The sequence below is a fragment of the Streptomyces sp. NPDC001373 genome, assembly GCF_042895815.1.
Lineage (GTDB): Bacteria > Actinomycetota > Actinomycetes > Streptomycetales > Streptomycetaceae > Streptomyces.
On record NZ_JBIAWQ010000001.1, the window covers coordinates 57,672 to 112,983 of the forward strand.

Consider the following 55,312-nt stretch of genomic DNA (forward strand, 5'->3'; position numbering starts at 1 on the left):
CCGGACGGGGTGTTCCAGGGCGCGCAGCGAGAACGGCCGCCCGCGTCCGGTGGTGTCGAAGAAGCCGGCGAAGGCGGGCCGGTCGAGCAGGGCGATCCGGTCGGCGAGGGCCGGGCCGGGGTCGCCGTGGGCCCCGTACTGGCGCTCGCGCGCGTCGAGCTCGCGGAGCATCGCCTGCTGGCCGGCGCCCTCCAGGGCCTGGCGCAGGGAGGTGACGGCGGTGGGCACCCCGTCGAGCAGCTCGCGCAGCTCGGGCACGGCGGGGAAGCGGCCGTGCGCGGCGCGGAACGGGCCGAGCAGCTGGGCGAGGGCGGTCGTGGCGCGGCGTACGTCGGTGCCGGGGACGTCGGCGACCAGGGCCTCGGCGAGGAGGGCGGCGGCCTCGTCGCAGTCGCCGGTGCCGCCGTAGAGGTCGAGGTCGTGGACGGAGTCGGGGTCGCCGACGCGGACCACGATGTCGTAGGCCTCGTCGGGCCCGAGCCGGGACCCGGCCGCCCCGACGGCGATGACGGCGGCCTGCCCGGCCAGCGCCTGGAGCGCGAGCGACTCGACGACGGGCCGCACGAGGCGGGCGGTCTTGCCGCTGCCGGAGGGGCCGACGGCCAGCAGGGAGGTCCCGAGGACGTCGGGGCCGAGGGCGAGGCCGGTGCCGCGGCGGGCGTAGGGGTTGCGCTCCCCGTCCTCGACGGTGCCGAGCAGCACCTGGCGGGCGAGGAGGTCGTGCCGGGCGGCCCGGACCGGGAGGTCGCGGTCGCCGGAGGGGTGGACGCAGGCGGCGGCGCCCTTGTCGCGGACGGCGTCGGCGAAGGCCGAGAGCCGGGTGGGGTCGGCCCGCACGGTCTCCCAGGCCCGCCGGATCCGCGCGTAGTCCACGTCGTTCATCCCCCCGCCCCGCACCTCCCCCCCGAGCCTCTCGGCCACCTCGGCAAGCCCGGCATCCCGCAACTCGGGCCAGAGGGCGGGGTCGGCGGGCGAGCCGGGCTCGACCGGGCTCGGTACACCGGCCGGGACATCCCGCCCGCCCGCCGCGGCCTTGGCCGCGGGCCGGCGCAGCGCGGGCCACAGGAAGGCCAGCACGATCAGTACGGTGACGACCGTGTCGGCCTGGGCCATCGTGGAGTTGTTGCCGTCCGGGTCCCCCGGGACCAGGGGCAGGAACGGGTAGACGACGAGCCGTACGGGCAGCGCGTACTGGGCGACCAGCCAGATCGTGATCAGGCATGCGACGGCGGTCACCCCGGCCTGAACCAGTCGGCCGCGCACGACGACCAGGCTCCGCCACACCGCCGCCCAGGCACCCAGGCGTCCGAATCCGTAGAGCAGGGCGGCGTCGAAGAGGAGCTCGTAGAGCGGCTGTGCCACCTCGCCGCCGGTCGTCTTGACGGGGGCCCCGGTGAACGGCGCCCACCACGCGTCCGGCGTGAAGAGCTTGAGCGGCACGGTCCAGTACGGCAGGTACTCGTTGCGCATCAGCGACCAGACGAGCACGCAGGCAAGGGCCGAGATGACGGCGCCGCTGATCAGGGAGCGACCGGAACCCGCCTCCGGCTCCTCATCGGCCCGCGGCACGTAGCCGAAGGCCCAGATCCCCGGGCCGGCCTGGTTGCGCGGGGTCCGCAGCCAGTCGGCGAAATCCTGGCCCGCGCCGTACCCGGAACCGGCGCCGACCGCCGGCGCGTGCCGGGGTTTCGGGGGGGCCGTGGCGGGTGGCGCCGGGCGGGGGACGTGCCCCGTACGGGTCGCCTGTCCGTCGTAGGTGCCCTCGCTGTCCATGAACCCCTGCCCCCTGCCGTTCCTGTAACGCCGCGGCGCTCAATCTAGTGCCCGGCCCCCCACTTGGGCCCGTACCCCGGCATGATCCACGGACCACGCGCCGCGCCCTTCCTATGGCCGTCACGGACAAGGACACGCGGGCACCACTCCCTAACGGAGCATGCCTTACCCCCTCCCCCGGGCCTAGCCTGCGGACAAAGACACAAGTGCGTCCGAAAACACCCCCCAGGGAGCCCTCTATGACCGCTGTCCCGCAGGAGCGCCGCATCGTCACCGCGATCCCCGGCCCCAAGTCGCAGGAGCTTCAGGCCCGCCGCCTTTCGACGGTGGCCGGCGGCGTGGGCTCCGTGCTCCCCGTCTTCACGGCGCGCGCGGGCGGCGGCATCATCGAGGACGTCGACGGCAACCGCCTGATCGACTTCGGCTCCGGCATCGCCGTGACCTCCGTCGGCGCCTCCGCCGAGGCCGTCGTGCGCCGCGCCTCCGCGCAGCTCGCCGACTTCACCCACACCTGCTTCATGGTCACCCCCTACGAGGGCTACGTCGAGGTCTGCGAGGCCCTCGCCGAGCTGACCCCCGGCACCCACGCCAAGAAGTCGGCCCTGTTCAACTCCGGCGCCGAGGCCGTCGAGAACGCCGTCAAGATCGCCCGCGCGTACACCAAGCGCCAGGCCGTCGTCGTCTTCGACCACGGCTACCACGGCCGCACGAACCTGACGATGGCGCTGACGGCGAAGAACATGCCGTACAAGCACGGCTTCGGCCCGTTCGCCCCCGAGGTCTACCGCGTCCCGGTCGCCTACGGCTACCGCTGGCCCACCGGTGCCGAGAACTGCGGCCCCGAGGCCGCCGCCCAGGCGATCGACCAGATCACCAAGCAGATCGGCGCCGAGAACGTCGCCGCGATCATCATCGAGCCGGTCCTCGGCGAGGGCGGTTTCATCGAGCCGGCCAAGGGCTTCCTCCCGGCGATCGTGAAGTTCGCCAACGAGAACGGCATCGTCTTCGTCGCCGACGAGATCCAGTCCGGCTTCTGCCGCACCGGCCAGTGGTTCGCGTGTGAGGACGAGGGCATCGTCCCGGACCTGATCACCACCGCGAAGGGCATCGCGGGCGGTCTGCCGCTCGCCGCCGTGACGGGCCGCGCCGAGATCATGGACGCCGCGCACGCGGGCGGCCTGGGCGGCACCTACGGCGGCAACCCGGTGGCCTGCGCCGGCGCGCTCGGCTCCATCGAGACCATGAAGGAGCTCGACCTCAACGCCAAGGCGAAGAACATCGAGTCCATCATGAAGTCCCGCCTCTCCGCGATGCAGGAGAAGTACGACATCATCGGCGACATCCGCGGCCGCGGCGCCATGATCGCGATCGAGCTCGTGAAGGACCCGGCGTCCAAGACCCCGTTCCCGGAGGCGGCCGGCGCCCTCGCCAAGGCCTGCCACGCCGAGGGCCTGCTCGTCCTCACCTGCGGCACCTACGGCAACGTGCTCCGCTTCCTGCCGCCGCTGGTCATCAGCGACGAACTGCTGAACGAGGGCCTGGACCTCATCGAGGCGGCGTTCGCGGCCATCGGCACGGACGCCTGAGCGACCGGCCGAACAGAGGAGCCCGCCGGTACCGCCGGTAACGGTCGGGCCCTGTGAAGAAGCTGTGGGGGGCCGATGACAAGAGGCCGTTCCTGCTGTCGGTCCCCCCTCGGCTGCCGTACGGTTTCTGCAGATGAGTGAGACAGACCGCTCCCGGGAAACCGGGGGCGACACCGGTACCGGGCTTCCCCAGCGCCGTACTGGGCATGCGTTCGCGCACACTCCTCTCCGATCGGACGGCCGTCCGCCCCAAACCCCCCGGGGCGCACGGCAAGCCGGTCCGGCCGGCCGTCCCGGAACCATCCCCCCTGTTCCGGGACGGCCGGCCTCATTCCTCCCCCTCCTTGCGACGGCCGCGTGCGCCGTCCTCTTCGCCCTGATCACCTGGCAGGTCCTGGTCCGCGGACCGCTGCTGACGCCGGATCGGGCGCTGAGCCGCGCCCTGGTGCGCACCGTCCCCGACGCGGTCACCGAGCGCCTCGCGGACCTCGGGAACGTCCCGGTGGCCGTTCCCGTCCTCGCCCTGGCCATCGCGTACGCCGTCCGGAGCGGCCACCGGCTCGCCGCCCTCGCCGCCGGCCTGGCGATGGCCCTGGTGCCCGCGCTGATCGTGCCCCTCAAGGAGTGGACCGCCCGCCCGGGCCCGCTGGAGCCCTGGGCCGCCGGCTACTACCCCTCGGGCCACACGGCCACGGCCTTCACCGCCTACACGGCCGCGGCCCTCCTCCTCACCCCGCACACCCGCCGCCGCTGGCCCCTGCCCGCCGCGGCCGCCCTGACGGCCCTGACCGCGACGGGGCTGGTCCTGCGCGGCTTCCACTGGCCCCTGGACGTCCTGGCCAGCCTGCTGATGTGCACCCCGCTGCTGCTGGGCGTGCGCCGGGCGGCCGGGCGGAGCACGCGTCGGCGTTCCGGCTGAACTCCCGGCCGCCGCATCGGTCCTGGCGGGCCCCGGCGGCTTCACGCACGGCCGCGCGTGCGCTCCCGCGCCAGGGTTCTGCCCGCTGCCTCGTGCAGGGCGAGTTCCAGCAGTGCCGGGTCGGTGAGGGTGCCCCGGCCGTCGGGCAGGTGCAGCCAGTGCGGGCCGCCCGTCGTCCGGCCGGGGTACGGGACCGCGATCCAGCTCCCGCGCCCCGCGCCCCGGACGCCCGTGCCGATCCAGCAGGAGGCGGTTCCCGCGGGCACGAAGAAGCCCAGGCGGCCGGTGGTGCGGGCGGCGAGCACCGGGCCGGGCGGGGCCGGCAGCCGGCGCAGGACACCGAGGGCGGCCCGGCCCAGCTCCCCCGGGGTGACCAGGAGGTCCCAGAGCCGGCCGGCCGGCAGGAGGGCGACCCCGAGGGGGTCGCCCTCCCACTCCCACCGGCAGGCGTCGGGGTCCGGCGCCGCCGCCACCAGCCACTCCACTGCCGTCATGGTCCCCGGGAACGCCATCGCCCGGCCTCCGTTCGTCTCGCGGTGAGGGTTTCTCACCGGGAGAGAGCGGGGCCGGGCGGCGTTATGACGCGGGTCGGGCCGTTCCGTGGAGGTGAAGCGGGTCACGGCCCCGGCGCGGGAGCGCACGGGGCCGTGACCGTCAGCTGTCGAAGCCGAGGCCGAGGCGGTCCAGCGTCTTCAGCCACAGGTTGCGGTGGCCGCCCCGGGCGTCGGCCCGGGCCAGCGACCACTTGGTGAGGGCGATCCCGGTCCAGGCCAGGGGCTCGGGCGGGAAGGGCATCGGCTTGGACTTCACCATCTCCAGCCGGGTGCGCTCGGTGGAGAGCCCGTCCAGCAGGTCCAGCATCACGTCCGCGCCGAAGCGGGTGGCGCCCACCCCGAGCCCGGTGTAGCCGGCGGCGTAGGCGACCCGGCCGGAGTGCGCGGTGCCGAAGAAGGCCGAGAAGCGGGAGCAGGTGTCGATGGCCCCGCCCCAGGCGTGGCTGAAGCGCAGGCCCTCCAGCTGCGGGAAGGCGGTGAAGAAGTGCTCCGCCAGCTTGAGGTAGGTCTCCGGGCGGTGGTCGTACTCCGAGTCGAGCTTCCCCCGGTAGGGGTAGATCGCGTCGTAGCCGCCCCACAGGATCCGGTTGTCGCGGGTGATGCGGAAGTAGTGGAACTGGTTCGCGCTGTCGCCCAGCCCCGGCCGGTTCTTCCAGCCGACGGAGGCCAGCTGCTCCTCGGTCAGCGGCTCGGTCATCAGCGCGTAGTCGTACACCGGGACGGTGAACGGGCGCACGCGCTTGACCAGCGACGGGAAGATGTTGGTGCCCAGGGCGACCCGGCGGGCCAGGATCGTCCCGTAGGGGGTCTCCACCGTCATCCCGCGCCCGGCCCGCGCCATCCTGAGGCCGCGCGTGTTCTCGTAGATCCGCACGCCCTGCTCCAGGCAGGCCCGCTTCAGGCCCCAGGCCAGTTTGGCGGGGTTGAGCATGGCGACGCCGTCGCGGTCCCACAGGCCCGCGAGGAAGGTCGGCGAGTTGACCTCCGCGCGCAGGGCCTCGCCCTCCAGCCATTCGGAGCCGTCGGCGAGGCCCAGCTTGCGGGCCTCCTCGTGGAGTTCGCGCAGCTCCTCGACCTGGTGCGGCTCGGTGGCCACGTCGATCTCGCCGGTGCGCTCGAAGTCGCAGTCGATGCCGTAGCGGGCGACCGCCTCCTCGATGGCGTCGAGGTTGCGGGCGCCGAGCTCCTCCAGCTTGGCCAGCTCGCCGGGCCAGCGGGCCAGTCCGTTGGCGAAGCCGTGGGTGAGGGAGGCGGCGCAGAAGCCGCCGTTGCGGCCGGAGGCGGCCCAGCCCGCCTCCTTGCTCTCGATCAGTACGACGTCCCGGCCGGGGTCGCGCTCCTTGGCGAGGAGCGCGGTCCACAGCCCGCTGTAGCCGCCTCCGACGACCAGCAGGTCGCAGCGCTCGTCGGAGGTGAGGGCCGGCTGCGGGTCGGGGCGGCCGGGGTCGTCCAGCCAGTACGAGACCGGCTTCGCTTCGGAAAGGGATTTCGCAACACTACGCATGGCGACTGGGGCCATGGCTTCCAACTCCCTACAGGGTTACTTCGGTTGTGCCTTCTTGCGGCGGCTGCCGACCCACTGGCCGGCGAGGACCACCAGCACCGCGATGACGAACATCGCCGTGCCGATGACGTTGATCTGGACGGGCGTACCGCGCTGGGCCGATCCCCACACGAACATGGGGAAGGTGACGGTGTTGCCCGAGTTGAAGTTGGTGATGATGAAGTCGTCGAACGAGAGCGCGAAGGACAGCAGCGCGCCCGCCGCGATACCGGGGGCCGCGATCGGCAGGGTGACACGCAGGAAGGTCTGCACGGGCCCGGCGTAGAGGTCGCGGGCGGCCTCCTCCAGCCTCGGGTCCATCGACAGGACGCGCGCCTTGACGGCGGCGACGACGAAGCTGAGGCAGAACATCACGTGGGCGATCAGGATGGTCCAGAAGCCCAGCTGGATGCCCATGTTGAGGAACAGGGCGAGCAGCGAGGCGGCCATCACGATCTCGGGCATGGCCATCGGCAGGAAGATCAGCGAGTTGACCGCCCCGCGCGCCCGGAAGCGGTAGCGCACCAGCGCGAAGGCGATGGCGGTGCCGAGGACGGTGGCGCCGATGGTGGCCCACAGGGCGATCTGGAGGGACAGTGCGAGGGAACCGCACATGTCGGCGACCCCGCAGGGGTCCTTCCAGGCGTCGAGGGAGAACTCCTGCCAGGCGTAGTTGAAGCGGCCCGTGGGGTTGTTGAAGGAGAACACCGTCACGACGACGTTCGGCAGGATCAGGTACGCGAGCGTGCCGAGGCCCGCGATGACGACGAGATTGCGGCGGAGCCAACGCATCAGACCAGGTCCTCCGTTCCCGCTCGGCGGATGTAGACGGTGACCATGATCAGCACGATGGCCATGAGGATGAACGACAGCGCGGCCGCCGTCGGGTAATCGAGGATCCGCAGGTACTGCGACTGGATGACGTTGCCGATCATCCGGGTGTCCGTGGAGCCGAGGAGCTCGGCGTTGACGTAGTCGCCGCTCGCGGGGATGAAGGTCAGCAGGGTCCCGGAGACCACGCCCGGCATCGAGAGCGGGAAGGTCACCTTGCGGAACACCGTGGCCGGGGTGGCGTACAGGTCGCCCGCGGCCTCGTGGAGGCGGGTGTCGATGCGCTCCAGCGAGGTGTAGAGCGGCAGGATCATGAAGGGCAGGAAGTTGTACGTCAGGCCGCAGACCACCGCGAGCGGGGTGGCCAGCACCCGGCTCCCCTCGGTCATGCCGAGCCAGGAGGTGACGTCCAGGAAGCCGATCTTGTCGAGGACGCCGACGACGGGGCCGCCGTCGGCCAGGATCGTCTTCCAGGCCAGGGTGCGGATCAGGAAGCTGGTGAAGAACGGGGCGATGACGAGGACGAGCAGGAGGTTGCGCCAGCGGCCCGCCCGGAAGGCGATCAGGTAGGCCAGCGGGTAGCCCAGCAGCAGGCAGAGGACCGTGGCGGTGCCGGCGTAGAGCAGGGAGCGCAGGAACTGCGGGAGGTAGTCGGTGAAGGCGTCCCAGTAGGTCTGGAAGTGCCAGGTGACCTTGAAGCCCTCTTCGAGGGAGCCGGTCTGCACCGAGGTGGAGGCCTGGTAGATCATCGGCAGCACGAAGAAGACGAGCAGCCAGACGATGCCGGGCAGCAGCAGCCAGTACGGGATCAGGCGCTTGCGCAGCGAGGCGCGGTGGACCGGGGGCCCGGTCGGGGCGGCGGCCTGCGGGGGCGCGGCGGTGGCGGTCACGCGCTCTCCTCGACGGTCTCGATGCCCGCCTCGATGTCCTGATCCGCGTCCAGGCCGAAGGTGTGCTCCGGGTTCCAGTGCAGGACGACCTCGGCGCCGGGGACCAGGCGGGCGTCGCGCTCGATGTTCTGGACGTAGACCTCCAGCTCGGGGCAGACCCGGCTGTCGATGACGAACTGGGTGGAGACGCCGATGAAGGAGGAGTCGGCGATCCTGCCCGTGATCGTGTTGCGGCCGGCCGCGACGGTGTGCTCGTCCTCGGCCGGGACCAGGGAGATCTTCTCGGGACGCACGCCGACCAGCAGCTTTCCGCCGGTGCGGGGGGTGGTCGAACATCGGGCGGCGGGCAGCCGGAGCGTGGCGCCGGAGGCCGAGACGGTCACGTCGGAGCCGGTGGACTCGACGGAGGCCTCGATCAGGTTGGAGGTGCCGAGGAAGTTCGCGACGAAGGTGGTGCGCGGGTTCTCGTAGAGCTCGGCGGGGGCGCCCAGCTGCTCCACGCGGCCGCCGTTCATCACCGCGACCGTGTCGGCCATCGTCATGGCCTCCTCCTGGTCGTGGGTGACGTGCACGAACGTGATGCCGACCTCGGTCTGGATCCGCTTGAGCTCCAGCTGCATCTGGCGGCGGAGCTTGAGGTCGAGGGCGCCGAGGGGCTCGTCGAGCAGGAGGACCTGGGGGTGGTTGATCAGGGCGCGGGCGACGGCCACGCGCTGCTGCTGCCCGCCGGAGAGCTGGTGGGGCTTCTTGCGGGCGTGCTCGCCGAGCTGGACGAGGTCGATCATCTCGTCGACCTGCTTCTTGACCGACTTGATGCCGCGGCGGCGCAGGCCGAAGGCTATGTTCTCGAAGATGTCCATGTGCGGGAACAGCGCGTAGCTCTGGAAGACGGTGTTCACCGGGCGCTTGTACGGCGGCAGGTGGGTCACCTCGCGCTCGCCCAGGCTGATGGTGCCGGTGGAGGGCTCCTCGAGGCCGGCGATCATGCGCAGGGTGGTGGTCTTCCCGCAGCCCGAGGCGCCGAGCAGGGCGAAGAAGGAGCCCTGGGGGATGGTGAGGTCCAGCGGGTGCACGGCGGTGAAGGAGCCGTAGTGCTTGCTGATCCCGGCGAGGCGGACGTCGCCGCTCGCGGTGGTGTCGGTCATGGGCCTGGGCCTTCGGTGGTGTGTCGTGGGAGGGGGGCGGGGCGCGATGGAGGGCCGGTGAGGGAGCCGGTCAGGCGCCGATGAGCTTGGCGAACTTCTCCTCGTACGCCGTCTCTTCCTCGCTGCTGAGGGAGCGGAAGGCGTGGGCCTTGGCGGCCATCTCCTTGTCCGGGACGATCAGCGGGTTGTCCGCGAGCTCCGGCTTGATCTTCGCCAGTTCGTCCTTGACCCCGTCGACCGGGCAGACGTAGCTGATGAACGCCGCCAGCTGCGCGGCCACCGCGGGCTCGTAGTAGTAGTCGATGAGCTTCTCGGCGTTGGCCTTGTGCCGGGCCTTGGCGGGGACCAGCAGGTTGTCGCTGGACGTGATGTAGCCGGCGGCCGGGATCGCGTACTTGATGTCGGGGTTGCCGGCCTGGAGCTGGATGACGTCGCCGGCCCAGGCGAGGCAGGCCGCCAGGTCGCCCTTGTCGAGGTCGGCGGTGTAGTCGTTGCCGGTGAAGCGGCGTATCTGCTGGGTGTCGACGCCCTTCTGGAGCCGGCCGATGGCGGCGTCGTAGTCCGCGGTGGTGAACTTCGCCGGGTCCTTGCCCTGGTCGAGGAGGGTCATGCCGACGGTGTCGCGCATCTCGGTGAGGAAGCCGACGCGGCCCTTGAGGGTGGGGTCGTCGAGCAGCTGGGTGACGGAGTCGACCTTCCTGCCGCCGGTGGCCTTGGCGTTGTAGGCGATGACGGTGTCGATGCCGGTCCAGGGGTAGCTGTGCGCGCGGCCCGGGTCCCAGTCGGGGTTGCGGAACTGCGGGATCAGGTTGGCGTAGGCGTTGGGCAGGTGGGAGGCGTCGAGCTGCTGCGCCCAGCCGAGGCGGATGATGCGGGCGGCGAGCCAGTCGGTGACGACGATCAGGTCGCGGCCGGTGTCCTGGCCAGCCGCGAGCTGCGGGCGGATCTTGCCGAAGAACTCGACGTTGTCGTTGATGTCCTCGGTGTACTTGACCTCGATGCCGGTGCGCTTGGTGAACGCCTCCAGCGTCGGCCGGGACTTCTCGTCGTCGCCGGTGTCCATGTACTCGGTCCAGTTGGAGAAGTTGATCTCCTTCTCCTGGTCCGAGTGGTCGTCGGAGGGGGCCGCCTGGCCGCCCTCGCGCTTGGCGGGCGGGATTCCGCAGCCGGTGAGGGCGGCAAGGCCGCCCAGGGTGAGCGCCCCGGCCCCGGAGGCGCGCAGCAGCGAGCGGCGGGTGAGGGCGCCGCGGCCACTGGTGAGACTGCGCCGCATCGCGGCGAGTTGCGCCGCCGAGAGGCGGTCGGGCTCGAACTGCTCCATGCGCGTTGCCCTTTCGGGAGGGAGGGCCGCTGGTCGGGCGGCGCTTTGACTATCGGTCCCCGAAGATCGTGCGGTGCCAGTCCTTGGCGGCCACCGCCGTGTTGTCATACATCACGTGCTTGACCTGCGTGTATTCCTCGAAAGAGTACGAGCTCATGTCCTTTCCGAAGCCACTCGCCTTGTAGCCCCCGTGCGGCATCTCGCTGATGATCGGGATGTGATCGTTGACCCAGACGCAGCCGGCCTTGAGCTCGCGGGTGGCCCGGCCCGCCCGGTAAAGATCCCGGGTCCAGGCGGAGGCGGCGAGGCCGTACGGGGTGTCGTTGGCCAGCGCCAGGCCCTCGTCGTCGGTGTCGAAGGGGAGGGCGACGAGGACCGGGCCGAAGATCTCGGACTGGACGACCTCGCTGTCCTGGGCGGCGCCGGTGATCAGGGTGGGCCGGTAGTAGGCGCCCTCGGCGAGGTCGCCCCCGGGGATCTCACCGCCGGTGACGACGGTGGCGTACGCGCGGGCGCGTTCGACGAAGGCGGCGACCCGGTCGCGCTGGGCGTGCGAGACCAGCGGGCCGAGGTCGGTGGCGGGGGCGAAGGGGTCGCCCAGGCGGACGGTCTCCATCAGCTCGGCGACGCGTGCGGTGAAGGCTTCGAACAGGGGGCGCTGGACGTAGGCGCGGGTGGCCGCGGTGCAGTCCTGGCCGGTGTTGATGAGGGAGGCGGCGACGGCTCCGTGGGCGGCGGCCTCCACGTCGGCGTCGTCGAACACCACGAAGGGGGCCTTGCCGCCGAGCTCCAGGTGGAGCCGCTTGACGGTGGCCGTGGCGATCTCCGCGACCCGCTTGCCGACGGCGGTGGAGCCGGTGAAGGAGGTCATGACCACGTCGGGGTGGCCGACCAGGTGCTCGCCCGCGTCGCGTCCGGCACCGGTGACGATGTTGATCACCCCGTCGGGGATGCCCGCCTCCTTGGCCGCCTGGGCGAACATCAGGGAGGTCAGCGGGGTGAGCTCGGCGGGCTTGAGGACGATCGTGTTGCCCGCGGCCACGGCCGGGAGGATCTTCCAGGCGGCCATCTGGAGGGGGTAGTTCCAGGGGGCGATGGAGCCGACCACCCCGATGGCCTCGCGGCGCACGTACGAGGTGTGGTCGCCGGAGTACTCGCCGGCCGCCTGCCCCTGGAGGTGGCGGGCCGCGCCGGCGAAGAAGGCGGTGTTGTCGATGGTCCCGGGGACGTCGAACCCGGTGGACAGCTTCAGCGGCTTGCCGCACTGCAGGGACTCGGCGTACGCGAAGTCCTCCGCCTGCTCCGCCAGGACGGAGGCCAGCCGGTGCAGGGCGTCCGAGCGCTCTCCCGGGGTGGCGGCCGACCAGGCCGGGAAGGCCCGCTTGGCGGCGGCGACGGCCTCGTCCACGTCGGCCGGGCCGGCCAGCTCGTAGGTGAGCACCTCCTGGCCGGCGGCGGGGTCGACGACGGTGTGCGACCGCCCCGAGGTGCCGGCCCGGAGCCGCCCGTCGATGTACTGCGCGCCGTCTGCGAAGCGGTCCTTGACCTGGAAGCGGTTACCCATCACGCTCTCACGCTCTCGTAGCTACAGCTCGAATTGAGTGCCGATCCTGACAGAGGCCTCTGCCTCCGCCAAGTGATTCCGTTGTTGCCTTTTGATTACGCGACGGAATCGGTCGACCATATGTCGAGGAGCGCCGCAAATCCCGTACGAAGTGTCCGTGGTGGCTGGCAGACTCGCGTGCATGGAGAAGATCGACACCCTGATCGGGCAGGTCAGCCGTGGTGAGCGGGTGAAGTTCCTGCCCTTCTGGGGACACCGGCCGCGCACGGACGGAAGCCTGGGGCCGAGCTGCCTCAGCCAGTGGTGGCCCTCCCCCTTCACTGTGGGTGAGGTCCGGTACGCGACGGCGGAGCACTGGATGATGGCCGGTAAGGCACGCCTCTTCGCGGACCCCGAGGCGGAGCGCGCCGCGCTGGAGGCACGCAGTCCGGCGGAGGCGAAGAAGGCCGGCCGGCTGGTGCGCGGCTTCGACGAGGCGGTGTGGGAGCGGGAGCGGTTCGCGCTGGTCGTGGAGGGCAGCGTGCACAAGTTCGACTCCGATCCGGCGCTGCGCGCCTACCTGCTGGGCACGGCGTCGCGGGTGCTGGTGGAGGCCAGCCCGGTGGACCGGATCTGGGGCGTCGGGCTGCCCCCGGACGACGACCGCGTCCTGGACCCGGCCCGCTGGCGTGGCCTGAACCTGCTGGGCTTCGCCCTGATGGAGGCGCGTGCCCGGCTGGGCGGGAAGGCGGCCTGAGGCCCCGTTAAATACGTGGCGGCCCTCCCGGGCTGGCCCTAACGTGAACGTCGTCCAGGTGCGAAGGCGAGACCTACTTCGACTACTCATCGGGCGGTCGCGGGTTCGAGTCCCGCCACCGGTACTCATGCCGGTGTAGCTCAGTTGGCAGAGCACCATGTGGTTTCGCCGGCCTTGTCCTCTGGACACCTGCTCGTCACGCACCTCCCGGTGCGCCCGGCGGCGGCTCCTTCTCGCAGAATTCACGCCGCCGCCCCATTCGATCTCGGGAGGCCCGCGTGGGGGATGCCCGGTGCGCAGGCGACGGTTACTTCCGGGACCCGGAGGTCGTGGGTTCGAATCCCGCCCGGCCCGACACCCGCGAGGGCGAGGGCCGGTGGAGCAGCTTGGTGGCTCGCCGGGCACAAGCACCGTCTCCGACTCCGATCTCGGGCATCCCCCACCCGGCACGCCTCCCCCGCTCTTCGTCCTGAATTCGGGGGGATTCACATGGCCCGCTTCAACCTCCGCGCGTCCAAGACCGTGGCCGCGCCCGCCTCGCCCGTCCGGTCCACCGGCCGCCGCGCCGCCAACCACCACGGCAGCCCCGGCTTCGTCCGCGACGCCCGCTCCGAGCTGTTCCTGCTGGCCGTGTCCAACTTCGTCACGCAGGACACCGCCTACGAGTCCGGCGGGGCACGCGACGACCGCTTCGCCGCACTGGTGCGTCGGCTCGCCGTCGAGGACCCGGAGTGGACCGCCGGCCTGCTGCGCTGGCTGCGCCGCGACGGCGGTATGCGGACCGCCTCCCTCGTCGGCGCCGCCGAGTACGTCAGGGCGCGCCTCGACGCCGGCGCGACGGACGGGCCCTCCAACCGGCAGGTCGTGGACTCCGTACTCCTGCGCGCCGACGAGCCCGGCGAACTGCTGGCCTACTGGACGGCGGCGTTCGGGCGGAACGTGCCCAAGCCCGTCAAGCGCGGCATCGCCGACGCCGTGCGCCGGCTCTACTCCGGCGCCTCGCTGCTGAAGTACGACACCGCGTCCAAGGGCTACCGCTTCGGCGACGTCCTGAACCTGGTCCACGCCTCGCCCGACCCTGCGAAGCCCTGGCAGGGCGAGCTGTTCCGGTACGCCCTCGACCGCCGCCACCACCCGGAGACCGCCGAGGTGCCGGCCGGCGACCGTACCCTGACCGCCCACCGAGAGCTCATGGAACTCCCGGTCGAGCGGCGCCGGGCCGTGGTCACCGCGAAGGACGGCGCCGAGCGGCTCGCCGAGGCGGGCATGACCTGGGAGGCGCTGGCCGGCTGGCTCCAGGGGCCGATGGACGCGGCCGCGTGGGAGGCGGTCATCCCGTCCATGGGCGCGATGGCCCTGCTGCGGAACCTGCGCAACTTCGACCAGGCGGGGGTGTCGGACGCGGTCGCCGAGCAGGTCGCGGCGAAGGTCGCCGACCCCGAGTCGGTCGCCCGTTCGCGGCAGTTCCCCTTCCGCTACCTGGCCGCCCATCAGCACGCGCCCTCGCTGCGCTGGTCGTACCCGCTGGAGAAGGCGCTCGGACACTCGCTGGCCAACGTGCCGCAGCTGTCCGGGCGGACGCTGATCCTGGTCGACCGCTCCGGTTCGATGTGGTCGCCGCTGTCGGCCCGCTCGCAGCTCAACCGGGCCGACGCGGCCGCCGTCTTCGGCACGGCGCTGGCCCTGCGGGCCGAGCGGGCCGACCTGGTCCAGTTCGGCACCGGCAGCAAGGAGGTCGCGTACCGGCGGGGTGAGTCGGTGCTCAGGGTGCTGGAGCGGTTCGAGAGCCTCGGCGGGACGAACACCGCGGAGGCCGTGCGCCGGCACTACCGGCGCCACGACCGGGTCCTGATCGTCACGGACGAGCAGGCCACGTACCGGTACGGCGACGACCCGACGGCGCTGGTGCCCGAGGAGGTCCCCGTCTACACCTGGAACCTGGCCGGGTACCGGGTGGGCCACGCGCCGTCCGGGGCAGGGAACCGGCACACCTTCGGCGGGCTCACGGACGCGGCGTTCCGGATGGTCTCCCTGCTGGAGGGCGGCCGGGACGCGGACTGGCCGTGGGCCCGGTAGTGCGGTGGACGGCGGAGGGCCGGCCGCGGGCGCCGGATGCCCCGGGCCGGCCCTCCGCCGTGTCCGCGATGCGGCGGGTCGACGGTCCCGCGGGCTCAGACCCGCTCGCGGACCTGCGTGTTCGAGTGCGAGCCGCCGTCCGGGGTCTCGTCGAAGGTGTCCGCCATGAACCCGGCGAAGATGAGCGCCACCAGCACGGCGCCCAGCACGATGCCGATCCCGCCCAGGATGATGCCGGCGAGGGCGACGCCGCCGTTGGTGGCCTCGCCCCGGTTCGCCTTGCCGCGGCCGAGGACGCCGAAGACCACCGCGGCGATGCCCAGCGCGATCGCGAAGAAGCTGGTGATGCAGACGGCGACCGCGAGGATGCCGAGGACCAGCGCGGCGATGCCGAAGCCGTTGCTGGGGCCCGGTCCGTACTGCTGGTACCCGGTGTGGCCCGGGTAGCCGGGCGCGGGCGGGTAGCCGGGGTACCCCGGCGGGCCTTGGTAGCCGTACGCGGGCTGCGGCGGCTGGGGTGCGGCCGGGCCGGGCTGTCCGTAGCCGCCCGGGGCCGGGTAGCCGTACGCGGCGCCGGCTGCGGGCGCCGCCGCAGGGGCGGGCGCGGGACCCGCGCCGGGTATCGGCGGGTGCGCGGACACCGGCGGCCTCCCGTCGGGTCCCGGCATCCCCACGAACGTCGGCTGGTCGTGCACGGACGGCGCGGCCGGGGCCCCGGGGGCCTGCCGCGGGCCGCCGCCCGTCGGGGCCGCCGGCCTTTCGGGCGGCGCCCACGGGTCCCTCGGCTCAGGGCTCTGGTCGGTCATACGGCACCCCCCTCTCTTACAGCCATGCTAAGCGCTGCCACCGACAGCGCCGGGCCTGCCTACGATGAGGCCGACCTGCCCGCACCAGCGTCCCACCGGAGACCCCCATGCCCGACCTGCACCCCTTCATCGCGGGGCTGCCCAAGGCCGAACTCCACGTCCACCACGTCGGCTCGGCGTCCCCCCGGATCGTGGCCGAACTCGCCTCCCGCCACCCGGACTCGCAGGTCCCCACCGACCCCGGGGCGCTGGCCGACTACTTCACCTTCACCGACTTCGCCCACTTCATCGAGGTCTACCTGTCGGTGGTCGACCTGGTCCGCACTCCCGACGACGTCCGCACGCTGACCTTCGAGGTCGCCCGCGACATGGCCCGGCAGAACATCCGCTACGCCGAACTGACCATCACCCCCTACTCGTCCACCCGCCGAGGCATCGACCAGCACGCCTTCATGGAGGCCATCGAGGAGGCCCGCAAGGCCGCCGAGTCCGAGCTCGGCGTCATCCTGCGCTGGTGCTTCGACATCCCGGGCGAGGCCGGCCTGGAGGCCGCCGCCGAGACCGCCCGCCTCGCCGTCGACCTGCGCCCCGAGGGGCTGGTCTCCTTCGGCCTGGGCGGCCCGGAGATCGGCGTGCCGCGCGCGCAGTTCAAGCCGTACTTCGACCGCGCCCGGGCGGCCGGCCTGCACAGCGTGCCGCACGCGGGCGAGACCACGGGCCCGGAGACCGTCTGGGACGCCATCCGCGAACTGGGCGCCGAGCGCATCGGCCACGGCACCAGCGCCACGCAGGACCCGGAGCTGCTGGCCTACCTCGCCGAGCACCGCATCGCCCTGGAGGTCTGCCCGACCTCCAACATCGCCACCCGCGCGGTGACCGACCTCGACCGGCACCCCGTCAGGGAGATGGTGCAGGCGGGCGTGCTCGTCACCATCAACAGCGACGACCCGCCGATGTTCGGCTCCGACCTCAACAACGAGTACGCGGTGGCCGCCCGGCTCCTCGACCTCGACGAGCGCGGACTCGCGCAGCTGGCGAAGAACGCCGTCGAGGCCTCCTTCCTGGACCCGGCCGGCAAGGCGCGGCTGACCGCGGAGATCGACGCGTACACCGCTGAATGGCTGGCCCGCTGACTCCCCTTGATCGCTCCGGCCCCCGAGAATGGGGGTATGAGCACCCTGACTGCCGTCGGCCACCGAGGCGATCCCTACCGAGTCCGTGAGAACACCCTCCCCTCCGTCGGCTCCGCGTTCGCGCGCGGGGCCGACGCGGTGGAGGTCGACGTGCGGCTGACCCGCGACGGAGTGCCGGTCCTGCTCCACGACGAGACGCTGGAGCGGCTGTGGGGCCACGACGTGCGCCTCGACGCCGTGACGGCACCGCAGTTGAAGGAGCTCTGCGGGGGCGGGGTCCCCACCCTGCGCGAGGCGCTGACGGAGGCCGGGGGCGGCCGGCTGATGATCGACCTGCCGGGCGCGGCCGCGGAGGCCGTGCGAACCGTGGTCGACCTGGTCCGCGAGTGCGGGGCCCGCGACCGCACGTACTACTGCGGGGGCCCGGACACCATGCTGGCGGTCCGCGCCGCCGACCCGGGCGCGGAGATCGCGCTGACCTGGACCACGCTGTCGCCGCCGCGCCGGGTGCTGGTCGACGCGGTGTCCCCGCGCTGGCTGAACTACCGCTTCGGGCTGGTCACCCGGGAACTCACCGACGCCCTGCACCGGGACGGGCTGCTGGTGTCGGCCTGGACTGCGGACACCAAGCGGTCGATGCGCGCCCTGCTGCGGGCCGGGGCCGACTCCGTCACCACGAACAGGCTGGACGCGCTGGCCGCCGTACGGGCCGAGACCGGACGGTGAGGGGCGGCCTCGGCGAGCGGCTGCGCGGGCTCGTCCTGCGGGCGGGTCCACGCGGGCAGGACGCGGGGCTGACGCTGCTGGTGCAGGTGGCGACGACGATCCCCTTCGTGGTGCCCCGGGACCCGGCGGACTCGCCGGCGACATGGGCGGCGTACCTGCTGACGACGCTCGGCAACGTGCCCCTGGTGTGGCGGCGCCGGGCGCCCGTCACGGCGCTGCTCGGGGTGGTCGCCGCCGGTTCGGTGTACCGGCTGGGGCTGGACGGTCCCGGGCAGCCGCTGCCGTACGCGGGGCTGGTCTGCGTCTACTCGATCGCCCTGCTGCGGCCGCCGCGGGTGCGGCTGGCCGTGGCGGCGGCTCTGGTGGTGGTGATCGCGGTGTCCGTCGGGCTCAACACCGGTACGGCCAGGGAGCTGCTGTTCTCGCTGTTCGTGTTCGCGGCGGCCTTCGTGCTCGGACGGCTCCAGGCCACGCGGCTGGCCTACACGGCGGCGGCCCTGGACCGGGCGGCGCAGCTGGAGCGGGCCAACCGGATCGAGGCGGAGCAGGCGGCGGCGCGCGAACGGGCGCGCATCGCACGGGAGATGCACGACATCCTCTCGCACGCCGTCAGCATCATGGTCGTCCAGGCGGAGGCCGGGCCGGTGGCGGTGCGCCGGGCGCCGGAGCGGGCGGAGGCGGCCTTCGAGGCGATCGCCGAGACGGGGCGGGACGCGATGGCGCAGCTGCGGACGATGCTGGGGGTACTGCGGGCGCAGGAGCCGGCTCCGCGTGCTCCGCAGCCGGGGATCGGCGGGCTGCCCGCGCTGGTGGACCGGGTGCGGGCGAGCGGGCTGGCGGTGTCGTACGCGCGGACGGGCGAGGTGCGCGAGCTGCCGGCCGCGCTGGAGGCGACGGTGCACCGGGTGGTGCAGGAGGCGCTGACCAACGTGGTGAAGCACGCGGGGGCCTCGGCGGTGGACGTCCGTCTGGAGTACGGGCCCCGCGAGCTCGCGGTACGGGTCACGGACGACGGCCGGGGGCCGTCCGGGGGCGCCGCGGGCGGACACGGGCTGATCGGGATCCGGGAGCGGGCCGCGGCGCACGGCGGGACGGCGTGGACCGGTCCGGGTGCGGACGGGCGAGGCTTCACCGTGCTTGTAACCTCGCCGCTGGAGGTGGGGAAGTGACGATCCGTGTGGTGGTGGCCGACGACCAGGAGCTGGTGCGCAGCGGGTTCGCGATGATCCTGGACGTCCAGGAGGACATCGAGGTCGTGGCGGAGGTCGGGGACGGGGCGGCGGCGGTGTCGGCGGTGGAGCGGCTCGCCCCGGACGTGGCACTGCTGGACGTGCGGATGCCGGTGCTGGACGGGATCGAGGCCTGCCGGGCGATCTCGGCGGGGAGTGCGTGCCGGACGGTGATGCTGACGACGTTCGACTCGGACGAGTACGTGTACGAGGCGTTGCACGCCGGGGCGAGCGGGTTCCTGCTGAAGGACGTGCGGCGGGACGACCTGGTGCACGCGGTGCGGGTGGTGGCGGCGGGCGAGTCGTTGCTGGCGCCTTCGGTGGCGCGGCGGCTGATCGAGGAGTACACGGCGGCGACGGCCCGGCCGGCGGCCCCGCCCGTCCTGGCGGCCGAGCGGCTGGAGGTGCTGACGGCCCGGGAGCGGGAGACCCTGCTGCACCTGGGGCGGGGGCTCTCGAACGCGGAGATCGCGGCGGCGCTGGTGGTGAGCGAGCACACGGTGAAGTCGCATGTGGGGAACGTGCTGGCGAAGCTGGGGCTGCGGGACCGGATCCAGGCGGTGATCTGCGCGTACGAGACGGGGCTGATCGCGGCGGGCTCGGCGGATCCCTCTCGGGTACCTCCCTCCGGGGAGTGAGGGGGCGGCGGGTCCACTCCCCCGCACGGGCGAGTTGTCGTACTGCTGAAGACCCCTCTCGATGGTGATCCGCGACGACCCCTCCGACCTGCAGCATTGAGGTCATCGGGGGGCAGTCGGCCGCTCGGGTCGCACACAGGGGGAATCGTCATGAAGGCACGTACGCGCACGCTCGTCGCAGCCGCCGTGGTCCTGGGCATCGCCGCCGGTCCGGTGGCCTCCGCCCAGGCCGCTCCGGCGCAGGCGCCGGTTTCGGCGCGGGTCACGGCGCCCGTCTTCTCCGCTCCGCCGGACGCGGCGGCGCTGCGGAAGGCGATCGAGGGGGTCGGGCCGCAGAACAAGGACGCGACGGCCGCGCTGGTCCGGGTGGGCGGTACGAGCGGCAGCTGGCGCGGCAGCGCCGGTGTCGCGGACGTCCGCAGCAAACGGGCGGCGGTGGAGGACGCCCGCTTCCGGGCCGGGTCGGTGACCAAGACCTTCACGGCGGCGGTGGTGCTCCAGCTGGCCGCCGAGGGCCGGGTGGACCTGGACCGTCCGGTGCAGGACTACCTGCCGGGGCTGCTGCCCGGCTTCGAGCCGGTGAAGGTGCGGCAGCTGCTGGACTACACGAGCGGGCTGCAGTCGGCCGACGGCCCGGGCGACGCCTTCGAGGACGAGTACGCCCACCGCTTCGACCTGGTCGACCCGCACGCACTGATCGCCAACGCGGTGGCCAAGGGGCCGGAGTTCAGGCCCGGGGAGAAGCAGCGGTACAGCAACATCCACTACACGGTGCTGGGCGTGCTGATCGAGAAGCTGACGGGGACGACGTACGAGAAGGCCGTCGGGGACCGGATCATCAAGCCGCTGGGCCTGCGCCACACCTCGTTCCCGTCCCGGACCCAGAACCGCATACCGGGGCCGTACAACCACGGCTACCAGGCGGTGCGGCAGCCCGACGGCAGCCGTTCGCTGGTCGACGTGTCGGACTGGAACTCCTCGTCCAACTGGGCGGCGGGGGACCTGATATCGACGACGGCGGACCTGGAGCGGTTCACGACGGCGCTGTTCGACGGCCGGGTGGTGCCCAGGGCGCAGCTGGAGGAGATGTTCACCGTCCCCGACGTGCCGGACGCCGAGAGCACGACCGGCGGGCGTGCGGTGCAGACGGCCGGCCTGAAGGAGTTCGTCCTCCCGGACGGCACGAAGCTCTACGGCAAGACGGGTTCCCGCTACGGCTACAGCACGGTCATCGGCGGCACCCGCGACCTGTCGCGCACCCTGGTCTACTCGGTGAACTCCACCGACGCCAAGGGCCGGGACATGAACGCGGTGGCCTACGGGATCATCGGCGCGGCCTTCGCCAAGTAGCCCGTCCCGTCCGCCTCCTGGAGGGCTTCCAGGCGCTTGATCAGGCGGCGCAGCACGAGCAGCGGGAGGATCCCGAAGACCCCGAACGACATGTCGATCAGCGTCCACCCGAAGGGGAGCCCCCGGATCGGCCCGCAGATGAGGGCCAGCGGGAGGATGCCGACGCAGGCGACCATTCCGGCCTCGACGATCCAGAGGTTGCGGACCGGGTCGCGGTGGACCCCGTAGAAGAACACCGCGATCACCAGGTGGGCGAAGGCGAGCCAGTCGTTGCCGTAGAGGAGGAAGGGGTATGCGGCGTCGGCGTGGTCGAGCCCGTCGCCGATCCGGCGCAGCCATGGGTGGGAGACCAGCGCATTAACCCAGTGGAGTTCGGTGACCAGCGGGAACGCGGTGAGCCCGCTGAGGACCAGACAGACGAGGAACAGCACAAGCCAGGCACGGATCCGCCGCCGGAGGGCGTTTCTCTCGCTCATGACAGGGAGCCTAGCCGCAGAACTGAACATGTTCAGCAGATTTTCTGAACACGTTCAGCCCTGTCGGCGAGATCGTGATCACAGTCCGACGATGGAGTTCCAGCGCGGGGCGAAGGTGCGGCGTTCCGCCGAGGAGATGTCGCGGGCCACGACCAGGCGCTTGCGCATCTCCTCGTCCGGGAAGATCAGCGGGTTCTCGGCCAGTTCGGCGGTCGCCTTGTCCGCCGAGGCGGCCAGGACCTCGCGGGCGGCCGGGACGGGGCAGACGTAGTTGACCGCCGCGGCCAGCTCCGCCGCCACCGCCGGGTCGTAGTAGTAGTCGACCAGCGCCTCCGCATTGGCCTTGTGGCGGGCGAGGTTGGGGATGAGCAGGCTCTCCGCCCACAGCTCGGCCCCCTCCTCGGGGACGACGAACTCGATGTCGGGGTTGTCGGCCTTCAGCTGGATGGCGTCGCCGGAGTAGGCCTGGCAGGCCAGGACGTCGCCCTTGCCGAGGTCGGAGGTGTAGTCGTTGCCGGTGAAGCGGCGGATGTGCTTCTTCTTCACCATGCTCTCGACCTGGTCGCACATCCGGTGGAAGTCGGATTCGGTCCAGCGGGTGGTGTCGGTGCCGTTGCCCTGCATCAGCAGGGCGAAGGACTCGTCGAGGCCGGAGAAGAGGGTGACCTTGCCCGCGAGGTCAGGGTGCCACAGGTCCTTCACGGACTTGATCTCCCGGCCCAGGGCCTTGCGGTTGTAGGCGATGCCGGTGATCCCGGACTGCCAGGGGACGGTGTGCAGCCGGCCCTGGTCGAAGGCCGGGGAGCGCAGCTGCGGGTCGAGGTGCCGGGCCACGTTGGCCTGCGCCGAGCGGTCCATCTTCTGGGCCCAGCCCAGGTGGACGAAGCGGGCGGCCATCCAGTCACTGACCACCACGAGGTCGTGGCCGGTCGCCTGGTGGTTCATCAGGGCCGGGCTGACCTTGCCGAAGAACTCGTCGTTGTCGTTGATCTCCTCGGTGTACCGGACCTCTATGCCGGTCTTCTTCGAGAAGGCATCCAGCGTCGGCCGGCTCTCCTCGTCCTGGTCGTCGGTGTCGATGTACATCGGCCAGTTGGAGAAGGCGAGGCGCCGCTCCCGTTCCGAGAGATCCTGGCCCTGCCTGCGGTCCTCCGGGACGTAGGCGGCGGGGACACCGCAGCCGGTGAGGGCGGCGAGCAGGCCTGCGGCACCGAGGCCGCGCAGCGCCGCGCGGCGGGAGAAGGGGAGTTCTGGCATGGGCTCAGCCTCGGTCAACGCGGAAGGGGCGGGCAATAGACAACCTGTCTACCACCCGCCCCTTCGTCGGCCTGCGGTGATCAGTGCGCGGTGGAACCGTGTGCGCTGGTCAGCGGGCCGCCGGGCCGGTTCAGCCGTCGAGCGAGGTCATCACGTGCTTGATGCGGGTGTAGTCCTCGAAGCCGTAGGCGGAGAGGTCCTTGCCGTAGCCGGACTTCTTGAAGCCGCCGTGGGGCATCTCGGCGACGAGCGGGATGTGGGTGTTGATCCACACACAGCCGAAGTCGAGGTACTTGGACATCCGCATCGCGCGGCCGTGGTCCTTGGTCCACACGGAGGAGGCGAGGGCGAACTCGACGCCGTTCGCGTACTCCAGCGCCTGGGCCTCGTCCGCGAAGGACTGGACGGTGATGACGGGGCCGAAGACCTCGTTCTGGATGATCTCGTCGTCCTGCTTCAGGCCCGAGACCACGGTCGGGGCGTAGAAGTAGCCCTTCTCGCCGACCTGGTGTCCGCCCGCCTCGACCTTGGCGTGGGCGGGGAGACGCTCGATGAAGCCCGCGACCTGCTTGAGCTGGTTCGGGTTGTTGAGCGGGCCGTAGAGCACGTCCTCGTCGTCCGGCTGGCCGGTCTTGGTCTCCGCGGCGGCCTTGGCGAGCGCGGCCACGAACTCGTCGTGGACCGAGTCCTGCACGAGTACGCGGGTGGCGGCCGTGCAGTCCTGGCCGGCGTTGAAGTAGCCGGCGACCGCGATGTCCTCGACGGCCTTGGCGATGTCGGCGTCCTCGAAGACCACGACGGGGGCCTTGCCGCCCAGCTCCAGGTGGACGCGCTTGACGTCCTTCGAGGCGCTCTCGGCGACCTGCATGCCGGCGCGTACCGAGCCGGTGATGGAGGCCATCGCCGGGGTGGAGTGCTCGACCATGGCCTTGCCGGTCTCGCGGTCGCCGCAGACGACGTTGAAGACGCCCTTGGGCAGGATCGAGTCGATGATCTCCGCCATCAGCACCGTGGAGGCCGGGGTCGTGTCGGAGGGCTTCAGGACGACGGTGTTGCCCGCGGCGATCGCCGGGGCGAACTTCCACACGGCCATCATCATCGGGTAGTTCCACGGCGCGACCTGGGCGCAGACGCCGACCGGCTCACGGCGGATGATCGAGGTCATCCCGTCCATGTACTCGCCGGCCGAGCGGCCCTCGAGCAGACGCGCGGCACCCGCGAAGAAGCGGATCTGGTCCACCATCGGGGGCAGCTCCTCGCTGGCCGTCAGGGCCAGCGGCTTGCCGGTGTTCTCCGACTCGGCGGCGACCAGCTCCTCAGCGCGCGCCTCGAAGGCGTCCGCGATCTTGAGGAGGGCCTTCTGACGCTCGGAGGGCGTGGTGTCGCGCCAGCCCGGGAAGGCGGCAGCCGCAGCGGCCATGGCGGCGTCCACATCTGCCTGGCCGGACAGCGGGGCGGTCGCGTAGACCTCGCCGGTGGCCGGATTGACCACCTCGGTGGTCCGCCCGTCGGCGGCGTCCTTGAACTCCCCGCCGATGTAGTTGCGCAGACGACGCAGTTCGGTGGTCACTACAGCCACTCTCCTGATCACATGTCCAACGGTTGAGACAAGCCCCAAGAGTATCCCCTCGGGCAACGCTTTCGACAGAGCCGGACCCGGCCAACTACGAAATCCGTTTATTGGGAGACCAGCCACAACGGATTTCATCGATTACGGGTTGCGGAACGGACGACTCCTCGTGCACAGTGGCGTCGTGGTCAGTCGAAGCGCAGATTCCAGGAACAGACAACCGTCCCCTTCGGTCGATGCTGTGTCCCTGGCGATCATCGAGCAACTGCAGGAAGACGGCCGGCGCCCCTACGCGTCGATCGGCAAGGCCGTCGGCCTCTCCGAGGCGGCTGTGCGCCAACGCGTGCAGAAGCTGCTCGACCAGGGCGTCATGCAGATCGTCGCCGTCACCGACCCGCTCACCGTGGGTCTGCGGCGCCAGGCCATGGTCGGCATCAACGTCGAGGGAGACCTCGATCCGGTGGCCGACGCCCTGACCGCCATGGCCGAGTGCGAATACGTCGTGATGACCGCCGGGTCGTTCGACCTGATGGTGGAGATCGTCTGCGAGGACGACGACCACCTGCTCGAAACGATCAACAAGAAGATCCGCACGCTCCCCGGCGTGCGATCAACCGAGAGCTTCGTTTACCTGAAGCTCAAGAAGCAGACCTACATGTGGGGAACTCGATAGCCCGTGAGCCAGGACCTCTCCAAAACCGCCTACGACCACCTGTGGATGCACTTCACCCGCATGTCGTCGTACGAGAACGCGCCCGTCCCCACCATCGTGCGGGGTGAGGGCACCTACATCTTCGACGACAAGGGCAAGCGCTACCTGGACGGTCTCGCCGGACTGTTCGTGGTCAACGCCGGTCACGGCCGCAAGGAACTGGCCGAGGTCGCCTACAAGCAGGCCCAGGAGCTCGCGTTCTTCCCCGTGTGGTCGTACGCGCACCCCAAGGCCGTGGAGCTCGCCGAGCGCCTCGCCGGCTACGCCCCCGGCGACCTGAACAAGGTCTTCTTCACCACGGGCGGCGGCGAGGCGGTCGAGACCGCCTGGAAGCTCGCCAAGCAGTACTACAAGCTGCAGGGCAAGCACACCAAGTACAAGGTCATCTCGCGTGCGGTCGCCTACCACGGCACCCCGCAGGGCGCCCTGTCCATCACCGGCCTGCCGGCCCTGAAGGCCCCCTTCGAGCCGCTGGTCCCGGGCGCGCACAAGGTGCCGAACACCAACATCTACCGCGCCCCGATCCACGGCGACGACCCCGAGGCCTTCGGCCGCTGGTGCGCCGACCAGATCGAGCAGCAGATCCTCTTCGAGGGCCCCGACACCGTCGCGGCCGTCTTCCTGGAGCCCGTGCAGAACGCCGGCGGCTGCTTCCCGCCCCCGCCCGGGTACTTCCAGCGGGTGCGCGAGATCTGCGACACCTACGACGTGCTGCTCGTCTCCGACGAGACGATCTGCGCCTTCGGCCGCCTCGGCACGATGTTCGCCTGTGACAAGTTCGGCTACGTGCCGGACATGATCACCTGCGCCAAGGGCATGACCTCGGGCTACTCCCCCATCGGCGCCTGCATCGTCTCGGACCGCATCGCGGAGCCGTTCTACAAGGGCGACAACACCTTCCTGCACGGCTACACCTTCGGTGGACACCCCGTGTCCTCCGCGGTGGCCCTGGCCAACCTCGACATCTTCGACAAGGAAGGCCTGAACCAGCACGTGCTGGACCAGGAGGGCAACTTCTTCAGCACCCTGCAGAAGCTGCACGACCTCCCGATCGTCGGCGACGTGCGCGGCAACGGCTTCTTCTACGGCATCGAACTCGTCAAGGACAAGGTCACCAAGGAGTCCTTCACGGACGAGGAGACCGAGCGCGTGCTCTACGGCTTCCTCTCCAAGGCGCTCTTCGACAACGGCCTGTACTGCCGGGCCGACGACCGCGGCGACCCGGTCATCCAGCTGGCGCCGCCGCTGATCGCGGACCAGGGCACCTTCGACGAGATCGAGGGCATCCTGCGCAACGTGCTCACGGAGGCCTGGACCAAGCTGTAAGCGGTCCGGCTGTGCGCCGGTCCGACGCTGCGCCGGTCCGACGCTGCACTGGTCCAACGCTGCACTGGTCCAACGCTGCACTAGTCCAACGCTGCACTAGTCCAACCACATGGCCCGGATCCCCTGTTCGAGTGAGAACACGGGGGTCCGGGCCGTGTGCTGTCGCCGTCCGGGGGGTTCGTCACCTTCCATCTCAGTGCGGGCCAGTGACCGAAGCGGCTCCGCTTCGTTCCCCCGGACGGAGGTGTACGCCATGGTGGCTCCACCGGACAGTGCCCCGCCAGACGACGACGTCCTCTGGGCGCGGTCCCTTCACTACTCCCACAGCGGTTCCCCCGGACTGATCGGGGTCGGCGCCGGAGTCCGGCGGGGCGAGATCGTCGCCGTGACCGGCCCGCGCGGCAGCGGCAAGACGACCCTGCTGCGCTGCCTGGCCGGACGGCTGGTGCCCGACCAGGGCGAGGTCTGGTTCGACGGCGGCCCCGTGCACACTCTCGGCGCCCTGGCCCGGGAACGGCTGTTCCGCGCCCGGTTCGCCTGGATCGGGCCGGAGCCGCAGCTGCTGCCCGAGCTCAAGGTCTGGGAGAACACGGCCCTGCCCCTGCTGATCACCGGCGCCCCGCACCGGGCCGCCCGGGCCGCCGCCCACGAATGGCTGGAGCGCCTCGACATCGGCGCCTTCGCCGGCAAGCGCCCCGGCGCCCTCAACCGCGCCGAGTCCCAGCGGGTCGCCCTCGCCCGCGCGCTGGTCGGGGAGCCCGACGTGCTCTTCGCCGACGAGCCGACGGCCGCGCTGCACCTCGCCGAGCGTGCGCAGCTGCTGCGCACGCTCACCACCGCCGCCCGCTCGCACGCGATCACGGTGGTGCTCGCCACCCACGACGAGGAGTCCGCGGCCGCGGCCGACCGGGGCCTGGCCCTGGTCGACGGCCGCCCGGCCGCCGCAGCCGCGGCCGCCGCCTCCCCCGGGACCACGGAGGGCCAGGCCGCGTGCTCTCTCTCCGCCTAGCCCGCGGCTCCCGGCCCGCGGTCCAGCTGCGCAGGCTGCTGGTCGCCGCGGCCTGCGCCGCCAGCGGCTTCCTGCTGCTGTACGTCCTTGCGGACGCCGAGGCCCGGGCCACCGGATCGCTGCCCCTGCTGCTGTGGGCGCTGGTGCCGCTGGCCGCCACCGTCCAGTTCGCCGTCGCCGTGGCCCGGACCGACCCGGCCGCCCGGCCCCGCGAGGGGCTCGACGCCGTCGGGCTGGGACCCGTGCGGCTGGCGCTGGCCGCCGCCGTCTCCACCGCCCTCGCCTGCTCCCTCGGCGGCGCCCTCGCCCTCGCCGTGTTCCTGCACCTGCGCGGCGACCTCACCGGGCTGCCCTTCGACGGGGCCGGGGCCCGGCTGCTCCACGCCGGCCGGCCGCTCCCGGTGGCCGCCGCGCTCACCCTGCTGGCCCTGCTCCCCCTGACGGCCTCCGCCGCGACCGCCCTCGCCCTGCGCCCCCGGCGCTCCGGGCCGACACCGCAGTCGGGCGTGCCCTGGGGGGTGGCGCTCGTGGCGTGCGGGCTCGCGCTCCTGGCGTACGCCCGCCCGGACGGCCCGGCGACGCCGGCCGCCGGCGCGCTGATCGCACTCGGCCTGGCCCTGGCCGGACCCGGCCTGGCCTACGCCTGCGGAACCCTGGTCCAGGCCGTCCGCCCGGGCGCGCTGCGGCTGCTCGCCGGACGGACCCTCCAGGAGGAGGCCTCCCGGCTGGGCCGGCCGCTCGGGGTGCTGTGCGCCGTGGGCGCGGCCGCCCTCACCGCCCTCGCCCCGAACGGCCCGGGCGGCGAGGCCACGCCACCGCTGGGGCCGCTGACCGTACCGGCCGCCGTGCTCGTCGCCCTGTGCGCGGCCGCCTCTCTGCTCACCGCCGCGGTCGAGGCCCGGCAGGCCCGCAGCGCGGCCCGGGCGGCGCTGCTCGACCTGGGCACCCCGGGCACGGTGCTCCGTACGGCCGCCGGCCTGCGGGCCGCCGCGCTGCTCGCCGGGTGCGTACCGCTCGTCTGGGGCGTGGCGCAGCTGACGTCGCTGGCCCTGGCCCGCTGAGCGGGTCCCGGGCGGCCCCGCCTCCCCGGCCCGGGCGGGCGCGGGCAAAGAACCGGTCAACGAACTCCCTTGCGCAGGCAACTCCGCGGCCCGTTCCGACGTCTGGCAGAGGTACCGCCTTACCTGCCAGACGTTGAACGGAGCCCTCTGTGCTCATAGGCCTGCTGACCGCTGTCGCGGCGTCCATCTGCTACGGGACGGGCTCCGTCCTGCAAGCCGTCGGCTCGCGCCGTGCCGCGCGGACGTCGCCGGCCGCCGCCGGGGTGACCGCGCACGGCGGACCGAACCTGACCTCCACCGCCAAGGCCGCGATGACCTGGGAGTTCATCGTCGGCACGATCCTGGACTTCGTCGGCTTCGGACTGGGCGCTCTGGCGGCCCGCCTGCTGCCGCTGTTCCTCTCCCAGACGGTGATCAGCGCCAACCTCGTGATCACCGCCGTGCTGAGCGTGAAGATGCTGGGGATCCGTCTCTCCCGCAAGGAGTGGAGCTCGATCGGGGTCGTCTGCGCGGCGCTGGTGCTGCTCGCGACCGCCGCAGGCCACGAGGGCGACCACCACGCCCCGACGGCCACCCACTGGTGGCTGCTGGCGGCGACCCTGCTGATCATCGTCGGCGGCACGGTGGCCGTACGGTTCCTCGGCGCGCGGGCCGCGATCCTGGCGGGCCTGCTGTCGGGCCTGGCCTTCGGCGCGCTGGGCGTGGGCGTGCGCATCCTGGACGGCGTCGACCCCTTCGACCTGGGCACGCTGCTCACCGACCCGGCGCTCTACGCGATCCTCGTGGCCGGTGTCGGCGGCATGTACCTGCACACCGTCGCCCTCCAGATCGGCTCGGTGAACGGCGCGACCGCCGCCCTGGTCGTCGGCGAGACGGTACTGCCGGGCGCGATCGGCGTCCTGTGGCTCGGCGACGCCTCCCGGCCGGGGCTCGCCTGGCTGGCCGTCGCCGGCTTCGTGCTGGCGGTGGCCGGCGCCGTCGCGGTGGCCTGGTACGGCAACCACGACGGGGCCGCGGCGCCGGACGAGGAGCCGGTCCCCGAGCCCGTCGGCTGAGCCCGCCGGACCTGCCGCGGCGCCGGTTCACCCCCACGGGTCCCCGAGGTGGCGGCGCCCCGGCGGCCGGTGCCTGCTGAAGGCATGGACTCCCCCACCGCGCGGATGCGCACGCCCCGCGCCGCCGGGACGGCCGGTGTCGTCTTCTCCCTGCTGCTCGGGGCCGCGACCGTGCTCATGCGGATCGCCATCCCCTCGGGGAACCCGGCCGGGGCCACGGTCGACCCGGACCTGCGCTGGGCGGTCCGCGTGGCGCTGGAGATCGTCCCGTTCGCGGGGATCTTCTTCCTGTGGTTCATGGGGGCCCTGCGCGCGCACGCGGGTGAGGGCGAGGACCGGTTCGTCGCCACCGTCTTCCTGGGCAGCGGGTACGTCTTCATCGCCACGCTGTTCGTGGCCGCCGCGGCCGCCGGGACCGTGCTCCAGGAGGCCGGGTCACCGGCCGGCTTCGGCCGGCCCTTCGCGTACACCGTCCTGAGCACCTACGCGATGCGCATGGCGGCCGTGTTCGCCTTCTCGACCTCGACCATCGCCCGCCGGCTCGGGGTCTTCCCCCGGCCGCTTGTCCTGCTCGGCTTCGCCGCGGGGCTGGTCCTGCTGCTCACCGGGTCGGGGGTCCCGTGGATCGAGCTGCTCTTCCCGTTCTGGGTCCTGGCCGTCAGCCTCCACATCCTCCGTGTCAGCCTGCGCCGACCGCACTGACCTGCCCGTTCGCCCCCACCCCGGCCCGGCAGGCGGCGGACACGTTCCTCGCGCATGCTGGAGGGGTGGCGGGGGGTTCGGGGGCAGTGGGGGTCATCAGGGCACGGAAAGGCTGATGCCTCATGAGGCTCGTCGTCGACCTGAACCGCTGTCAGGGGTACGCGCAGTGCGCGTTCCTCGCGCCCGACGTGTTCGCCATGCACGGCGACGAGGCGCTGCTCTACAACCCGCAGGCCCCCGACGACCAGCACGACAACGTCGTGCGCGCCGCCCACGCCTGCCCGGTCCGGGCCATCCTCCTGGACGCGGTCAACGGATCCCTCGACACTCCGGGGGCCGACGGTGAACAGTGACGGAGGCCTTGAGCACCTCAAGCGCGAGGGCCGCATCGTGGTGGTGGGCGCTTCCCTGGCCGGCCTGCGGGCCGCCGAGACCATGCGCGAGAGGGGCTTCACCGGTTCGCTGACGATGATCGGCGACGAGCCCCACGAGCCGTACGACCGCCCTCCCCTGTCCAAACAGGTCCTGCTGGGCATGGCCACCGCCGACGGGACGGCCCTGCCCCGGCGCCGGGACATCGACGCGAAGTGGCGCCTCGGCGTGCCCGCCGCCGGCCTGGACATGGCGGCCCGACGGGTCCGGCTGGCCGACGGGGACGAGGTGGAGTACGACCGGCTGCTGATCGCCACCGGCGTGCGGGCCCGGCCCTGGCCCAAGCCCGACGAGGCCGCCCTCGACGGGGTCTTCGTCCTGCGCACCCGGGGCGACGCGGCCGCCCTGGAGCGCGCCCTCGCGGCCGGGCCCGGCCGGGTGCTGGTGATCGGGGCCGGGTTCACGGGCTCCGAGATCGCCTCCGCGTGCCGGGAGCGCGGCCTCGCCGTGACCGTGGCCGAACGCGGCGACGCACCCCTGGTCGGCGCGCTCGGCGGGGTGGTCGGAGCGGTCGCGGCCGACATGCAGCGCGAGAACGGCGTCGACCTGCGTACCGGGATCATGGTCACGGGCCTGGAGGGCGACTCCTCCGGCCGGGTACGGTCCGCGCACCTCTCCGACGGCACCACGCTGGAGGCGGAGGTGGTGGTCGTCTCGCTCGGCGCCCAGCGCAACACCGAGTGGCTCGCCGGGTCCGGACTCGGCGCGGGTCCGCGCGGTATCGCCTGCGACGCGGGCTGCCGGGCCTTCGACATCCGGGGCATCGTCACCGACGACATCTACGTGGCCGGCGACGTCGCCCGCTCCCCGCACGCCCTCTTCGGCTACCAGTTCCTGTCCCTGGAGCACTGGGGCAACGCCGTGGCCCAGGCCGAGACCGCCGCGCACAACATGCTCAGCAGGAGCGCCGACCGGCGGCCGCACCTGTGGGTCCCGGCGTTCTGGTCCTCGCAGTTCGGCGTCAGCATCAAGTCGGTCGGGGTCCCGTCGATGGGGACCGAGATCGTGATCATCCAGGGCTCGCGCGCCGAGCGCCGCTTCGTCGGCGTGTACGGGTACCAGGGCCGCGTCATCGGGGCCGTCACCTTCGACCAGTGCCGCTGGCTCGACTTCTACGAGCAGCAGATCGAGCAGACCGCGCCGTTCCCGCCGCCCTACCCGACGGTGGACCGCAGGCCGGAGGGGGACCGTCCGCTCCCCGCGGACTTCCCCGACCCGTCGGTGCCCACGCACGGCCCGACCATCACCCTGAGCGGCTACTCGCCGGCCGACCGGCGGATGACCTTCACACCGGCGCACAACTGAGCACGAGGACCTCTCATGACCCAAGGCATCCTGCGGCAGATCCTCGACTACTCCAGCCGTGCCAATCCTTACCCGCTGTACGAGGAGCTCCGCAAGACCCCGGTGTTCCACGACGGGGAAGGCCCGTACGTCATCAGCACCTACCACGAGATCAAGGGCCTGCTGCACGACCCGCGCATCAGCTCCGACGCCCGCAACCTGACGGCGACGGCCGGCGACCCGCTGAACGAGGCCGACGAGGGCGAGGGACAGGCGCTGCCGCCGTCCTTCCTGAAGCTGGACCCTCCCGACCACGACCGGCTGCGCCGGATGACCAACCGCCCCTTCGGGCCCCCGCACTCCCCGCGCCGGGTCGAGCAGATGCGCGGTGAGCTGGGCGGCATCGTCACCGGGCTGATCGACACGATCGCCGAGAAGGGCGACCCGGGCCGGATCGACCTGGTCGAGGAGTTCTCGTACCCCTTCCCCGTGACGGTGATCTGCCGGCTGCTGGGTGTGCCGCCCGAGGACGAGGCCCGCTTCCACGTCTGGGCCGACACCCTCGCCGCGAGCCTGGACCCCGATCCGGACGCCGACCCCGCCGAACGGATGAAGAAGACGCAGGACTCCCGCATGGAGCTCGGCATGTACCTGGCCGGGCTGATCGAGGAGCGGCGCAGGAACCCGACCGGGGACATGCTCTCGGAGCTGGCAACCGGGCAGGGGCCGGACGGCACGATGAGCACCATGGAGGTCCTCAGCACGGCGGCCCTGCTGCTGATCGCCGGGCACGAGACCACCGTCAACCTGATCACGAACGGGATGCTCACGCTCCTGCGCCGGCCGGAGCACCTGGACCGGCTGCGCTCCGACCCGAACCTGGCCGTGCCGATGGTGGAGGAGCTGCTGCGCTACGAGCCCCCGGTGCAGCTGCTGCCGCAGCGCAGCACGCTGGCCGACATCGAGGTGGCGGGGGTGACCATCCCCAAGGGCTCCTCGCTCTGGCTGGTCATCGCCTCCGGGAACCGCGACCCGAAGCGGTTCGAGGACCCGGACCGCTTCGACCCCGACCGCGAGGACGTCCAGCACCTGGGCCTGGGCAGCGGGATCCACAGCTGCTTCGGCGCGCCGCTGGCCCGGCTGGAGGCCGCGCTGGCCCTGAGCGAGCTGGCCCGCAGGCTGGAGAACGCGCGGCTGCTGGAGGACCCGCCGCCCTACCGGCAGAACGCGGTCCTGCGCGGCCCGCGCCACCTGCCGATCGCCTGCGACGGCATCCGAGCCGCCTAGGCCCGCCCGTACGGAGACGTCCCTAGGGCAGGACGACCACCTCGGAGGGCGTGAAGGCCACCGCGAGACGGTCCCCCGCGGCCGGGGCGGCGGCGAGGGCGCACTCCGCCTCCAGTACGGGGCCCGACGCGGGCCGGAGCCGCAGGGCCACGTGCGTTCCCCGGAAGGTACGGGACTCCACCACGCAGTCCAGCCCGGCCGCGGCCGGCACCACCCCGGCCGGCCGGACCAGCAGCCGCTGCTCGCCCTCGGGCGAGCCGGCCGGTACGGGGACCTTCCCCCACGGGGTCGCGGCGGCGCCCCCGGAGACGGTGGCCGGGACCACGTTCTCGAAGCCGAGGAACCGTGCCACGAACTCCGAGGCCGGCCGCTGCCACACCTCCAGCGGGGTTCCCACCTGGGCGATCCGGCCGTCCCGCATCACCACCACCCGGTCGGCCAGCGCGAAGGCCTCGCCCTGGTCGTGGGTGACGGCCAGCACGGTGGTGCCCAGCCGGGAGAACAGCCCCTGGAGCTCGACCACCAGCCGCTCGCGCAGCCCCCGGTCGAGCTGGCCCAGCGGCTCGTCCAGCATCAGCAGCCTCGGCGAGGGGGCCAGCGCCCGGGCCAGGGCCACGCGCTGCTGCTCACCGCCCGACAGCGAGGCCACGGCCCGGCCCTGGGCCCCGGGGAGCCCGACCAGGTCCAGCAGCCGGGCGACCCGCTCCCCCTGCTCCGCCTTCGCGGAGCCCCGGACGCGCAGGCCGAAGGCGACGTTCGCGCCGACGTCCCGGTGCGGGAAGAGCTGGTGGTCCTGGAACATCAGGCCGACCCCCCGCCGGTGCACCGGCACCCCGGCCTGGTCGGCGCCGCCGAGCAGCACCCGGCCGGCGGAGGGCGGCTGGAGCCCGGCCACCACCCGCAGCAGGGTGGACTTGCCGCTGCCGCTCGGCCCCAGCACGCAGACGGTCTCGTGCTCTGCGACCTCCAGGTCCACCGCGTCCACGACCGCGCGGCCGCCGAAGCGCACCGTCACCCCTTCGAGCCGGAGCAGGGTCATCAGAACTCTCCCGAGGTCTTGTCGGGTCGCAGTCGCTCCAGCACCAGCAGGGACACCGCGCACACCAGCATCAGAATCGTGCTCAGGGCCATGGCCTGCCCGTAGTTCACCTCGCCGGCCCGCCCCAGCAGCCGGGCCACGGCCACCGGCAGCGTCGGACGGTCCGGCCTGGCGATGAACACCGTCGCGCCGAACTCGCCCAGCGAGACCGCGAAGGCGAAGCCCGCCGCGATCAGCACCGCCCGCCGCACCAGCGGCAGGTCCACCTCGCGCCACACCCGCAGCGGCGACGCCCCGAGCACGGCCGCCGCCTCCCGCAGCCTCCCGTCGACCGCGCGCAGCACCGGCAGCATGGTCCGTACGACGAACGGCACCCCGACCAACGCCTGCGCCAGCGGCACCAGGATCCAGGAGGTGCGCAGATCCAGCGGCGGCTCGTCCAGGGTGATCAGGAACCCGAAGCCCACCGTCACGGCGGACACCCCGAGGGGCAGCATCAGCAGTGCGTCGAAGCCCCGGACGAAGCGGCCCGCGCGCCGGGCCAGCGCCGCGGCCGCGAGTCCGCCGACGGCCAGGGCGATGGCGGTGGCGGCAAGCGCGTACTCGAGGGAGTTGCCGATGGCCTCCAGCGGCGGCACCAGAAACGTTCCGCCTCCGGAGCCGCTCTCCTGGAGCGCCCGGTAGAACCCGAAGCCGTACCCGCCGGGCGCGTCCAGGGACCGCTCCACCAGCACGGCGAGCGGGGCCACGATCAGCAGCGCCACCGTCAGCAGCACCCCGCCCAGCAGCCCGCGCTGCGCCCAGCCGCGCGGCGGGTGCGCGGTGCGCGAGGGGTCGACGAGCCGCAGCGCCGTCTCCCGCCGGCGCACGGTCCAGGCGTGCACGCCGAGGATGATCCCGACGGCGGCGAACTGGACCAGCGTCAGCACGGCGGCCGTCGGCAGGTCCAGGAGCTGCGCCGTCTGCCGGTAGACCTCGACCTCCAGCGTGGCGTACGAGGGCCCGCCCAGGATCTGCACGACGCCGAAGGAGCTGAAGGTGAACAGGAACACCATCAGCGCGGCGGCGGCCACCGACGGCGAGAGCGCGGGCAGGGTCACCCGCCGCCAGGCCGTGAACCGCCCGGCGCCCAGTACCCGGGCCGCCTCCTCCTGGCGCGGGTCCAGCTGGGCCCACAGGCCGCCGACCGTACGCACGACGACGGCGTAGTTGAAGAAGACGTGGGCGAGCAGGATCGCCCAGACGGTGGTGTCCAGCCGGACGCCCCACACCTCGTCGAGGAGCCCGTTGCGCCCGACCAGTGCCAGGAAGGCCGTGCCGACGACGACGGTCGGCAGCACGAAGGGGACCGTGACCAGGGCACGCAGCAGCTGTTTGCCGGGAAAGGAGAACCGCGCGAACACGTACGCGCCCGGGAGCGCGACGATCAGGGTGAGCACCGTCGAGGCGAGCGCCTGCCAGGTGGTGAACCAGAGCACGCCGGCGATGTCGGGCTGGGAGAGCACCTCGCCGATCCGGCCGAACTGCCAGCCCCCGTCCGTCCTGAACCCGCGGCCGACGATCGCTGCGACGGGGTAGGCGAAGAACAGCCCGAAGAAGGCGAGCGGCACGGCCATCAGGGCCAGTCTGACGGCCGTGGCCCGCCCGCCCTCCTTCGGGGAGCCGTCGCGGACTACTTCACGACGATCGAGGACCATGCCTTGACCCACTGGTCACGGTTCTTCGCGATGGTCTCGGGGGCCACGTTCTCCGGCTTCTCGACCACCACGCCGTGCTTGGTGAACGCCTCCGGCAGCTTCGCGTCCTTGACCACCGGGTTCACGAACATCTGGAGCGGCATGTCCTCCTGGAACTTCTTGCCGATCAGGAAGTCGATGAGTGCCTTGCCGCCCTCCTCGTTCTTCGCGCCCTTCAGCAGGCCCGCGAACTCGACCTGGCGGAAGCAGGTGCCGGTGGCCACGCCCGTCGGGGCCTCGGCCGGCTGGGGGTCGCCGTAGAGGACCTCGACCGGCGGGCTGGAGGCGTAGGAGACGACCAGCGGGCGGTCGCCCTTGGCCTTCTTGCCGCCGGCGGAGCCGGAGAACCGCTCGTTGTAGGCCTGCTCCCAGCCGTCGACGACCTCGACGCCGTTGGCCTTCAGCTTGCTCCAGTAGTCCTTCCAGCCGTCCTCGCCGTACTTGCCGACGGAGGCGAGCAGGAAGCCGAGGCCGGGCGAGGAGGTGGCGGCGTTCTCGGTGACCAGCAGGTTCTTGTACTCCGGCTTGACCAGGTCGTCCAGCGTCTGCGGCGGGGCGATCTTCTTGTCGGCGAAGTAGGCCTTGTCGTAGTTGACACAGATGTCGCCGGAGTCGACGGGGGTGACCCGGTGCTGCTTGTCGAGCACGTACTCGGGCTTGACCCCGTCCAGGCCCTTGGCCTCGTACGGGGTGAAGATCCCGTTGTCGAGGGCGCGCGAGAGAAGGGTGTTGTCCACGCCGAAGAAGACGTCGCCGCGCGGGGAGCCCTTGGTGAGGATCTCCTGGTTCAGGGCGGCGCCGGCGTCCCCGGACTTCAGCACCTTGACGGTGTAGCCGCTCTGCTGCTCGAACTCCTTCAGGACCGCTTCGGACACGTTGAAGGAGTCGTGGGAGACGAGCGTGATCGTCTTGGACTTCGGGGCCCCGCTCGCGGCCGCCCCCTCCTCGTTCTTGGCGCCGCCGCCGCACGCGGCGAGCGTGCCAACACCGAGGGCCGCGGCCAGCGCCGCACCCGCGATCTTCTTGGTGGTGCTCACGGTTGATTCCTCCTGGGTATGACCAGGAGAAGACGCGGCCCTGCCCGGGCGCTCGGATGGAGCGGGCACCCGGGCAGGGCGCAACAGCTTGAGGTGGTGACCGAACTTCCTACCCAGAATGACCTGGGCGAGGTTCAGAGGGTCTGCGGCCACGGTGCTTGATCCGAAAACGTGTTGCCGCACTCTCAGCGCTGTGGCGCTCCCCTGTCGGAATATGCAGATGTACGCGGGCCAGACTACCGCTCGCTCGCCGCGAGCTGCCCGCACGCTCCGTCGATCTCCTGGCCACGGGTGTCCCGTACGGTCACGGGCACGCCGTGGCGGGCGATGGCCTCGACGAAGGCCTTCTCGTCCTCGGGGCGCGAGGCGGTCCACTTCGAGCCGGGCGTCGGGTTCAGCGGGATCAGGTTGACGTGCACGCGCTTGCCCTTGAGCAGGCGGCCGAGGAGGTCGCCGCGCCAGGCCTGGTCGTTGATGTCGCGGATCAGGGCGTACTCGATGGAGACCCGGCGGCCGGACTTCTCGGCGTACTCCCAGGCCGCGTCGAGGACCTCGCGGACCTTCCAGCGGGTGTTCACGGGAACGAGGGTGTCGCGCAGCTCGTCGTCCGGGGCGTGCAGGGAGACGGCGAGGCGGCACTTGAAGCCCTCGTCGGCGAACCGCAGCATGGCCGGGACCAGGCCGACGGTGGAGACGGTGATGCCGCGCTGCGACAGGCCCAGGCCGTCGGGCTCAGGGTCGGTGAGGCGGCGGATGGCGCCGACGACGCGGTTGTAGTTGGCGAGCGGCTCGCCCATGCCCATGAAGACGATGTTGGACAGGCGGGCCGGGCCGCCGGGGACCTCGCCGTCGCGCAGGGCGCGCATGCCGTCGACGATCTGGTGCACGATCTCGGCGGTGGACAGGTTGCGGTCGAGGCCGGCCTGGCCGGTGGCGCAGAACGGGCAGTTCATCCCGCAGCCGGCCTGCGAGGAGATGCACATGGTGACCCGGTCGGGGTAGCGCATCAGGACGGACTCCACGAGGGTGCCGTCGTGCAGCTTCCAGAGGGTCTTGCGGGTGGTGTCGTCGTCGCAGCTGATGTGCCGGATGACGTTCATCAGCTCGGGCAGCAGCTCCTGCTGGAGCTTCTCGCGCGAGGCCGCCGGGATGTCGGTCCACTCCGCCGGGTCGTGGGCGTAGCGGGCGAAGTAGTGCTGGGAGAGCTGCTTGGCCCGGAACGGCTTCTCGCCGATGGCGGCCACCGCTTCGCGGCGCTCGGCGGGGGTGAGGTCGGCGAGGTGCCGGGGCGGCTTCTTGGCCCCTCGCGGGGCGACGAAGGTGAGCTCACCCGGAGCGGGACGGGGGGCCATGCGGTACTCCTCGGTACGACGGGGTGGGGGTCACCCCGCGCATGCAGGGCCGGTCCGCGGCGTCTGGGCCGCCGGACGGAAAGAGCGCGCCGCGTGGAACACGGCGCGCCCTCCAGGATAACCCGGCCCGGACCCGTCAGCCGGTGCCGACGAAGGCGGCCAGCAGCAGCCAGACGACCGGGGCCGTCGGCAGCAGGGAGTCGAGGCGGTCCATGATGCCCCCGTGGCCCGGGAGCAGCGTGCCCATGTCCTTGATGCCCAGGTCGCGCTTGATCATCGACTCGCCGAGGTCGCCCAGGGTCGCGCTGACGGCGACGGCCAGGCCCAGCAGCAGGCCCTGCCACCAGGAACCCCCGTCGATCAGGAACTCCATGCACAGCGCGCCGGCCGCCATCGCGAAGGCCACCGCTCCGAGGAGTCCCTCGCGGGTCTTCCCGGGGCTGATGCGCGGCGCGAGCTTGTGCTTGCCGAAGCGCCAGCCGACGGCGTACGCCCCGGTGTCGCTGACGACGGTCAGCAGCAGGAAGGTCACCACCCGCTGCGGGCCGTCCTCGGCCGTGAGGAGCATCGCGACGAAGGTCGCCAGGAAGGGCACGTAGAACGCCGCGAAGACGCCCGCGGTGACGTCCTTGAGGTAGTCCTCGGGCGGTTCCGTCATCCGCCAGACGAGCACCGCCAGCGCGGTCAGCGCCATGGCGACCCAGGCGCCCTCGGCCCCGCGGACGTAGCCGGCGATGACCATCGCCGCGCCGCCGACCGCGAGCGGGACCAGTGGCGCCTTGATGCCCTTCTTCTCCTGCAGCCGGGAGGTGAGCTCCCACAGGCCGACGACGACCGCGACGACGATCACGCCGACGAAGACCGCCTTGACGATGAACAGCGAAGCGAAGATCACCGCGCCGAGGCCGACGCCGACCCCTATGGCGGCACGCAGATCCCGCCCGGCGCGCTTCTTCTGCGGCGGGGGCGAGGCGTCCTGCGGTGCCTGGGAAGGCGGTGGCGGGGGGCTGGGCATGGGCTCCTGCAACGGCATCTCGGTACGGAGCGGGGGGCCGCCGGCGAAGGCGGCCCCCCGATCGCGTGCTTCCCGGTCGTCGAACGCACGGCCGGCGGCATCGGGCACGATGGGCATGGGCGCAGTCTGCGGGCCCACCAGCGCATCGTATGCGGGACCCGCCGGTACCGGCTCAGCGGCCCAGGGAGAGTCGTTCATCAGACCTCGAGGAGCTCGGCTTCCTTGTGCTTGAGCAGCTCGTCCACCTGCGCGACGTACTTCGCGGTGGTGTCGTCGAGCTCCTTCTCGGCGCGGCGCACCTCGTCCTCGCCGGCCTCCTTGTCCTTGACCAGCTTGTCGAGGGCGTCCTTGGCCTTGCGGCGCACGGCGCGGATGGAGACGCGGGAGTCCTCGGCCTTGTTCTTGGCGACCTTGATGTACTCCTTGCGGCGGTCCTGCGTCAGCTCGGGGAAGGTCACCCGGATGATATTGCCGTCGTTGCTGGGATTGACGCCCAGGTCGGAGTCGCGGATCGCCTGCTCGATGTTGCGCAGGGCGCTCTTGTCGAAGGGGGTCACGACGGCCATGCGCGGCTCGGGCACCGAGAAGGAGGCGAGCTGGTTGATGGGCGTGATGGCGCCGTAGTAGTCCGCCACGATCTTGTTGAACATCGCCGGGTGCGCACGGCCCGTGCGAATCGCGGCGAAGTCCTCCTTGGCGACGACGACGGCCTTCTCCATCTTCTCCTCGGCTTCGAGGAGGATTTCTTCGATCACCACGTGCTCCTGCATGTCTTGAATGGATGGTTCGGGCGGGCGGGGCGGTACGGGCCGCCCGGACCGGGCCCGTGAAGGGCCCGGTGCGACGGGCTCAGACCCGGGTGCCCTGGTCGCTCACGAGCGTGCCGATCTTCTCACCCTTGACGGCACGGGCGATATTGCCTTCGGCGAGCAGTTCGAAGACGAGGATCGGCAGCCGGTTGTCGCGGCACAGCGTGATGGCGGTGGCGTCGGCGACCTTGAGGTCCCGGGACAGCACCTCGTTGTACTCCAGCGCGTCGAACTTCACCGCGTCGGGGTTGGTCTTCGGGTCGGAGTCGTAGACCCCGTCGACGCCGTTCTTGCCCATGAGGAGGGCCTCGGCGTCGATCTCCAGGGCGCGCTGGGCGGCCGTGGTGTCGGTGGAGAAGTACGGCATGCCCATACCGGCGCCGAAGATGACGACGCGGCCCTTCTCCAGGTGCCGGACGGCGCGCAGCGGGATGTACGGCTCCGCGACCTGGCCCATGGTGATGGCGGTCTGGACGCGGCTGTCGATGCCCTCCTTCTCCAGGAAGTCCTGGAGGGCGAGGCAGTTCATGACGGTGCCGAGCATGCCCATGTAGTCGGACCGGGCCCGGTCCATGCCGCGCTGCTGAAGTTCCGCGCCGCGGAAGAAGTTGCCGCCGCCGATGACGACCGCGATCTCGGCGCCGTCTCGGACCACGGCCGCGATCTCGCGGGCGATGGCGTGCACGACGTCAGGGTCGACACCCAGCCCGCCGCCGCCGGAGAAGGCTTCGCCGGACAGCTTCAGCATGAAGCGGCGACCCTTCTTCTCGTGGTCGCTCTTGTCGTGGGATGCGGTGTGGGGGTCCACGCCCTGGTTCATGGAGATCTCCTCGTGCACATACGAAGAAGGCCATTGCCGTTGGGTCCTCTCGGTTCCCTCTGCGGCAATGGCCTCCTCGTCAGATCTGCGGTCGTCCGGCGCAAGCGCGGACGACTGCCTCAGACCCTATCGGGGTCCGGTGTCCGTCGCGTACGGACGGACTCAGATGCCGACCTTGATGCGGGCGAAGCGCTTCAGGGTGACACCGGCCTCGTCCAGAACCTTCTGGACGGACTTCTTGTTGTCCAGCGCGTACGGCTGGCCGAGCAGCGTGGCGTCCTTGAAGAAGCCGTTCACGCGACCCTCGACGATCTTGGCGATCGCGGCCTCGGGCTTACCCTCGGCGCGGGTGGTCTCCTCGGCGACGCGGCGCTCGGACTCGACGATCTCGGCCGGGACGTCCTCGGCGGTGAGGTACTTCGGCGCGAAGGCGGCGATGTGCTGGGCGATGCCCTTGGCCAGGTCGGCGTCGGCCTTGTCCAGCTCGACCAGGACACCGATCTGCGGGGGCAGGTCGGGCATGGTGCGGTGCATGTAGGAGGCCACGAAGGCACCCTCGTACGCCGCGAAGCGGTCCAGGACGATCTTCTCGCCGAGGTTGGCGTTGGCCTCGTCCACGAACGCCTGGACGGTCTTGCCGGCCTCGATCTCGGACGCGAGCAGCGCCTCGATGTCGGCGGGCTTGGTGGCGGCCACGTGGGCGGCGAGCTGGTCGGCGACGGCCAGGAACTTCGGGCTCTTGGCCACGAAGTCGGTCTCGCACTTGAGCTCGACGAGCACACCGGAGGTGGCGTCGCCGGAGATCAGGGAGGTGACGGCACCGTTCTCGGCAGAACGGCCCTCGCGCTTGGCGACACCCTTCAGGCCCTTGACGCGAAGGATCTCGTTGGCCTTGGTGACGTCGCCGTCGGCCTCGACGAGCGCGTTCTTGCAGTCCAGCATGCCGGCGCCGGTGAGCTCGCGGAGCTTCTTGACGTCAGCGGCGGTGTAGTTCGCCATGAGTCTGTGATTCTCTCTCGAAGTCGTAGATCTACGGGTGAACGGCGGAGGAGCGCGCTCGTGGCGCGGCTCCCCCGCCGTCATCGTCCGTGCTGCGAGTGCCCGGCGGATGAACGCCGGGCGCTCTCAGTGGGTCAGGCCTGCTCGGCGGCCGGAGCCTCGGCAGCCGGGGCCTCGGCAGCCGGAGCCTCGGCCGCGGGGGCCTCGGCGTCAGCCTTCTTCTCGCCCTCGAGCAGGTCGCGCTCCCACTCGGCGAGCGGCTCGGCGGCGGCCTTCTCGCCCGGCTTCGAGTCACCGGTCGCAGCGCCGGAGCGGGCGATGAGGCCCTCGGCGACGGCGTCGGCGATCACGCGGGTGAGCAGGGTGACGGAGCGGATGGCGTCGTCGTTGCCCGGGATCTTGTAGTCGACCTCGTCGGGGTCGCAGTTGGTGTCGAGGATCGCGACGACCGGGATGTGCAGCTTGCGCGCCTCACCGACGGCGATGTGCTCCTTCTTGGTGTCGACGATCCAGACGGCGCTGGGAACCTTCGACATCTCGCGGATACCACCGAGGGTCTTCTCCAGCTTGGCCTTCTCGCGGGAGAGGACCAGGAGCTCCTTCTTGGTGAGACCCGAGGCGGCGACGTCCTCGAAGTCGATCGCCTCAAGCTCCTTCAGACGCTGAAGGCGCTTGTAGACGGTGGAGAAGTTGGTGAGCATGCCACCCAGCCAGCGCTGGTTGACGTACGGCATGCCGACGCGGGTCGCCTGCTCGGCGATGGCCTCCTGCGCCTGCTTCTTCGTACCGACGAACATGATGGAACCGCCGTGCGCGACGGTCTCCTTCACGAACTCGTAGGCGCGGTCGATGTACGACAGCGACTGGAGCAGGTCGATGATGTAGATGCCGTTGCGCTCGGTGAAGATGAAGCGCTTCATCTTCGGGTTCCAGCGACGGGTCTGGTGACCGAAGTGGACGCCGCTCTCCAGCAGCTCCCGCATCGTTACGACGGCCATGGCCATCTCCTTGGTTTCTCGGTTTTTGGTTCCTGACGCCCCGCCGCGCCCTGCCCCTGGAGGGACCGAGAGACGCATTCGCCCGACCGGAACCGGTCGGCGCTGGGGCGTGCGAAGTCGACCCGGTGACCCGGATCGCCACAAGAAGTGTACGGGACCCGGCGGTATGCCGGGTGACGCCCTTGTCCACACCCTTTCGCCCGTCCACAGGCGCGGGCGGGCCGGGGCGCCCGCGCGGGACGCTGGGCCCATGACGACGACACTGCTGCTCACCCTGCTGTTCGCCCTGTCCCGGGCCCTGGTCCCGGGCCCCGCCGCCCCCGCCGAGCGGGCCTTCACGGCGGTCCGGCCCCTGCCGCCGCCGCTGTCCGTGGCCCGGTGGTGGGACCCGCCCCCGACCCCGTACGCGACGGGGCACCGCGGGGTGGACCTGTCGGCCCCGGCGGGGGCGGAGGTGCGGGCCGTCGGACCGGGGCGGGTCCATTACGCGGGGCGGGTCGCGGGGAGGGGCGTGCTGTCGCTCACCCTCCCGGGCGGGCTGCGGACCACGTACGAGCCGGTGCGGCCGCTGGTCGCGGAAGGGGAGGCGGTCGCGGCGGGCCAGGTGGTGGCGGTGCTCACGGAGGGCGCCCACTGCCCGGAGCCCTGCCTGCACTGGGGCCTCCTGGCGGGCCAGGACCTCTACCTCGACCCGCTGGCGCTGCTCCCCGCGCCCACGCCCCGGCTGCTGCCGTCCGCCCCGGACCCGGACCGGCCGGGCTGAGCCCGTCCCCCGCGGATCAGGCCGGGCCGCTGATGCCGTGCAGGGCCATGCCGACCGCGGTGGCGGTGATCACGGCCGGGTCCTCGGCGGCGCCGAGCTCGATCCGGCGGGCCGCCGCGTCCACGACCCCCTGGAGCAGCATCGCGGCCAGGCGGGGCTCCGGCTGCCCGAGGGACTCCAGCGCCTCGACGATCATCGCGACCAGGCCGCCGTGCGCGGCACGGATCTTCTCCCGCGCGCCCGCGTCCAGCTCGCCGGCGGAGATGGCCACCACCGCCCGGTGGCGCCGGTCGCCCACCAGGTCCAGCTGGCTGCGCACGTACGCCTCGATCTTGGCGGCGGGAGTCGGCGCGGCCTCCATCGCCGCCTCGATCTCGGCGGCCCAGACGGGGAAGTCCACCGCGCACAGCTCTTCGACGACGGCCGCGCGCGACTTGAAGTACTCGTACACGGAGGACCGGGCGAGGCCGGTCCGCTCCGCGAGGGCGGGGAAGGTCAGGGCCTCGGTCCCGCCTTCCGACAGCAGGGAGCGCGCCGCGTCCAACAGGGCGCCGCGCTGCATCGACCGGTGCTCGGCCACGGAGGCCGCTCGAATCCTGGGCACGTCACCACTGTACGGAGCGTGCGCAAGCTCCACCGGCCGCTCCGGCGGGAGGGCGGGTCAGCGGCCGACGTCCGCGAGTTTGGCGCGCAGCTGGAGCACGGACTTGGTGTGGATCTGGCTGACCCGGCTCTCGGTGACGCCCAGGACGTTGCCGATCTCGGCGAGGGTGAGGCCCTCGTAGTAATACAGGGTCACGACCGTCTTCTCCCGCTCCGGGAGGGTGTTGATGGCCCGGGCGAGCAGCCTGCGCAGTTCCCGGTCCTCGGCCACCTCCACCGGGTCGTCGGCGGCGGTGTCCTCCAGGGTGTCCATCAGGGACAGGCGGTCGCCGCCCTCGCCGCCGACGTGCAGCAGCTCCTCCAGGGCGACCACGTTGGCAAGGGACAACTGGCTGAAGACGGTGTGGAGTTCCTCGACCCCGATGCCCATCTCCCCCGCGACCTCGACCTCGGTCGGGGTGCGCCGCAGCTGCGCTTCCAGGGTGGCGTAGGCGCGCTCCACGGCGCGGGCCTTCTGGCGTACGGAGCGTGGGATCCAGTCCAGCGCCCGCAGCTCGTCGATCATCGCGCCGCGGATCCGGGTGATCGCGTACGTCTCGAACTTGATGGACCGGTCGATGTCGAACTTCTCGATCGCGTCGATCAGCCCGAAGACCCCCGAGGAGACGAAGTCGGCCTGCTCCACGTTGGGCGGGAGGCCGACGCTGACCCGGCCCGCCACGTACTTGACCAGCGGCGAGTAGTGCAGGATCAGCTGCTCCCGCAGCCGCTCGTCACCCGATTCCTTGTATGCGCGCCAGAGCAGCTCCAGGGACGAGGGCTCGGCGGACCGCACGCTGCCACGGGCAGCGGGTGGCACCGAAGCGCGGTCGGACCCTGAGGTGTGCTGGGGCATGCTTCGCCTTTGCCGGAGCGGGATTCCTTGGGAGCGTAGCGTGACGGAAGTGTCGCGGTGCGCGAAGAGTACGGGATGGCGCAGGGCCGCAGGGGCGCCCGGACTCGCGCGGGCGGCCCGGGACCGGCGCCTCGCGCTCGGCCCGGGCGGCCGCCTCGGGGAAGACCGCGTCTCTCATCGCCGTCACTCTTTCACCGGAACGCCCCAGGTCAACGACCGCCTCGCCGGGCGGCTCCGGATTCCCCCTCCCCCTCGGGCCGGCGGCGGGTCAACCGCCAGGCGTCGCCCCGCCGTTCGACGAACCCCAGAGAGTGAAGTTCGTACAGTCTGCCGATGACTTCATCGGTACCGGCGCCCGCGGCGAGGGAGATCTCGTCCACGTCGGCGGGCCGGCCGGCGGGGAGGGCTTCGAGGACCCGGACGGCTCCCGGGTCGAGCAGGTCGCGGGGAAGGACGGGGCCGCGCCGGGCGGGGGCCAGCTCTCCCATGGCGCCGACCAGCTCGACGACCTCGGCGGCGTCGGTCACCAGGACGGCCTCGCCCCTCAGCAGCTCGTGCACCCCGGCCGAGAGGCCGCTGGTGGCGGGGCCGGGGACACCCATGGTGAGGCGGCCCAGCCGCTGGGCCCGGCGGGCGGTGACGAGGGAGCCGCTGCGCTGCGCGGCCTCCACGACGACGGTGCCCCGGGTGAGGGCGGCGATGACCCGGTTGCGCAGGACGAACCGGCTGGGCGTGGGATGGCTTCCGGGCGGGAGTTCGCCCAGCACCAGTCCCTGACGGGTGATCCGGCCGAGCAGTCCGGCGTGGCCGCGCGGGTAGGCCGTGTCCACCCCGCAGGCCAGGACCGCGGCCGTGGCGCCGCCGGAGGCGAGGGCCCCGCGATGGGCGGCCCCGTCGATCCCGTACGCCGCCCCGGAGACCACCACCCAGCCCCGCTCGGCGAGCCCGGCGGCCAGGGTCTGCGCCATGTGGGCCCCGTACGGGGTGCAGGCGCGGGCGCCGACCACGGCGACGGAGCGCAGGGCCCAGGTCCGCAGGTTCGGCCGGCCCCGCAGCCAGAGCCCGACGGGCCGGGCGTCGCCCAGGTCGTCGAGCTGCGTCGGCCACTCCGCCGATCCCGGGCAGACGAACCGGACGCCCTCCGCGGCCGCCCGGTCCAGGTCCTGCCCGGGATCCGCCAGCGCCGCCCGCCGGCGGTACCCGGCGAGCCGCTCGGGGCCCACCCCCGTCAGCGGGCCGGGCTCCGCGTCGGCGGTCCCGCTCAGGATCCCCATCAGCGCGACGGGGCCGAACTCCCGCAGCCAGCGCCCGCCGTGCTCGTCCCCGGGCTCCAGGACCCGGGTGAGCGCCGCCCGGGCCAGGAACTCCGGATCCGGCCGCCCGGCGGCGCTCACGACCCCGCCCCCAGGGCCGACGCCGCCCCGCGGGCGATCCCGGTGCGCAGTTCCAGCGCGACGGCCGCGTCCAGCGCCTCGGGGCGGTCGCGGCCGCGCAGGTCGGCCACGGTCCAGGCGACCCGCAGCACCCGGTCCAGCCCCCGGGCCGTGAGCAGCCCGCGCTCCATCTCCCGCTCGGCCTGCGCCATGGCTCCGGGTCCGGCCGGCCACCGGGTGCGCAGCTCGTGCCCGGGCACCTCGGCGTTGAGCCGCCAGGGGGTGGCCGCGTACCGGGCGGCGGCCCGCTCCCGGGCTTCCCGCACCCGGTCGGCGACGGCCCTCGTGGTCTCTCCCCGGCCGCCTCGGCCGAGCAGGTCGGAGCGGGTCACCGGTTCCACCTCCACCCTCAGGTCGACCCGGTCGAGCAGCGGGCCCGACAGCCGGGCCTGGTAGCGCCGGATCACCGGTGAGGGGCATTCGCATCCGGACCCGGTCAGGGTGTGCCGCCCGCAGGGGCAGGGGTTGGCCGCGAGGACCATCAGGAAGCGGGCGGGCAGCCGTACCACCCCGGCGGCCCTGGCGATGACCACGTGTCCGGCTTCCAGGGGCTGGCGCAGGGCGTCCAGCACCTTCCCGCTGAACTCCGCGGCCTCGTCCAGAAAGAGCACGCCTTTGTGAGCCAGGGAGACCGCCCCGGGCCTGGGGACCCCGGCCCCGCCGCCCACCAGTGACTGCATGGTCGCCGAGTGGTGCGGGGCGCAGTACGGGGGCCGGGAGACCAGCGGTTCGCCGGGCGGGAGGATTCCCGCGACCGAGTGGACGGCCGTCACCTCCAGGGAGTCCTGTCGGGTGAGGGGCGGCAGGATCCAGGGCAGCCGCTCGGCGAGCATGGTCTTGCCCGTGCCCGGGGGGCCGTTGAGGAAGAGGTGGTGGCCCCCGGAGGCGGCCACCTCCAGGGCCCGGCGGGCGCCGTGCTGCCCGGCGACGTCGGCGAGGTCGGGGACGTCCTGGGCCTCCTCCCCGCCCCGGGCGAGACCCGTGCCGAGTCCGGCGCCCGGCAGGAGCAGCCCGGCCAGCATCGGGTCCGGGCGCCCCTCCCCGTCCGGCGGGTCCTCGTCGGGGACCGGTGCGTCGGTCAGGACGGCGATCAGCTGCCGCAGGCTGCGCACGCCCAGCACCGCCACCTCGGGGACCAGGGAGGCCTCGGCGGCGCACTGCTGCGGCACCACCACCTGCCGGTAGCCCGCCTCGGCGGCGGCGAGCACGGCCGGCAGGATCCCGCGGACCGGGCGCACCCGGCCGTCCAGCCCCAGCTCCCCGATGAGCACCAGGTCGGCGATCGCCCCGGGGTCGACGACCTCGGCGGCCCCCAGGACGGCCGCCGCGACGGCCAGATCGAATTCACATCAGAGGCACATTTACATCTCGGGGCGCGGGCGCGCCTCACCCTCAGAGGCATAGGGGACAACGAGGCCGGTGGCGTAGGCGTGCTGGATGTGGTCGTTCAGCTCCTGGACGAGCTGCTTCACTTCGGCGTCCGGCCGGACCGCGAGGTACAGGCGGGTGGCCGTCTGCACGGGCACGAGTGCGCGCCCCTCCGGAACGAGCTCTGAAATCACCACCTGGGGCACGGCCACGGTGCGACTCGGCTGATCCTGGGTTTCGGTGCGTGCTCCCTGCGACATGCGACCCCCTTGGCGCATCCTGCATCACAATTCGTCCGTGCGTTCGAACACGCAGGCGTGACACAGGTAGTTGAACAGCTTCGCCCCCAGGCGGTGAGTTAATAGTGCCGCATTGGACTACCTGTGACTACCGCACGCAGGCATGAACTACTCTGCGTGGCCGCCATACCCGCTGGCATATGCCCGAACCCCTATTCCTGTCGCGTGAACGATTCCAACAGGCGCTGGAGTTGCTCACGCTGAGTAGGCGTCAGGGTTTCGGTGCTCTTGACCAGGGCTCGAGCCTCGCCGGACGCCGACCAGACCACATCCATACCGAAGAACTCGGCACCGGCGGCGTCCTGGACGCGCCCCAGCGGGACATCCAGGCCGGCGGCCAGCCCGCGCAGCATCGGGAAGTCCGGGATCTGCACCGGCAGATTCGTGGCGAGCCGGTGCAGCCACGAGGACTTGACCGCCGGCTCCCCGGTCTCGGGGTCGATGCAGCGGGCCGCGAGTCGCTCGTAGCTCAGACCGAGCACGCTCTTGCGGTCGCGCACGAGATCTCTGAGCTGAGAGCGCTCCGTAGCGGAACGATCTTGTGCAGCCATGAGAGCCATCCTGCCACTCCTGCTCTGGCCATGGGTCAGTGGGTGTCCATGTGACCAGTGAGGCGGTCCACCCATACCCCCTAATGGGCGCGGGTCTGCCATCCCAGCCGTAGGACAGAGTGTCCATGCAATGCAACGGCGCACACCAGGGCGCATCGCAGAGATTGGCCAAATCCTCACCACCCGTCCAAGAGGCTGGACGACACGTCCAAGCTATGCAATGCTGAAGCCATCCAAGCAGTGCAACGAGTCACTGCACGAGATGGACGGATGCTGATGTCTGAGCACACGATTCCGCTCTTCCAGCTGGTGGACCGATCCCTCCTGGCCACCCTCATGAAGCGCACCGGTTCCGGTGCCTCCGTGAGCGTCCGGGAGCTGGCCGCCCAGGCAGAGGTCTCACGGAGCACGATCGGGAACCTTCTGTCCGGCAGCCAGGAGGCGGTGTTCGCCCCGACGGCCTGCCAGATCGCCGCCGCGATCGGCGTGGATGTCCTGATTCTGTTCACCCCCACGGGGCGCGCGACCCGGCACTCGGGCCGCACCAGCACCCCCCGTTCGGGGCGGCGCCGGCTCGAGGCCGCAGCGTGACCGCCCCCTTCAACCGCGCTGCGGCGGAACGCCGACTCGGCCCCGACGCTGTGGCCGCGATCCGCGCCCTGGTTGACGCGGCGCCCCCGCTGAGCGGAGAGACCCGCATGCAGCTTCAGGCGGTGTTCGCCTCCGTTCCGAGGCCGCAGTCGACCCCGCGCGGACAGCTCGCCGCCTGACCCGAGAAAACGGGGCCGCCCGGACGGCCATCCGGAACAGCCCCTCGGCACACCTCACCACTGACAGAGAGGTACACCGTGATCCACCACCCTAGCCCGACCGACCTGCCGCACGGCGCCCGCCGTACGGTCCTGGTCGCCCTCCCGATCCGGCCGACCGTGCCGGACACGGTTGAGGGTGTCCTCCTCGCGGCCGCCCGTGTCATCGCCCGGGTCGGCCTGCACCACGGCGACTACGTGCTGGACGCGCTCGGCCGCGACGGCCTCGACGTGCCCATGTTCATCCGCCCGATGTCCGTGGTCGGGGCGATCCGGTACGCGGCGACGGGCTCGCCGCACGGCATGTCCACCTTGGCCGACATGGCCGTGAACTTCCTGGCCCTGTCGCTGGACAGGGGCCCGGTGTGGCGGGACTGGCGGTCCCTGGAGCAGCACGTGGACGACTGGTCGGACACCGTCGACAAGGCGGCCGCGGTAGCGGTGCTGGAGTCGGTCGCCACGACGCCGGAGCGTGCGGCGTGAACGCGGAGCGGGTGCGCGCGGCGGCCGGTGCGCTGCACGCGGCGATGGAGCAGGGTGCGGCGACGCCGGCGGAACTGGCGTACGACCTGGAGGCGGCGGGGCTGCTCCAGTCGCCGGAGTCCGCCGCCGAGCTGGCCCGGCTGCGGGCCCGGGTGGCGCAGCTGGAGGCTGACCGCTACGCGGAGGTCTCCGCGTGGCTGTACAAGAAGGCGCGCGAGTACCGGTCGACGCGCAACCGGGAGCACGCCGTTCAGGCCGAGGTGCTGGAGCGGATGGCCTCGAAGGTGGCGCGCGGCGCCATCCGGCCCACCGAGGACCCGCACGACTCCCCGCTCCACCACGACTACCGGCTTGGGCGTGACCTGCCGGAGGTGCCTCGTGGCTGACCGTCCGATCACCCCGTCCGGCTGCCAGCACTGCGGCATCCCGACGGACGAGCACGGTCGACAGTGGCTGTCCACCGTCGGCGTGCACGTCTGGGAGCCCCCGACCGACCGCCAGATCCTCGCCCGCATGCAGATGCGGCGCGCGTTCCAGCTCCAGCTCCTCGACGCCGCCGGGGCCACGTTCATCGACGGCCGGGAGTACCGCGACCGGTACGGCGACACCTGGCGCGCGGTCAGCGACGGCGGGTTCGAGTTCGTCGCCTGGGTCGACGGCCGGACCGTCGCCTCGGCCGCCCGGCGTGGCCCGACCGAGCCGCCGCTCATCACCCACTACGGGGACGCCCGGTCGGTAGTCCGTTCCTCCGGCCCCATGACCCTGATCTCCACTCTGGAGGACCAGTGACCACCAACCCGTCCCGCGAGCCGGGCCTGTCCATCCGCCTCGACACGATGTGGCTGTCGGGCATCCTCCGCGCCGACCAGATCCGCCGGGACACGCTCGTCTCGCTCGTCGCCACGTGGGCAGAGGACGAGGCCCGCGAGAACGTCGTCCTCCAGCTCGACGCGCTCGCCAAGGCAGTGACCTCGCCGAAGGAGGGGGAGCTGGACCACCTCATCGAGGCCGTCGAGGACGCAGCGGCGATGGACGACGCCGAGGTCCGTATCGACTTGACGGCCGCGCTGCGGCTGCGGGCCGAGCTGGACGCGGTGATCGAGACGCTTGGTCGGTTCAACCCGGCGGCCGTGGTCCGGCCGGTGCTGCTGGCGAAGGCGCCCGGTCAGCCGGAAAGGGGGGCCGCCGCGTGAGCGTTCGTGACTCCTTGATCGGCCTCCTTGCGCCGGAGATCGGCGAAGCCCGCGCGATCCAGCTGCTGAACGAGTTCATCGTCTCGGCGACAGTGGGCTCGCGCTCCAGCCGGGATGCGCACCGGGCCGAGGTTCTCGCGGAGGAGGCGGCGACTCCGCTGGTCGTGCGCCGTTTCGACTGCTCCCTCGAACCGGCTCTGGAGGACGAGAAGCCCGAGCTGCTCGTGTGCTGCGTCGCAGAGGACGGGCGCCCGGTGGCGCTGCTCCTCGACGACGAGGTACGAACCAAGCTGGCCGGGCTCCTCGGTCTGGCGGATGGGAAGGGCACCGGCGCTCCCAGCGGCGAGCCCACCCCGGTTCCCCGCCGGACGGACGCCGAGCGGCGTCACTGGCTGCTCTCCGTGATCATCAGCGAGCGCGGCCAGTGGACCGCGGGCCGGGTGAAGCGGCTCTACGCCCGCTACTGCGAGACCCACGTCCTTCGGTCAACGATCCGCCGCGAACTCGCCGCGCTGTACGCGGCTGGTGAGCTGGAGATGCACCACGAGTCGGACCGCCGGTACTACACCCTGGCTCCTGGCGGTGGCCGATGATCGAGACCGTGCTGGCCGGGGCTTCGGCCCCGGCCGCCGGCCGCCGGGTCACCCCCACCGGCCGCCTCATCCTCCCCGCCGACGCCGACCGCACCGACTGGCTCACCGCCCGCCGCTCCGGCATCGGGTCCTCCGACGTCCCCGCCATCCTCGGCCTCGTCGAGCAAAACCCGCCGCTCAAGGTCTACTACGACAAGCTCGGCTACGACGTCGACGACGCTGGCGAGGCCGCCTACTGGGGCACCGTCAACGAGGAAAACGTCGCCCGCCGCTGGGCCATGCAGAGCCGCAGCGTCGTCCGCCGAGTCGGCCTCGTCGCCCACCAGGACCACCCGCACTGGATGACCACCCTCGACCGGCGCGTCACCCATTGCCCCCTGTCCGAGGAAGAACAGGCGCCCTGCGCGCTGGAAGTCAAGACCCGCTCAGCGTTCAAGTCCGCGCAGTGGCACGCCGGCGCCCCCGACGACGTCACCGCCCAAGTGCTCTGGCAGATCATCGTCAACGGCTACGAGCACATGCACTACGCCGTCCTGATCGGCGGCAACGAGTACCACCAGGGCGTCATTCGGTCGGACCAGTACCAGGACGTCATGGCCGACATCACGGCGGCCGTGGAACGGTTCTGGACCGAGCACATCCTGGCGCAGGTTCCGCCCGCGCCGGTTGGTGACGGAAACGCGGTGGTCAAGGTGCTCCGCCGCGTCCACCCCACCCGGTCCGGGACGGTCGACGTCGACATGCACCCGGACGCGTACGACGCGCTGTGCGACTACAACCGGCACCGCAGCGCCGAGTCTTCCGCGAAGAAGGCGAAGAACTCGGCGAAAGCCCGCCTTGTGGCTGCCCTGGGCAACGCTCAGGAAGCCCTCCTCAGCGGCGAGCGCGCCTACTCGCTGGAGCCCAGCAACGCGGCCCCGAAGGTCGACCTGGAGCTCCTTGCCGAACGGTGGCCGGACGCCTACACGGCGTGCGTCGCCCCGAACCCCACCGAACGCCTCTCCATCGCTCCGCAGTACAAGGGGGATATCTGACATGGGCCTGCGCGAAAACGCAGCCGCTGCGGCCGGCCGTACGACCTCGGTCGTAGAACACCAGACCACCGTCGCGCCGAACCTGGAGGAGCCGGACCTCGGCGACCTCACACGCGACGCCGAATCCCTGCCCGCAGTCGTCGCCTGGTCCCGGGTGATGGGCGAGGTCCGGGCGATCGGCAAGGACCAGCGGTTCGACGGCGGCAGCGCCGGACGGTTCAACTTCCGAGGCGTCGACCTGGCGCTGAACGCCTTCGGCCCGGCCTGCCGCAAACACGGCGTGGTGGTCACCCCGGTAAAGGTCGAGCCGCAGTACCGCGACATCAGCACCAAGAACGGTGGCGTGAAGCGGGAGTGCACCGTCCTGGTGACCTTCCGAATCTTCGGCCCGGCGGGCGACTACTTCGACACGCAGGCGGCGGGCGAGGCGTCCGACTCGGGAGGCCGGTCCACACCGAAGGCCCAGTCCATTGCGCTGCGCACGCTGCTTCTGTCGGCTGGCCTGGTTCCGACGGAAGACCGGGACGCGGACGCCACCGAGTTCGAACGGGCGGAGTCCCCGATCCGGCCTGCGACCAGCTACCTGGACGAGGTCTGCAACCCGCACACCAGCACGGGTCGGCTGCGGCAGATCCACCACGAGCTGAGCAGCACCCGACAGCTCGGCGCGCTCGTCACGAACGAGGTCGGCGAGGAGGAACGGATCGGCGAGATGGTCGTCCGCATCGGCAAGGAGCGCGCCGCCGGGGGTGCCCAGTGAAGTTTGCTGACGCCCGCCGGCTCGCGTTCGACACCGAGACCACCGGCCCCAACCCGGCCGAGGACCGCATCGTCACCGCCGCCCTCATCGCCCGCGGCGGCGGCCTCCCCGACCGGGCCATGTCCTGGCTGATCAACCCTGGGATCCCGATCCCGGCCGAGGCCACCGAGGTCCACGGCATCGACGACGCGACCGCCGCCACCGGCGCCGCGCCGGCCGAAGCCCTCGACGACATCGCCGACCACCTCGCCCGGGCCCTGGCCTACGGCATGCCCCTGATCGCCTTCAACCTGTCGTTCGACTGGACGATCCTCAGCCGAGACCTGGAGCGGCACGGGCTGTCACCGATCGCGGACCGCCTGCCCGCCGGCCTGGTGCCCGGACTGGTCGACCCGCACGTCATCGACAAGCAGGTTGACCGGTACGTCAAGGGCTCCGGCATGCGGAAGCTCAAGCCCACCGCGGAGCGGTACGGGGTCGAGCTCACCGACTGGCACACGGCCGAGGCCGACGCTCTTGCCGCGCTGCTGATCGCCGAGGCGCAGTTCGAGAAGTACCCGCACCTGAACGACCTGGACCCGGCTCAGCTCTTCGCGGCACAGCGCGCGTGGCGGGCCGAGCAGCAGGCCGGATTGCAGGAGTGGTTCCGCACGAAGGCCACACCGGAGCAGGGCGGCGACCCGCAGAAAGTCATCCGGGGCGAGTGGCCCCTCATCCCCCACCAGCAGGACGGAGACCTGTGATGCCCGTATCCGGACGCCGCCACCAGGCCCTCAAGGCCGACTACGCCGAGCTCCTCAAGGCCAACGCCGCGCTGCTCGCCGAGCTCGATGAGGTAACCGCCGAGCGGGACGCCGCCCGCGACGTCGTGCGCGGCCTCGCCAACCGCAACCGCGCGCTGCTCACCGGCCCGCGCACCGCTGCCGAATCCGACCTGCTTCGACGGCTCCGGCAGTCCGAGGACGCGCAACGGCTGCTCGCTGGCCAGCTCGACATCCTCCAGGCCGCGAATGAGGGCGCGGCCCGCGAGGCGTACGACCTGGCCAAGGCCGCCCGGCAGGTGGCCGCGTGAGCCTCACCGTGACCCCCGCGACCGGGATGCCGCTCACCCTCCCGGCCGCGGTGACCAAGCCCCGCCCCGTCGTAATCGGCCTCGACGTCGCCCTCAACGCCTCCGGCGTCGCCGGGGACGGCTGGACCGACCACGTCCGGTGCACCAGCACCAGCCGACACGCCCGCCTCGCCTACCAGCTCGACGGCCTGTCGTCGTTCTACCGGAACGCGGACTACGTCCTCATCGAGGGCGCCGCCTACTCCCGCGGCCACACCCAGGGCGCCGACGTCCTCGCCGCGATGCGGTGGATGATCCGCCACGACCTGTGGAAGCGGCGCATTCCGTACGCAGTGATCACCCCCAGCAAGCGGATCACCTACGCCATCGGCAGCACCGTCCACAAGGACGAGAACGGCGTCCGCCTCACCGGGACCGCCCTCAAGGCCGTCGTGAAGGAAGCCGTGGAGGACACCTACGGCATCCACACCGAGGGCCCGTGTAAGTACGACGAGGCCGACGCCTACGTCCTCCTCGCCATGGGCTACGCCCACCTCGGGCACCCGCTCGCCGACGTGCCCCCAACGCACTCCCGGGCGCTGGACGGCTGCGACTGGTCCGGGTTCGACAAGGCGGTGTCCCGATGAAGATCCGAGCCGACATCGCCGAGATGCTCCGCGA

At 72.0% G+C, this 55,312-nt stretch carries 57 protein-coding genes, 1 pseudogene and 1 riboswitch (2 of these 59 only partly in view); of the genes and pseudogenes, 31 read left to right on the forward strand and 27 right to left on the reverse strand.

Features of this window, described 5'->3' with window-relative positions; translation table 11 throughout:
• Positions 1-1,773, reverse strand: the 5' portion of a protein-coding gene (locus ACFY15_RS00220; protein WP_390688991.1) for an ATP/GTP-binding protein. It extends 603 nt beyond the left edge of the window; only the first 1,773 of its 2,376 coding nucleotides appear in the window; it begins with the start codon at positions 1,771-1,773; the stop codon falls past the left edge of the window.
• A 239-nt stretch (positions 1,774-2,012) separates the two neighbouring features.
• Between ACFY15_RS00220 and gabT the strand changes: the two genes are divergently transcribed.
• The gene (gene gabT, locus ACFY15_RS00225; RefSeq protein WP_042809935.1) at positions 2,013-3,359 is read left to right on the forward strand and encodes a 4-aminobutyrate--2-oxoglutarate transaminase; all 1,347 of its coding nucleotides are present in this window, start codon (positions 2,013-2,015) and stop codon (positions 3,357-3,359) included.
• Between the two features lie 445 nt (positions 3,360-3,804).
• Positions 3,805-4,278 carry a phosphatase PAP2 family protein gene (locus tag ACFY15_RS00230; protein WP_390688990.1) on the forward strand — a complete coding sequence of 158 codons (474 nt, stop codon included), beginning with the start codon at positions 3,805-3,807 and terminating at the stop codon, positions 4,276-4,278.
• Positions 4,279-4,319: 41 nt separating this feature from the next.
• Here the strand turns inward: ACFY15_RS00230 and ACFY15_RS00235 are convergent, their stop codons facing one another.
• The 7 genes from ACFY15_RS00235 to ACFY15_RS00265 form a co-directional block, all read right to left on the reverse strand.
• Positions 4,320-4,790 carry a hypothetical protein gene (locus ACFY15_RS00235; RefSeq protein WP_390824750.1) on the reverse strand — a complete coding sequence of 157 codons (471 nt, stop codon included), beginning with the start codon at positions 4,788-4,790 and terminating at the stop codon, positions 4,320-4,322.
• Positions 4,791-4,932: 142 nt separating this feature from the next.
• Complete coding sequence (locus ACFY15_RS00240) at positions 4,933-6,351, reverse strand: NAD(P)/FAD-dependent oxidoreductase (protein WP_390688988.1); 1,419 nt, start codon at positions 6,349-6,351, stop codon at positions 4,933-4,935.
• A 21-nt stretch (positions 6,352-6,372) separates the two neighbouring features.
• Complete coding sequence (locus ACFY15_RS00245) at positions 6,373-7,167, reverse strand: ABC transporter permease (RefSeq protein WP_390688987.1); 795 nt, start codon at positions 7,165-7,167, stop codon at positions 6,373-6,375.
• Positions 7,167-8,096: an ABC transporter permease gene (locus ACFY15_RS00250; protein WP_390688986.1), complete on the reverse strand. Its 930-nt coding sequence runs from the start codon at positions 8,094-8,096 to the stop codon at positions 7,167-7,169. The genes ACFY15_RS00245 and ACFY15_RS00250 overlap by 1 nt, the downstream gene beginning before the upstream one ends.
• A complete protein-coding gene (locus tag ACFY15_RS00255) occupies positions 8,093-9,241 on the reverse strand; it encodes an ABC transporter ATP-binding protein (RefSeq protein WP_390824751.1) in 1,149 nt (382 codons plus the stop codon). The genes ACFY15_RS00250 and ACFY15_RS00255 overlap by 4 nt, the downstream gene beginning before the upstream one ends.
• Positions 9,242-9,311: 70 nt before the next feature.
• Complete coding sequence (locus ACFY15_RS00260) at positions 9,312-10,562, reverse strand: spermidine/putrescine ABC transporter substrate-binding protein (RefSeq protein WP_390688984.1); 1,251 nt, start codon at positions 10,560-10,562, stop codon at positions 9,312-9,314.
• A 49-nt stretch (positions 10,563-10,611) separates the two neighbouring features.
• Positions 10,612-12,126, reverse strand: a complete 1,515-nt coding sequence (locus ACFY15_RS00265) for a gamma-aminobutyraldehyde dehydrogenase (protein ID WP_390689033.1) — start codon at positions 12,124-12,126, stop codon at positions 10,612-10,614.
• 181 nt (positions 12,127-12,307) lie between these two features.
• On the opposite strand from ACFY15_RS00265, the gene ACFY15_RS00270 reads away from it, so the two are divergent.
• Complete coding sequence (locus tag ACFY15_RS00270; protein ID WP_390688983.1) at positions 12,308-12,862, forward strand: NADAR family protein; 555 nt, start codon at positions 12,308-12,310, stop codon at positions 12,860-12,862.
• Positions 12,863-13,351: 489 nt separating this feature from the next.
• Positions 13,352-14,938 carry a TROVE domain-containing protein gene (locus ACFY15_RS00275; protein WP_390824752.1) on the forward strand — a complete coding sequence of 529 codons (1,587 nt, stop codon included), beginning with the start codon at positions 13,352-13,354 and terminating at the stop codon, positions 14,936-14,938.
• 95 nt (positions 14,939-15,033) lie between these two features.
• On the opposite strand, the gene ACFY15_RS00280 is transcribed toward ACFY15_RS00275, so the two are convergent.
• Complete coding sequence (locus ACFY15_RS00280; RefSeq protein WP_390688981.1) at positions 15,034-15,579, reverse strand: DUF4190 domain-containing protein; 546 nt, start codon at positions 15,577-15,579, stop codon at positions 15,034-15,036.
• 272 nt (positions 15,580-15,851) lie between these two features.
• On the opposite strand from ACFY15_RS00280, the gene ACFY15_RS00285 reads away from it, so the two are divergent.
• The 5 genes from ACFY15_RS00285 to ACFY15_RS00305 all read left to right on the forward strand — a co-directional run bounded on the left by ACFY15_RS00285 (position 15,852) and on the right by ACFY15_RS00305 (position 20,820).
• Complete coding sequence (locus ACFY15_RS00285) at positions 15,852-16,877, forward strand: adenosine deaminase (protein WP_390688980.1); 1,026 nt, start codon at positions 15,852-15,854, stop codon at positions 16,875-16,877.
• Between the two features lie 36 nt (positions 16,878-16,913).
• Complete coding sequence (locus tag ACFY15_RS00290; protein WP_390688979.1) at positions 16,914-17,603, forward strand: glycerophosphodiester phosphodiesterase; 690 nt, start codon at positions 16,914-16,916, stop codon at positions 17,601-17,603.
• A complete protein-coding gene (locus ACFY15_RS00295; RefSeq protein WP_390824753.1) occupies positions 17,600-18,772 on the forward strand; it encodes a sensor histidine kinase in 1,173 nt (390 codons plus the stop codon). Before ACFY15_RS00290 ends, ACFY15_RS00295 begins: the two co-directional genes overlap by 4 nt.
• Positions 18,769-19,470 (forward strand): response regulator, encoded by a 702-nt coding sequence (locus ACFY15_RS00300; protein WP_390824754.1) that lies wholly within the window; start codon positions 18,769-18,771, stop codon positions 19,468-19,470. Before ACFY15_RS00295 ends, ACFY15_RS00300 begins: the two co-directional genes overlap by 4 nt.
• Before the next feature lie 150 nt (positions 19,471-19,620).
• Entirely contained in the window at positions 19,621-20,820 is a 1,200-nt protein-coding gene (locus ACFY15_RS00305) for a serine hydrolase domain-containing protein (RefSeq protein ID WP_390824755.1), read from the forward strand.
• Here the strand turns inward: ACFY15_RS00305 and ACFY15_RS00310 are convergent.
• The 3 genes from ACFY15_RS00310 to ACFY15_RS00320 form a co-directional block, all read right to left on the reverse strand.
• Positions 20,787-21,296: a hypothetical protein gene (locus ACFY15_RS00310; protein WP_390688975.1), complete on the reverse strand. Its 510-nt coding sequence runs from the start codon at positions 21,294-21,296 to the stop codon at positions 20,787-20,789. The two genes, ACFY15_RS00305 and ACFY15_RS00310, sit on opposite strands and share 34 nt — an antisense overlap.
• A gap of 78 nt (positions 21,297-21,374) precedes the next feature.
• Positions 21,375-22,553 (reverse strand): spermidine/putrescine ABC transporter substrate-binding protein, encoded by a 1,179-nt coding sequence (locus ACFY15_RS00315; RefSeq protein ID WP_390824756.1) that lies wholly within the window; start codon positions 22,551-22,553, stop codon positions 21,375-21,377.
• A gap of 130 nt (positions 22,554-22,683) precedes the next feature.
• Positions 22,684-24,123 carry a gamma-aminobutyraldehyde dehydrogenase gene (locus ACFY15_RS00320; protein WP_390824757.1) on the reverse strand — a complete coding sequence of 480 codons (1,440 nt, stop codon included), beginning with the start codon at positions 24,121-24,123 and terminating at the stop codon, positions 22,684-22,686.
• A gap of 169 nt (positions 24,124-24,292) precedes the next feature.
• Here ACFY15_RS00320 and ACFY15_RS00325 point away from each other — a divergent pair, with 169 nt between their 5' ends.
• The 9 genes from ACFY15_RS00325 to ACFY15_RS00365 all read left to right on the forward strand — a co-directional run bounded on the left by ACFY15_RS00325 (position 24,293) and on the right by ACFY15_RS00365 (position 32,991).
• Entirely contained in the window at positions 24,293-24,796 is a 504-nt protein-coding gene (locus ACFY15_RS00325) for an Lrp/AsnC family transcriptional regulator (protein ID WP_042814156.1), read from the forward strand.
• A gap of 3 nt (positions 24,797-24,799) precedes the next feature.
• A complete protein-coding gene (locus tag ACFY15_RS00330; protein WP_390688972.1) occupies positions 24,800-26,161 on the forward strand; it encodes an aspartate aminotransferase family protein in 1,362 nt (453 codons plus the stop codon).
• A 253-nt stretch (positions 26,162-26,414) separates the two neighbouring features.
• Positions 26,415-27,170 (forward strand): ABC transporter ATP-binding protein, encoded by a 756-nt coding sequence (locus tag ACFY15_RS00335; RefSeq protein WP_390824758.1) that lies wholly within the window; start codon positions 26,415-26,417, stop codon positions 27,168-27,170.
• A complete protein-coding gene (locus tag ACFY15_RS00340) occupies positions 27,152-28,231 on the forward strand; it encodes a hypothetical protein (RefSeq protein ID WP_390824759.1) in 1,080 nt (359 codons plus the stop codon). The genes ACFY15_RS00335 and ACFY15_RS00340 overlap by 19 nt, the downstream gene beginning before the upstream one ends.
• Positions 28,232-28,380: 149 nt before the next feature.
• Positions 28,381-29,286, forward strand: a complete 906-nt coding sequence (locus tag ACFY15_RS00345) for a hypothetical protein (protein ID WP_390688969.1) — start codon at positions 28,381-28,383, stop codon at positions 29,284-29,286.
• An 84-nt stretch (positions 29,287-29,370) separates the two neighbouring features.
• Positions 29,371-29,988 carry a hypothetical protein gene (locus tag ACFY15_RS00350; protein ID WP_390688968.1) on the forward strand — a complete coding sequence of 206 codons (618 nt, stop codon included), beginning with the start codon at positions 29,371-29,373 and terminating at the stop codon, positions 29,986-29,988.
• 122 nt (positions 29,989-30,110) lie between these two features.
• Positions 30,111-30,341 carry a ferredoxin gene (locus ACFY15_RS00355; RefSeq protein WP_390824760.1) on the forward strand — a complete coding sequence of 77 codons (231 nt, stop codon included), beginning with the start codon at positions 30,111-30,113 and terminating at the stop codon, positions 30,339-30,341.
• Positions 30,331-31,725, forward strand: a complete 1,395-nt coding sequence (locus ACFY15_RS00360) for an NAD(P)/FAD-dependent oxidoreductase (RefSeq protein WP_390824762.1) — start codon at positions 30,331-30,333, stop codon at positions 31,723-31,725. The genes ACFY15_RS00355 and ACFY15_RS00360 overlap by 11 nt, the downstream gene beginning before the upstream one ends.
• A 15-nt stretch (positions 31,726-31,740) precedes the next feature.
• On the forward strand, positions 31,741-32,991 hold the full coding sequence (locus tag ACFY15_RS00365; protein WP_390824763.1) for a cytochrome P450: 1,251 nt from the start codon (positions 31,741-31,743) through the stop codon (positions 32,989-32,991).
• Positions 32,992-33,013: 22 nt separating this feature from the next.
• Here the strand turns inward: ACFY15_RS00365 and ACFY15_RS00370 are convergent, their stop codons facing one another.
• The 9 genes from ACFY15_RS00370 to rpsB all read right to left on the reverse strand — a co-directional run bounded on the left by ACFY15_RS00370 (position 33,014) and on the right by rpsB (position 42,796).
• Positions 33,014-34,030 (reverse strand): ABC transporter ATP-binding protein, encoded by a 1,017-nt coding sequence (locus tag ACFY15_RS00370; RefSeq protein WP_390688964.1) that lies wholly within the window; start codon positions 34,028-34,030, stop codon positions 33,014-33,016.
• Positions 34,030-35,646 carry an ABC transporter permease gene (locus ACFY15_RS00375; RefSeq protein WP_390825033.1) on the reverse strand — a complete coding sequence of 539 codons (1,617 nt, stop codon included), beginning with the start codon at positions 35,644-35,646 and terminating at the stop codon, positions 34,030-34,032. Before ACFY15_RS00375 ends, ACFY15_RS00370 begins: the two co-directional genes overlap by 1 nt.
• 56 nt (positions 35,647-35,702) lie before the next feature.
• Positions 35,703-36,803, reverse strand: a complete 1,101-nt coding sequence (locus tag ACFY15_RS00380) for a thiamine ABC transporter substrate binding subunit (RefSeq protein ID WP_390824764.1) — start codon at positions 36,801-36,803, stop codon at positions 35,703-35,705.
• Positions 36,804-36,891: 88 nt separating this feature from the next.
• Positions 36,892-37,019: riboswitch (TPP riboswitch) on the reverse strand.
• A gap of 20 nt (positions 37,020-37,039) precedes the next feature.
• Entirely contained in the window at positions 37,040-38,155 is a 1,116-nt protein-coding gene (gene rlmN, locus ACFY15_RS00385; RefSeq protein WP_042813428.1) for a 23S rRNA (adenine(2503)-C(2))-methyltransferase RlmN, read from the reverse strand.
• A 136-nt stretch (positions 38,156-38,291) separates the two neighbouring features.
• Positions 38,292-39,368 (reverse strand): phosphatidate cytidylyltransferase, encoded by a 1,077-nt coding sequence (locus tag ACFY15_RS00390; RefSeq protein ID WP_366455187.1) that lies wholly within the window; start codon positions 39,366-39,368, stop codon positions 38,292-38,294.
• Complete coding sequence (gene frr / locus ACFY15_RS00395) at positions 39,368-39,925, reverse strand: ribosome recycling factor (RefSeq protein WP_042813431.1); 558 nt, start codon at positions 39,923-39,925, stop codon at positions 39,368-39,370. Before frr ends, ACFY15_RS00390 begins: the two co-directional genes overlap by 1 nt.
• Positions 39,926-40,019: 94 nt before the next feature.
• Positions 40,020-40,799, reverse strand: a complete 780-nt coding sequence (gene pyrH / locus ACFY15_RS00400; RefSeq protein ID WP_390688961.1) for a UMP kinase — start codon at positions 40,797-40,799, stop codon at positions 40,020-40,022.
• A gap of 162 nt (positions 40,800-40,961) precedes the next feature.
• Positions 40,962-41,798 carry a translation elongation factor Ts gene (gene tsf / locus ACFY15_RS00405; protein WP_365156616.1) on the reverse strand — a complete coding sequence of 279 codons (837 nt, stop codon included), beginning with the start codon at positions 41,796-41,798 and terminating at the stop codon, positions 40,962-40,964.
• 134 nt (positions 41,799-41,932) lie between these two features.
• The gene (gene rpsB / locus ACFY15_RS00410; protein ID WP_042813433.1) at positions 41,933-42,796 is read right to left on the reverse strand and encodes a 30S ribosomal protein S2; all 864 of its coding nucleotides are present in this window, start codon (positions 42,794-42,796) and stop codon (positions 41,933-41,935) included.
• 250 nt (positions 42,797-43,046) lie between these two features.
• Between rpsB and ACFY15_RS00415 the strand changes: the two genes are divergently transcribed.
• Entirely contained in the window at positions 43,047-43,559 is a 513-nt protein-coding gene (locus ACFY15_RS00415; protein WP_390824765.1) for a M23 family metallopeptidase, read from the forward strand.
• A 16-nt stretch (positions 43,560-43,575) separates the two neighbouring features.
• Here the strand turns inward: ACFY15_RS00415 and ACFY15_RS00420 are convergent, their stop codons facing one another.
• The 6 genes and pseudogenes from ACFY15_RS00420 to ACFY15_RS00445 all read right to left on the reverse strand — a co-directional run bounded on the left by ACFY15_RS00420 (position 43,576) and on the right by ACFY15_RS00445 (position 48,708).
• Positions 43,576-44,139, reverse strand: a complete 564-nt coding sequence (locus ACFY15_RS00420) for a TetR/AcrR family transcriptional regulator (protein WP_390689031.1) — start codon at positions 44,137-44,139, stop codon at positions 43,576-43,578.
• Positions 44,140-44,220: 81 nt separating this feature from the next.
• Positions 44,221-45,057: an RNA polymerase sigma factor WhiG gene (gene whiG / locus ACFY15_RS00425; protein ID WP_390824766.1), complete on the reverse strand. Its 837-nt coding sequence runs from the start codon at positions 45,055-45,057 to the stop codon at positions 44,221-44,223.
• Between the two features lie 209 nt (positions 45,058-45,266).
• Entirely contained in the window at positions 45,267-46,451 is a 1,185-nt protein-coding gene (gene dprA, locus ACFY15_RS00430) for a DNA-processing protein DprA (RefSeq protein WP_390824767.1), read from the reverse strand.
• Positions 46,452-46,453: 2 nt separating this feature from the next.
• A pseudogene (locus ACFY15_RS00435) lies at positions 46,454-47,833 on the reverse strand (YifB family Mg chelatase-like AAA ATPase); the annotation flags it as partial.
• A gap of 18 nt (positions 47,834-47,851) precedes the next feature.
• The gene (locus ACFY15_RS00440) at positions 47,852-48,016 is read right to left on the reverse strand and encodes a hypothetical protein (RefSeq protein ID WP_390824768.1); all 165 of its coding nucleotides are present in this window, start codon (positions 48,014-48,016) and stop codon (positions 47,852-47,854) included.
• Between the two features lie 293 nt (positions 48,017-48,309).
• A complete protein-coding gene (locus ACFY15_RS00445; RefSeq protein WP_390824769.1) occupies positions 48,310-48,708 on the reverse strand; it encodes a hypothetical protein in 399 nt (132 codons plus the stop codon).
• A gap of 276 nt (positions 48,709-48,984) precedes the next feature.
• Here ACFY15_RS00445 and ACFY15_RS00450 point away from each other — a divergent pair, with 276 nt between their 5' ends.
• From ACFY15_RS00450 to ACFY15_RS00505, 12 genes are all read left to right on the forward strand, one after another.
• Positions 48,985-49,299, forward strand: coding sequence for an XRE family transcriptional regulator (locus ACFY15_RS00450; RefSeq protein ID WP_390824770.1), 315 nt, complete (start codon positions 48,985-48,987; stop codon positions 49,297-49,299).
• A gap of 257 nt (positions 49,300-49,556) precedes the next feature.
• A complete protein-coding gene (locus ACFY15_RS00455; RefSeq protein ID WP_390824771.1) occupies positions 49,557-50,000 on the forward strand; it encodes a hypothetical protein in 444 nt (147 codons plus the stop codon).
• A complete protein-coding gene (locus ACFY15_RS00460; protein ID WP_390824772.1) occupies positions 49,997-50,386 on the forward strand; it encodes a hypothetical protein in 390 nt (129 codons plus the stop codon). The genes ACFY15_RS00455 and ACFY15_RS00460 overlap by 4 nt, the downstream gene beginning before the upstream one ends.
• On the forward strand, positions 50,379-50,789 hold the full coding sequence (locus ACFY15_RS00465; protein ID WP_390824773.1) for a hypothetical protein: 411 nt from the start codon (positions 50,379-50,381) through the stop codon (positions 50,787-50,789). Before ACFY15_RS00460 ends, ACFY15_RS00465 begins: the two co-directional genes overlap by 8 nt.
• Positions 50,786-51,193 (forward strand): hypothetical protein, encoded by a 408-nt coding sequence (locus ACFY15_RS00470; RefSeq protein WP_390824774.1) that lies wholly within the window; start codon positions 50,786-50,788, stop codon positions 51,191-51,193. Before ACFY15_RS00465 ends, ACFY15_RS00470 begins: the two co-directional genes overlap by 4 nt.
• Positions 51,190-51,786 carry a hypothetical protein gene (locus ACFY15_RS00475; RefSeq protein WP_390824775.1) on the forward strand — a complete coding sequence of 199 codons (597 nt, stop codon included), beginning with the start codon at positions 51,190-51,192 and terminating at the stop codon, positions 51,784-51,786. Before ACFY15_RS00470 ends, ACFY15_RS00475 begins: the two co-directional genes overlap by 4 nt.
• Positions 51,783-52,820: a YqaJ viral recombinase family protein gene (locus ACFY15_RS00480; RefSeq protein ID WP_390824776.1), complete on the forward strand. Its 1,038-nt coding sequence runs from the start codon at positions 51,783-51,785 to the stop codon at positions 52,818-52,820. The genes ACFY15_RS00475 and ACFY15_RS00480 overlap by 4 nt, the downstream gene beginning before the upstream one ends.
• Before the next feature lies 1 nt (position 52,821).
• Positions 52,822-53,580, forward strand: a complete 759-nt coding sequence (locus ACFY15_RS00485) for an ERF family protein (protein ID WP_390824778.1) — start codon at positions 52,822-52,824, stop codon at positions 53,578-53,580.
• Complete coding sequence (locus ACFY15_RS00490; RefSeq protein WP_390824779.1) at positions 53,577-54,323, forward strand: exonuclease domain-containing protein; 747 nt, start codon at positions 53,577-53,579, stop codon at positions 54,321-54,323. Before ACFY15_RS00485 ends, ACFY15_RS00490 begins: the two co-directional genes overlap by 4 nt.
• Entirely contained in the window at positions 54,323-54,652 is a 330-nt protein-coding gene (locus tag ACFY15_RS00495; RefSeq protein WP_390824780.1) for a hypothetical protein, read from the forward strand. Before ACFY15_RS00490 ends, ACFY15_RS00495 begins: the two co-directional genes overlap by 1 nt.
• Positions 54,649-55,278 (forward strand): hypothetical protein, encoded by a 630-nt coding sequence (locus ACFY15_RS00500; protein ID WP_390824781.1) that lies wholly within the window; start codon positions 54,649-54,651, stop codon positions 55,276-55,278. Before ACFY15_RS00495 ends, ACFY15_RS00500 begins: the two co-directional genes overlap by 4 nt.
• A protein-coding gene (locus ACFY15_RS00505) for a hypothetical protein (RefSeq protein ID WP_390824783.1) crosses the window boundary here: on the forward strand, positions 55,275-55,312 show its beginning. 397 nt of this gene lie beyond the right edge of the window; the window shows 38 of its 435 coding nt (coding positions 1-38); the start codon lies at positions 55,275-55,277; its stop codon lies beyond the right edge, outside the window. The genes ACFY15_RS00500 and ACFY15_RS00505 overlap by 4 nt, the downstream gene beginning before the upstream one ends.

Excerpts from the sequence above, each read along its gene's own strand:
- ACFY15_RS00260 (WP_390688984.1), bottom strand. The coding sequence starts at position 10,562 with ATGGAGCAGTTCGAGCCCGACCGCCTCTCGGCGGCGCAACTCGCCGCG.
- ACFY15_RS00390 (WP_366455187.1), bottom strand. The coding sequence starts at position 39,368 with ATGAACGACTCTCCCTGGGCCGCTGAGCCGGTACCGGCGGGTCCCGCA.
- ACFY15_RS00285 (WP_390688980.1), top strand. The coding sequence starts at position 15,852 with ATGCCCGACCTGCACCCCTTCATCGCGGGGCTGCCCAAGGCCGAACTC.
- ACFY15_RS00255 (WP_390824751.1), bottom strand. The coding sequence starts at position 9,241 with ATGACCGACACCACCGCGAGCGGCGACGTCCGCCTCGCCGGGATCAGC.
- ACFY15_RS00350 (WP_390688968.1), top strand. The coding sequence starts at position 29,371 with ATGGACTCCCCCACCGCGCGGATGCGCACGCCCCGCGCCGCCGGGACG.
- ACFY15_RS00450 (WP_390824770.1), top strand. The coding sequence starts at position 48,985 with ATGTCTGAGCACACGATTCCGCTCTTCCAGCTGGTGGACCGATCCCTC.
- ACFY15_RS00270 (WP_390688983.1), top strand. The coding sequence starts at position 12,308 with ATGGAGAAGATCGACACCCTGATCGGGCAGGTCAGCCGTGGTGAGCGG.
- ACFY15_RS00415 (WP_390824765.1), top strand. The coding sequence starts at position 43,047 with ATGACGACGACACTGCTGCTCACCCTGCTGTTCGCCCTGTCCCGGGCC.
- ACFY15_RS00370 (WP_390688964.1), bottom strand. The coding sequence starts at position 34,030 with ATGACCCTGCTCCGGCTCGAAGGGGTGACGGTGCGCTTCGGCGGCCGC.
- pyrH (WP_390688961.1), bottom strand. The coding sequence starts at position 40,799 with ATGAACCAGGGCGTGGACCCCCACACCGCATCCCACGACAAGAGCGAC.
- ACFY15_RS00290 (WP_390688979.1), top strand. The coding sequence starts at position 16,914 with ATGAGCACCCTGACTGCCGTCGGCCACCGAGGCGATCCCTACCGAGTC.
- ACFY15_RS00495 (WP_390824780.1), top strand. The coding sequence starts at position 54,323 with ATGCCCGTATCCGGACGCCGCCACCAGGCCCTCAAGGCCGACTACGCC.
- ACFY15_RS00375 (WP_390825033.1), bottom strand. The coding sequence starts at position 35,646 with ATGGCCGTGCCGCTCGCCTTCTTCGGGCTGTTCTTCGCCTACCCCGTC.
- ACFY15_RS00235 (WP_390824750.1), bottom strand. The coding sequence starts at position 4,790 with ATGGCGTTCCCGGGGACCATGACGGCAGTGGAGTGGCTGGTGGCGGCG.
- ACFY15_RS00240 (WP_390688988.1), bottom strand. The coding sequence starts at position 6,351 with ATGGCCCCAGTCGCCATGCGTAGTGTTGCGAAATCCCTTTCCGAAGCG.
- ACFY15_RS00485 (WP_390824778.1), top strand. The coding sequence starts at position 52,822 with ATGGGCCTGCGCGAAAACGCAGCCGCTGCGGCCGGCCGTACGACCTCG.
- whiG (WP_390824766.1), bottom strand. The coding sequence starts at position 45,057 with ATGCCCCAGCACACCTCAGGGTCCGACCGCGCTTCGGTGCCACCCGCT.
- ACFY15_RS00445 (WP_390824769.1), bottom strand. The coding sequence starts at position 48,708 with ATGGCTGCACAAGATCGTTCCGCTACGGAGCGCTCTCAGCTCAGAGAT.
- ACFY15_RS00365 (WP_390824763.1), top strand. The coding sequence starts at position 31,741 with ATGACCCAAGGCATCCTGCGGCAGATCCTCGACTACTCCAGCCGTGCC.
- rpsB (WP_042813433.1), bottom strand. The coding sequence starts at position 42,796 with ATGGCCGTCGTAACGATGCGGGAGCTGCTGGAGAGCGGCGTCCACTTC.
- ACFY15_RS00480 (WP_390824776.1), top strand. The coding sequence starts at position 51,783 with ATGATCGAGACCGTGCTGGCCGGGGCTTCGGCCCCGGCCGCCGGCCGC.
- ACFY15_RS00315 (WP_390824756.1), bottom strand. The coding sequence starts at position 22,553 with ATGCCAGAACTCCCCTTCTCCCGCCGCGCGGCGCTGCGCGGCCTCGGT.
- ACFY15_RS00355 (WP_390824760.1), top strand. The coding sequence starts at position 30,111 with ATGAGGCTCGTCGTCGACCTGAACCGCTGTCAGGGGTACGCGCAGTGC.
- ACFY15_RS00305 (WP_390824755.1), top strand. The coding sequence starts at position 19,621 with ATGAAGGCACGTACGCGCACGCTCGTCGCAGCCGCCGTGGTCCTGGGC.
- ACFY15_RS00335 (WP_390824758.1), top strand. The coding sequence starts at position 26,415 with ATGGTGGCTCCACCGGACAGTGCCCCGCCAGACGACGACGTCCTCTGG.
- ACFY15_RS00245 (WP_390688987.1), bottom strand. The coding sequence starts at position 7,167 with ATGCGTTGGCTCCGCCGCAATCTCGTCGTCATCGCGGGCCTCGGCACG.
- ACFY15_RS00275 (WP_390824752.1), top strand. The coding sequence starts at position 13,352 with ATGGCCCGCTTCAACCTCCGCGCGTCCAAGACCGTGGCCGCGCCCGCC.
- rlmN (WP_042813428.1), bottom strand. The coding sequence starts at position 38,155 with ATGGCCCCCCGTCCCGCTCCGGGTGAGCTCACCTTCGTCGCCCCGCGA.
- ACFY15_RS00310 (WP_390688975.1), bottom strand. The coding sequence starts at position 21,296 with ATGAGCGAGAGAAACGCCCTCCGGCGGCGGATCCGTGCCTGGCTTGTG.
- gabT (WP_042809935.1), top strand. The coding sequence starts at position 2,013 with ATGACCGCTGTCCCGCAGGAGCGCCGCATCGTCACCGCGATCCCCGGC.
- tsf (WP_365156616.1), bottom strand. The coding sequence starts at position 41,798 with ATGGCGAACTACACCGCCGCTGACGTCAAGAAGCTCCGCGAGCTCACC.
- ACFY15_RS00265 (WP_390689033.1), bottom strand. The coding sequence starts at position 12,126 with ATGGGTAACCGCTTCCAGGTCAAGGACCGCTTCGCAGACGGCGCGCAG.